The organism is Pseudarthrobacter sp. J1763, from assembly GCF_050490295.1.
In the GTDB taxonomy this organism is placed as follows: Bacteria; Actinomycetota; Actinomycetes; order Actinomycetales; family Micrococcaceae; genus JBNPEO01.
Window position 1 is genome coordinate 1 of the sequence record NZ_JBNPEN010000006.1, and the last position, 57,671, is coordinate 57,671.

Genomic DNA, 57,671 nt, shown 5'->3' on the forward strand with positions numbered 1-57,671 from the left:
GGCTCTTCGCAGTTGAGGGTGTAGTCGAGGGTCGGCGGCTGGTTCGTGGATAGACGTCGAGGTCTTCCAGGATGGAAGTTCTCACACTGCCCATCTGCCGGAAGACCTCGACTTGCACCACCCTACGTTCGCGACCCCTGACCTCACCACGTTCTGCCGTCTCGATGAGCTCGGCCTCGAAGCCATCGGCCAGTTGATCGAGCCCGACCGGGCGGTACTCGAGTGCCGCGTCGTTGACGATGACCCGTGGTGTCGGAAGTGCGGCGCCGAGGGCGTGCCGCGCGACACCGTGACGCGTCCGCTCGCGCACGAGCCGTTCGGGCACCGGCCCACGACGCTGCTGGTGCGGGTGCGCCGCTACCGGTGCGGCCACTGCCGCCGCACCTGGCGGCAGGACACGACGAACGCGGCGGCGCCGCGGGCGAAGATCTCCCGCGGCGGGGTCGGGTGGGCGCTGAAGGCGATCGTGGTCGACCACCTCACCGTCTCCCGCGCCGCGGCAGGCCTGGGTGTGTCGTGGCACACCGCGAACACCGCGATCCTCGCCGAGGGCAAGCGGCGGCTGATCGACGATCCGGCCAGGTTCGACGGCGTCACCACGATCGGCGTCGACGAGCACGTCTGGCGTCACACCCGGTTCGGTGACAAGTACGTGACCGTGATCATCGACCTCACGCCCGCCCGCAACAAGACAGGTCCCGCACGGCTGCTGGACATGGTCGAGGGTCGGTCGAAGGCGGTGTTCAAGCAGTGGCTCGCCGCCCGGCCCAAGGAGTGGTCGAAGCAGATCGAAGTGGTCGCGATGGATGGGTTCAGTGGGTTCAAGACCGCCGCGTCCGAGGAACTCCCCGACGCGGTCCCGGTGATGGATCCGTTCCATGTCGTCCGGCTCGCCGGTGACGCCCTGGACCGGACCCGGCAGAGGGTTCAGCAGGACACTCTCGGGCACCGCGGTCACGCCGGGGACCCGCTCTACGGGGTCCGCCGCACCCTCCACACCGGCGTGAGCTTCCTCACCGAGAAGCAGACCGCACGGCTGGACGCGGTGTTCGCGGTCGAGGAGCACGTCGAGGTCGAAGCGACCTGGGGCATCTACCAGCGCATCGTCGCCGCCTACCGCGAACCCGACAAGAAGAAGGCGAAGGAGATGATGCGGTCGGTGATCGATTCCGTCAGCAGCGGCGTCCCCGCGATGCTGGCCGAGATTCGCCGGCTCGGTCGGACGTTGAAGCAGCGCGCCGCGGACGTCCTCGCGTTCTTCGACCTGCCCGGCACGAGCAACGGTCCGACAGAGGCGATCAACGGCCGACTCGAGCACCTCCGCGGCTCCGCGCTCGGCTTCCGCAACCTCGCGAACTACACAGCCAGGAGCCTGCTCGAGGCCGGAGGTTTCAGACCCTCGCTACACCCTTGATTCCGAAGAGCCCAATAAGTGGAACGTTTGAACGCCACAGCCGGTGCCCAAATCCAGGGCCCGGGCAACATGTCTGCGGGCTGTCATCTGGACCAAAGTGGTAGATGCTTGGCCGATGCCCAGCACGTGGTCCTTGCGGAGAACCCCAGGCCGCTGATGCGCGCCAAGGTCACTGGCCACCCACAACTCTGCCCCGCCCGAACCATCGGCGTTTGCGTCCCAACCATAGGGACGCAGATCAACGAGAGCAGAGATCAGCGGGCCGTTTTCGCTGGCGCCTGAGACTTCTACCAACCCCAGCTCGGCGAGGCCCGCGGCAGCAAGTGTGGGGAAGGCGTTGTTGATCCGCTCTTCGCTCTGAGGCCTTGCCAGTAGCCACAACTGGACGATCACCGAGAGCGGATCGGCGTCGTGTTGCTGGGATACCAGCAGCGCCGGAATGAGTTGATCGCGGTTCAGCGCTGCCCATGCCGAGGCCCCCAAGAACTGTTCCACCCCCTCGAGCGTGTAGGCTGCCGCACGTAAGTCGGCGGCCAAATCGGCCAGGAGTTCAAGGGAATTGCTGTTGGGGATTTCCACCGCTCCATCGTATCTGCGCAGGGATCTGGCTGGTGCAAGGACTAGGCGTGGATTCTTGCAGGTGCTCCACGGCGGTAAGTTGGAGGTATGGCCCGATTCTCTGCGCTCCGTGCTGCCACGGTTGTTCCCATCACCGCTCTACTCCTTGGTGCTGGTCTGAGCGCCTGCTCGGTGACTCCGGAAATCAAGGACGTAGACGTTCCCGCGTGGCAAGCCACCGCGATGCCCCAGGACCCGGCGTCGGTAGTTTCCTTTGCGGACAAGCTCCTCAACCGGGACCCTTCAGTCCATACAGCGGCCAACGTCAGCGCCGGAAAGTACGTTCTGACCATCACATGCGAAGGCACAGGTAAAGCATTCTTTTTGCTCGAATCAGGTAGCGCCACAGTTCACGACGCAGGGGCAGCTTGCAACGGCAACAAAGAAATTGTGCCCGTCACGCTGCCATCGGGGACGCTAAAAATCACCGCGACGACGGTAGATGCGCCGTTGCTCTTCGCTTACAAATTGGTGCCGGCGAAGTAAGGCCGGTGCAGTAGCTAGCGCGAACTACGCGGCGCAGCCTTCCGGGCAGCGCAAGGTTTCCGGGCTTGCGGCGCACTCTGCGCAGTACAGCGTCAAATTCCGGCATGAGGGATTAGAGCAGTTCTCAAACTTGCTCGTTGGTGCGCTGCAGCGCACACACTCACCAATCGTTTTGGCCTCGTCGCTAAATTCAAGGTGCATACGCTTGTCAAAAACGTACAGCGAACCTTCCCACAAGCCTTTGTCCTTGTATGTCTCGCCGTACCGGACAATTCCGCCGTCGAGCTGGTAAACCTCTTTGAACCCGCGATTAACCATCAGGCTTGAGAGAACTTCACAACGAATGCCGCCGGTGCAGTAGGTGACCACCGGCTGATCCTTAAGATCGTCATACTTGCCGGAATCCAGTTCTTTGATGAAGTCCTGAGTAGTGGCCACATCGGGAACGATGGCGTCTTTGAACTTCCCGATCTGCGCTTCGAAGGCGTTGCGACCGTCAAAGAACTTGACCTCTTGCCCGGCCGCTTTTTTCTCTTCGAGGAGGGCATGAAGTTCCTCGGGCTTTAGGTGGGTTCCGCCACCAACAACACCGGCGTCGTCTACTTTGAGTTCGCCGGGCGCACCGAAGGAAACGATCTCCTCGCGAACTTTAACGCTCAAACGTGGAAAGTCCTCTGCGCCACCTTCTGACCACTTAACGTCGATGCCCTTAAACCCGGCGTATTCGCGGGTGGTTTTGACGTACTGCTTTACTGCACCGATCTCCCCGCCCACTGTGGCGTTGATACCGTCTTTGGACAACAGGATCCGGCCGCGCAAGCCAAGTTTCTCGCACAGGGCACGCTGCCAGAGCCGGACAGCTTCCGGGTCTGCGATGGGGGTAAATCCGTAAAAAAGAACAATTCTGTTTAAGGCCACGTTTAAAGGTTACGTGGCCTTCGCGCATCTGTGTAAAGACTGAGAGTTAACCCATACGTTACTGGTAGTCACTGTCGCATCCCCTGAAGCTGGAATACCCTCGAAGCATGAGCACCGAAACCATGATCAAAGACACTGGACGACTCTTGGATGTCTGGGTGGCTGGCTGGGCTGGTTGCCGGGGGTACAAGTTAGAAAAGGAAGGACGCTTCCACGCAGCGCCGCGTGAAAATTTGGATGGCGAGTTTGAGTACTTCGCCCATGATCCTTCCGACGAGGAATTCGCCGCTCTCGCGGCCCTGACCTTGGAAAACGACAAACGCTTGTTGTCTGTCCTCACCAAGGACCCACAACGCTATCTGGCTTTGGCTGCTGCCAAGGGGCTGAACGTCAGCTCCACGTCGGAGACCATGATGATCGTTGACATGGCCACTCAGGACACCGAGGACCCTTGGCTGCCCGACGACGATCTGGAGTTAGCGACTTCGGTCAAGGACGGTGTGCACTACGTTGTGGTCCATGCCGGTGAGAAGGTGGCCGCAAGCGGGCGGGTAAATGTGGTCAACCACACTGCAGTTTTTGATGCGATTGTGACTGATCCGGAATTTCAGCGCCGCGGATTGGGCAGTTTTATTATGAAGTCTCTTGCCGCCCAAGCTTTTGAGCATGACGTAGAGAACGGCCTTTTGCTTGCGTCCTCCGATGGTCAGAAGTTGTATGCGCATTTGGGCTGGCAGCAAGTGTGCAACGTGATGGTCTTTTCTGGAACAACCGAGCCAGTTCAGAACCTTTCGTTGGTGTAGCGGCAGCCGCACGGTACGTGTCCCCGGCTCATTTGTGGGTCGGTGACACAATATAGCCGTGCCTGCTCATGATTCGTTGATTCCGCTCTTCGGCCGGGGAGACGCGCCTGAGCAACTGCAATCGGTGCGTGTTATTCCAGCGCGCGAGGCGATTTATGCGGCATGGCCTCAGTGGGTTCACCCGGAATTGGTTTCCGCCTACGGAAATCTGGGCATCCACGAACCGTACCGGCATCAGATCGAGGCTGCCGATTTGGCGCATGGTGGCCAACACGTGGTGATTGCTACGGGAACGGCCTCGGGAAAATCCTTGGCCTATCAACTACCCATGTTGGATGCCGTTCACCGTTCAGAGCTCAAGGTGCTCGCGGAGCCAGGAAAAATCCACGACGACGGCGCCGTCGCTTTATATCTCTCCCCGACTAAAGCGCTCGCTGCCGATCAGCTCACAGCTTTGCGCTCTTTAGGTTTGGGCACACTGCGGGCTGCCACGTATGACGGGGACACTGAACAATCTGAACGCCGATGGATCCGTGAACATGCGAACGTCATCTTGGCGAATCCGGACATGCTGCACTTTGGGATTCTGCCCAATCACGCATGGTGGGCACGGTTCTTTAGACGCTTGCGCTACGTGATTGTTGATGAAGCCCACAGCTACCGTGGAGTTTTTGGCTCCCACGTGGCTAACTTGATGCGCCGCTTGCGCCGCATCTGCGAGCACTACGGCGCTTCCCCCGTGTTTATTGCGGCCTCCGCCACTGCCTCCGAGCCTGCGGAATCTTTTGGCCGGTTGATTGGTGCACCGGTGAAGGCTGTGAGTGAAGATTGCTCGCCGCACGGTTCCACCACAGTGGCTTTTTGGGAACCTGCGCTGACCGAGCTTAAGGGCGAGAACGGTGCCCCGGAGCGGCGGACTGCGGTTGCTGAAACAGCTGATCTGTTGGCGAATTTGGTGTCTGCCCAGATCAGGACCATCGCCTTTATCAAGTCCCGGCGCGGAGCCGAGACTATTTCTTCGATCGCCAAACGGCTTTTGCATGAGGTTCATCCAAGCTTGCCCCAACGAGTGGCTGCTTACCGTTCCGGGTATTTGCCAGAAGAACGGCGTGCCCTGGAGCAGGCTTTGCGTTCGGGCGCCTTGTTGGGGGTTTCGAGCACGTCTGCTCTGGAGCTGGGGATCGATATCTCGGGTTTGGACGCCGTGCTGGTAGCGGGTTGGCCAGGCACGCGTGCTTCTTTGTTTCAGCAGATTGGTAGAGCTGGCCGGGCCGGGCAGGACGCCATCGCCGCCTTTGTGGCAAGCGATGACCCGCTGGATACCTATTTGGTCCACCATCCTGAAGCCATTTTTGATGTAGCGGTGGAGGCTACGGTCTTTGATCCTTCCAACCCGTACGTTTTGGGTCCCCATTTGTGCGCTGCCGCAGCGGAACTTCCCTTGCGCAACGGCGAAGAGCCCTTGTTTGGTCCCACCGCAGTGACGTTGCTGGCTCAGCTGGTGGAGCAAGGATATTTGCGACGACGGCCCGCTGGTTGGTTTTGGACCCACGCCCAGAGCGCTGCGGGCATGGTGAACTTGCGCGCCGATGGTGGCGGCCCGGTGAGCATTGTTGACGCCGAAACAGGTTCGCTTTTGGGCACCATGGACTCGCCACAGACTCACTATCAGGCTCACCGCGGCGCGATCTATGTTCACCAGGGCGAGAGCTATTTGGTGGAAGAGCTCGATGAAGAACAGCACTGTGTAGTGGTCAAGCGCGCCAATCCGGACTACTACACCACGGCCCGAGACGTCACCCAGATTGAGGTCCTTGAAGTTTCGCGGACCATGGAATGGGGGCCCGTCACGGTGCATTTTGGTGAGGTCAAAGTGACGACTCAAGTAGTCTCCTTTCAACGCAAGGCCCTGATTTCTAACGAGATTCTGGGTGAAGAGCCGCTTGAGCTCGGTGCCCGTGATTTGTTCACCAAGGCTGTTTGGTTTGTGGTGGGCGGCAAAACACTCACGGCCGCGAACTTGATTGAGGCGCAGTTCCCCGGTGCTTTGCACGCGGCTGAGCATGGGGCGATTGGGCTCCTTCCCTTGGTAGCGTCCAGCGATCGTTGGGATGTTGGCGGGGTATCCACTGCTCTTCATGCTGATACTGAAAACCCCACAATTTTTGTGTATGACGGTCACCCTGGCGGGGCAGGTTTTGCCGAACGTGGCTTCAACAAGGCCCAGTTGTGGCTCACGGCAACCCGCGATGCTATTCGCGCTTGTGAATGCGAGTCTGGTTGTCCTTCCTGCGTGCAGTCGCCCAAATGCGGGAACAAAAACAACCCACTGGATAAGGCCGCGGCCATTTCCTTGTTGGATGTGCTGTTGAAGCACTCCACCCAGACTCCGGAGAAGTAGCACTGAAGGACTGGTGCTTGCCGAGCCTGCCAAGTCTTTCGGGCCGCCTGCTGTTTTGAGGGTCTGGCGTTTAGGCCTAACCGTTATTTAGGGTGGCGGGCCAGCTTTGGACCGGCCTGTGGCGTCGCCGAGACCAAGGACAATGTGCACTGTAGCCGTAACGATCACCATGTCCGCTTCCGGCCCTAGTACTTCGCAACTAGCCAGAGTGGCACGTTGTTTATCAACAACTTCTCTCGCCACCTCGCACGGTTCACCACTAGCCAATCCCCGGGCAACGTCTGCAGCTGCTAAGGCCGCAAGATCTGCAGCCTTAGCAGCCCGGACGGCGCTCGACGCTGCCTGAGAGAACATCAAGATTCCCCCCAAAAGCAACAACAGAACCAGGCACAACGTCACAGACAAGACCGTCCCGGCACCTCGTTCCTCTCGCGGCCAATCTTTAGGGTTCATCTGCATATGATTCCTCCGATCGTGCCGATGCCTTCGCTGAAAGGGTCCACGGAACAATCGCGCTCAAAACACCAGGGGCAGGGGCGGAAACCTGCACACTGAGCCAGCCTCCGCCGTCGTTAGTGGTTGTTGCCGTTGCCTCAGACCCGGCAAGGCGGACCGCAATATCTTGCGCTTCACCGGGTGGCTCCCCACGAGCGAGCGCCCTCGCCGCAGCCCTAGAAGCCTCCTCGAGCCGCAGCTGGCTGGTACCCGCCGCAACAGCACCCAAGAGCATTCCCAGAACGGCAATAACGGCTGGCAGCGCCACGGCAAATTCAGCAGTGACGGCGCCACGCTCTCCAGCTTTGTGCCGCCGCAGGGCCGGAGCCCGATCGCCACCGGCGCGGTCTCGCGTGCAATGATTTTTGCGCTGGGTTCTGAACTGGGCGTTGAACTGGGTCCCGGCGTGGGTCCTGGCGTGGGTCCTGCCAAGGCCCAACGACTTCCCCGCCGTTGGGCCTTGGCGTTGTTGAATAGTCACGGTTTGGCACTCACGGTAATGCGAGAGCCGTTTTGATAATGCTCATCAACATGCCACGCACCTCAGCACTGCGTAGAATCACTACCAAGAGCCCTGCAAGGCCCACAGCCGCCAGTGTGGCTATGGCGTATTCGGCAGTTGCCATCCCAGTTTCAGAGCCCCGGATTCGTTGAAACCGCGGGGATTTCCCCTCCGGGTGAAGCGGAGTGGGCGGCGCCGAAGAGCTACTTGATTTCGGTGTGTAATCGGGCTGCTGCACCGGGGCGAAATTGGTGATTCCCGGTTGCAACTCGTAAACGGGGCACAGTTCATTCTCGAACTCTTCTTCTTCGCTGGGCCCACTGTTATGCGCCAGTGGCTGGTTGCTTAGCGTCGTTGTACTCATGGTGTTTCCTTTCTAAGTCCACCGAAGTGGATGGTTACTGCCACGCAGGTAGCGGGCAGAGTCTCTAGTCGGTCAAAGACCTGCAGGGAGCATGGCGAGAAGAACCGGTATCACCCCGAGGCAAATGAACGCTGGCAAGCAGCACAGACCAAGTGGGATCACTAGACGTACGCCCAAGGTTGCGGCTTGTTTCTCCGCTGCCCGGTGTTGCTGGCGCCGGATGCGGGCCGCTTGTGTGTACAAAATCGCTGAACTCGGAGCCCCGGTAGTGGCAGCAAAACCGAGGCCCTCTTTAAGTCCTTCGATAAGTCTTTTGGTGCTTGTGCGTGTAACGCTTGAGCGGCTTCCACGCCAGGCTGTTTCCCAATCTGTGCCCAGTCCCAAACCGGCGACTACCGGCGCCATGGCTTTTTGTAAGCCGGGCTCGCTCACGGAACGCAATAACTCAAGGACACGGTAAAGGCTGGCTCCGGAGTCCAGCATGGCGCCAGCGAGTTCGAGCATCATGGGCAAGTCGTCAAGGTCAGTGCCAGGGCTTTGTGGCTCACGGATGCGCTCGTGATTTCCTTGGGACCCGGATTGCCGCCGGGAATCGCCAGCGATGCGCTCTGCCCACAGCCGTGACTGCGGAGGTTTGATCAGCAAGTACGTGCCAGCCAACAGTGCGCAGAACAATAGGAGATTCATAGCCGAACCCTCGCTGCGGTCTGGACTAGTTTGGAAGACCAAATCCGTCCGGCCATCATCAGGATGATTCCGGCGATGAACACCACAACGCCCACGGGTGAGCCCACGATCACTGCTACTGGATCCACTCCCATCAACAGCCCGAGGCCAAAGCCCATAAGCGGCAACCAACCCAAAAGGCTGGCTGTGGCTTGTGGACCGGCGAGCGCAGTGTCTCGCGAGGCCTGGGCGTCTGCTTCTTGTTCAAGTTGGGTAGCGAAGCGCGAGAGTACGTCGGCGAGCGGGCATCCGCTGGCCTCGGCCACGGTGAGGCATGCGGCAAGTTGCTGCCAGTATCTGGCCATATCTCTTGGGCATGCCACGTGCCCTGTTGCGGAACGCGAAGCATTTAGTTGACGGCTGCCGTAGTGATTGCCGGGGAAAACGTCTGTAGCGGCTTCCGCAATGGCTTGAGCAACGGGCCGGCCTAAAAGGGTGGCGCCTTGAGCTGCGCGGAGCATGGCCAAGATCTCGCCACGAGTCACTGCAGCTTGGCTCTCCTGAGCGGCACGTTTGCGCTCAGCCCCGGCCACAAACAAGGAACTCTTGGATGCTGTGGAAGTGACCGGCGCCCCGGCACCGGAGCTCAGAGAACTGCCGGCCGGCCTAACGGAGGAGCCCCGTCGTGCGGAGGGTGCCAACCAAGCTGGCGAGCGCAACCCAGCTGTAGGAGCAAACCCAGCAGAAGAAATTCGGGCAGCGGAGGTTCCCAAAGCACCGGAGGCATAAAAAATACTCAACTCATCCCACATACGCAGTGGTGATCTTCCTCCACGCAACAAGGCAGAAAGGCGTTGAACCAACAGAGACATAGCCATCGCATCCTCGGCCAGCTGTGCGCTCTTCGTGGTGGAAAAGCGGCTAATCAGCGCTGACACGCCACCACGCAGCTGACCTTGCCCGCTGGGTCGGCGGCGAACATCAGAACGCTGGCTACCCAGTTGAGGCCCCTGCTGCCCACTGGCATCAAATGGAGAGAATCTTGGTTGAGCTGCCAAATGCCGGATCCTCGCAACAGACCCGGTATTTGCTGCGAATAGCAGCACTCCGGCGCAACACAAGAGGAGGAAAGGAATCATGACTGACCACCGTCACTGCCTGTCAGCAGCTTCTGGAGACTGTCCCAAGCTTTTGCTCGCACCACGGAAACCCCGTCAAAGCGGAGCGCATCAACAACACACAGTTGCCCACCGGCGTCCATTCCCACTACACCGATGCTGCTGATCCTTCGACCCCGCGGACCACGGTGTAAATGAATTACCACGTCCAGTGCGCTGGACGCTTGTAGAGCCACCGCCGCCTGGTTGAGCCCGGCCAGGGCACCAAGTGCGGCCAAGCGCGCCGGGACGTCTTGGGCTGCGTTGGCGTGGATGGTCCCTCCGCCGCCGCTGTGACCGGTGTTCAGCGCACCGAGAAGTTCGCGGACTTCGGCGCCGCGGCACTCCCCCACAATGAGCCGATCCGGCCGCATTCGAAGTGCTTGACGTACCAGCTCCCCCAGATCGAGTGCACCGCCACCTTCTAGGTTGGCATGTCTGGATTCAAGCGAGACAACGTGGTTGTGGTCAGGGTTCAGCTCTGCGGCGTCCTCAATCAACACCACTCGCTCTCGGTTTCCGCAGAGGCCAAGGAGTGTTGAGAGAAGTGTCGTTTTGCCCGAACCAGTTGCACCGCTGACCAAAAAGCTGAGCCGTTTGTCCATAATGGCCCGCAGAACGGCTTCCAGCTCAGCATCAAACAAGCCCAATTCCCGCAGCTCGTCCATACCGAAGGTAGTGGCTCGGCGGATGCGTACCGAAAGCAGAGTGCCGTTGGGCGAGATCGGTGGCAGCACAGCGTGAACCCTGTACCCACCGGGCAAACGGACATCCACGCAGGGCGATCCATCATCCAGCCTGCGACCACCCGCCGCCACTAAACGAATGGCTAGTTGCCGCAGCTCCGGTTCAGAACCGACGCTCACCGGGCAGCGTTCCAGCCCACTTCCCCGGTCAACCCAAACCTCTGCTGGCGCATCCAACGAACTGTTCACAAAAATGTCTGTAACCGACGGCTCTGCCGCAAGATCCTGGAGCGGCCCCAAACCACTGAGTTCTGCAGTGATCAGGTCCACCGCAGCTAGGGCTCCCGAAGCACCCAAAACGCGTCCGCTCTTTTGAACGGCTGCAGCAATTCGTGCTGGCGTCACAGGCCCTTCACCGTTGAGGACCTCACGGCGGACAACGTCTAATAATTCCGGGTCCAACTCCACACCCAGTGGCCGGCCGTGCCGCAGGGGCAACGGCGCGGCCGGCCACGATTGACGTGTTCCCATCACCGACCACCCATCTCATCTAGTGAAAGAACACGGCTAGCAAATTTGCGGACCGCCCGCCTGCGAGCGACTTCCAAAAGCCTTCCGTCTTCGGCGCAGGACGCGGTACCGCGGATGTTTGGCAGGGCACACTCGAACGGAACACCAATGGCCGCCGCCACCACCGAACCGTCTAAACCGTTGCCCGGCCGGCCCCGGAAGACTAACGACGTGGGCACTGGAGGTAATTCGTGAAGCATCCGAGAAGCTGAGATCGCGGCCTTGAGCTGGGGTGGGGCCAAGAACAGTATTCGGTCACAGTCCCAGGCAAAGTTAGTTACTTGCTCAGCTGACCTGCCGATATCGATGATCACCAGCTCAAAAGTGCGCCGCGCAGCATCCAAAACACCGCTCAACGACGCTGCGTCTACAGCACCCACCGCGTGTTTGCTCCCCGGCCAGGACAAGAACGCGAACCCTCCAACCGTGGGCAACGAGGAAGCAAGCTGATCCTCTCCGATACTGCCGCGGACGGTAGCGAAGTCCGGCCACCGCAGGCCGGCTGCATCCTCAGCGGCTAAGGCAAGTTCAAGGCCTCCGCCTTGGGGGTCTCCGTCAACCAGCAGGGTTCTGATGCCAGCGTCCGCCCCAAGATGGGCCAGCCAGCACGCCGCGGTGGTAGCTCCCACACCACCGCTTGCCCCGATAAGACCCAGCACGTGGGCCGTTCCTGCATCAGTATTTTGCCGGCCCATAAACTCGGCCAGCCACGAAATCCCTTCGGGCAGAATCACCACTCGTTCCGCACCAAGATGGGCTGCTTGATCCCACAAGTCAGTGCCGTCTGCAGTCTCTCCGATCAACAATGCTGGCGCTCGCCGGCGAGCGGGAAGATCATGAATATCGCTACCTACTAGGACCTCGGCGACTTGGTCCCAGTTTTGGAGCGCCTGGACAGGGTCCGCGGCCACAATCACGGTTGCGCCAACCGCTGCAGCCGCACGTTCCACTTGCGCCACGATTGAGTCTGCAGCCGTCACCAAAAGGAAGTCACCATTTTGGCCAGTACCGGCTTCCTCCGCTGGCAGCCCGGTGAGCGCAGCTGCGATACGGGACCGCTCAATGCCGGAGGGGCCTACGTCAGTTGTTTGGGGTGTTCCATGCCTGCTCATGTCCTCAGCGTGCCCAAGTATTCGAGCTCAAATAAGGGGCCAAAGCGTCTATGTGGAAAAGCAAGCAAAATGAGCGCTTGTGGAGGGGAAGTGCCGCACCTGCCGCAACCTGCAAGAGAGACAACGCTGCAGACGAAAACCCACAGGGTTCTAAGCCGGACAGCGCAAAACCGGACAGCACAAAACCGGACGGCAGTTCAAAGGAATCGGCACCGCACCGCCAACTGATGAGGGAAAATAGTTTAATGCCCATGCTTTTGGCGGCCGCCTCCGAGCCCAGCCACACCCCCGCGCCCTCAGGGCCAGCAGGGCCAGCAGGAGCGAAACCAGCAGGGCACGGCGCTACATCGGCCCACCTCTCAGGGCAGCCTCGCGATTACGTCTATCTCCAAGAGCTCGCCACCGACGGCACCCCGCTGGGTGAACCACTAGTCATCCACCGGGACAACCTGGCCCAAACCGTCAAAGAGCTCGAGGAAAACCATCCACGCTGGGTCTGGCACCGCACACAAGCTTTTTACCCTGAGCTACTCAAAGCCGGCGTGATCATTGAGCGCTGCCATGATCTACAACTGTGCGGTCAATTACTGAGTTACTCGCAGTTTTCTGCCCACACGGACTACGCCAAGAACGCTGTCAAAACTCTCACCACCGAAGACCGGCCAGAACCTCCGCAAGCGCTCTTGCCACCGGCGCCTTCACCAGATCAGGGCTCCCTCTTTGAAGAAACGAGTGCGCCAAGCGGCCCCACTTTAGAAGTTCTCCGTGCGGAATATACGCAGCAGCAGGCAGCCCTGGCTCAATCCCAGCACCGCGAACGGCTCCAACTCTTGCTCGCCGCGGAATCTGCAGGCAGTCTGATCGCTGCCGAGATGCAGTTTGCTGGTGTGCCGTGGCGGGAGGATCTACACGAGCAAATACTCACTGAATACCTCGGGAGCCGGCCCACCGGCAATAACCGCCCAGAGAAGCTCGAGGCTCTCGCCCAAGAGCTCCGCACCCTACTGAATTCCCCCACGCTTAATCCGGACTCCCCTCAAGAATTACTCCGCGCCCTGCACCGCAACGGCATCGAGGTGAAGTCCACCCGTTCGTGGGAATTGCAGCAGTCTCAGCACGCCGCCATCATTCCCTTATTGGCATATAAGAAGCTCGCGAGGCTCCTCTCTGCTAACGGCTGGAGCTGGTTAGACGCGTGGGTGCATAGCGGAAGATTCCGTCCCGAGTATGTAGTTGGCGGGGTGGTGTCCGGGCGCTGGGCTTCACGTGGTGGAGGGGCGCTTCAAATCCCCAAAAATATTCGTGGAGCGGCACATGCCGATCCGGGTTTTAAGCTCATTGTGGCGGATGCCTCGCAGTTGGAGCCCCGCGTTCTGGTGGCTTTGGCGCACGACTCAAAAATGGCTGAAGCGGCCCGGCGTAAGGACCTGTATGAAGGCATTGCCGCCGAAGGTTTTGGCGGGGACCGGGCCAAAGCAAAAGTCGCGCTTCTCGGCGCCATTTACGGCGCCACCACGGGCGAGTCGGGACGGTTGATGCCGCAGCTGACCCGGATGTATCCACGCGCCGTCGGATTTGTTGAAGAAGCAGCACGTGCTGGCGAAGCGGGTCACACCGTCAGCACCCACCTTGGACGGAGCACACCACCGCCCTCGCAGGCGTGGCTGGCCTCTCAGCAAAGTACTAGTGCGGAGGAGCAACGCCGCGCCAACTCGTGGGCGCGTTCGCGCGGGCGCTTCACACGCAACTTTGTGGTTCAGGGGACTGCCGCCGAGTGGGCGGCGTGCTGGTTGGCGGAATTACGACGGCGGCTGCGCGCCATTGGTACCAATCTCCCCGCCGGGAAGCGACCAGAGTTGGTGTTCTTTTTGCACGACGAAGTGATGGTTCATGCGCCACAAGAACTCGTTGAGGAGTGTGTGAGGGCGATCGAGGAATCAGCCCAAACGGCGGCGAATTTGTTGTTTGGCAGGATCCCGGTAGATTTTCCGGTCACCGTGGCCGTGGTGGATTCATACGATCACGCCAAATAATGGCCCGGCACACAACCGCTACATCACTACATGAACGCGGCTTTCATCCCACGGCACCGTCCAGCCGAGATCGTCAAAAAGCTGATTCAGTAGCTTCGCGGTAAACCCCCACACCAGCACATCATTGACTTCAAATGCCGGGCTCGAAAACACTGAGCTGCCGCGCCGCAGAGTCGCCATCACGCGGTTTTCCGGGTCCAGCAAGTCGCGCACTGGAACCCTGAAAACTTGGGCTGATTCACCAAAGTCCACTACCCGAATGGGCGAAGGGGAGGCCCACCAGCCGAGTACCGGGGTGACTAAAAAGTTACTATGCGGAAGCGAAACTTGTGGCAGCTGCCCAAGGACCTGGACGCCGCTTGGGTCTAGGCCTGTTTCTTCTTGCGCTTCGCGCAGGGATGCAGCCACTTCATCCGCGTCTTCAGGATCGATCCCGCCGCCGGGGAACGCTACCTGCCCGGGGTGATCACCCAAAGTGTTGGCTCGCTGGAGCAGGAGTACGTCCAGATCAGCTGGCGCATAATACTTTGCGGAATGAGCCGGGATGTTATCCAAAACCCCAAAAAGCATCAGCACTGCGGCGTGGCGAGGGTTTGTACCGTCCAGTAGATCCTTGTGCCACAAAGGGTCGACCGCTGGAGCCTCAGGAGAGTTGAAACGACGAACCAAATCTTCCAACTGAGAACGCGCACTCACAGTGAACTCCTTTGCGTCTCCTGGCGGATTTGTGCTGCAAGGTCGGTGTTGGCCAGCATCCGCGCGAGCAATTCTTCTTGCCCGGGAGCAAGTTCGTATTTGAGAAGTTTTACTGCCTTGGCAGGGTCCGTTTCGCCGTCGCCAAAGGACGGGCACCACTGCGCCACTGGGCAGGCGCCGCATGCGGGTTTGCGGGAGTGGCAGACGCGCCTGCCATGGAATACCACTCGGTGGGAGAGCATGGTCCAATCCCGTGGCTCAAACAGTTCTGCAACGTCATTTTCCACACGAACCGGGTCATCAGAATCGGTCCAGCCAAAGCGCCGGGCCAAGCGTCCAAAGTGAGTGTCAACGGTAATTCCGGGCACCCCAAAAGCGTTTCCAAGGACCACGTTGGCCGTTTTCCTACCCACCCCGGGGAGCGTCACCAGGTCTTCAAGCCGGCCCGGGACCGTGCCGTCAAACTCGTCAACAATCCGGTTTGCTAGGGCTAGAAGGTTCCTTGCTTTGGCCCTGAAAAATCCCGTGGATTGGATGATCGCTTCCACATCAGCTGGTTCGGCTTGGGAAAGTGCCAGCGTATCCGGGTAGCGCGCGAACAGCACAGGCGTCACCTGGTTGACCCGCACATCGGTGGTCTGCGCTGAGAGGACGGTGGCCACAAGCAGCTCGAAGGGATTACGAAAATCCAGTTCGGCGTGCGCATACGGGTATTGCTTCGCCAGTTCGGCGTTGATCTTCCGGGCCCTGCGCTTGAGCGCCAAGTCAGATTCAATCCGAACCTTGCCCTTGGCGCTCACTCGCAGATTGCCTGTTCCGCTGACGGACATCTGTCTCTAGGAACCGCGCTCGATGTTGGCTAGTTCGCGCAGTACGCCCACTTGGCCATCGGTGTTTTGTACTAGGAATTCGTCACCACGATCTTGCAAAGCCAGGACCCAATTGCCGGGGTGGATGGTGAACAATGCCGCCCCGGTGTGCTCGTCCACAATGGTGCGAGTCTGGGCAACGGCGAACCAGAAAGCGTCATAGTTCACTTGCTCTTGGGCGCCGGTTTCAGGGTGCGACGCCGGGTCAACACTCGCACCGATCGGTTCAGTAGCGCGGTGCGGCTGTTCTGCCGTGGGAACCTCGGCCTCGGGCGTTGCAGCAGCGGACTCATCAGACGCCACGGAAGCCGCCGCAGTGTCAGATCCTGCGTTGTCAGATGTGGCCTTGTCAGATTTGGCGTTGTCAGATTCGGCACGGCCGGCTTCTGGCCCTTGGGGAGCAGCGGACTCTTTGGTGAGTTCGTCTGCCGCTGGGGTTACCGGGTCCGGAGACGGGGAGCTGGCAGCGGTCGCCGGAGTTCCGGCGTCGCTCACTGGAACACCAAAACCGTAGTTTCCGCCAGCGCTGGGGGCGTTAGAGCCTGCGCTAGTGGCAGCGGGGAAGGAAGTGTTGTAGTTGGCACCGGGGCCACCGAAAGTCTGCGTCGGAGTGGACTGTGCGGGAGTGGACTGGGCCGGAGTGGCGTAGCCCTGATTCGCCTGTGGCGGAGAGGGCTTCACTGCGCTGGCTTTGGGGGCGGTCACCTTAGCCGCGGGGGCCACAGCGTTGCGTGCTACAACGTGAGCAGGAACTTCTGGCCGGCCAGCAAAGTCGTCTTTGAGCACGGGAAGGAAGGGTGCCAACACGGTTGCTGCGAGGAGCCCCAAGGAACCAATCAATCCAAAGAATGCACCTGCGCCCCAGTAGCTACCTGCTGCCACAAGTGCCACAAAAAAGAACACACTAAAAGAGGCAACCACGGATGCGAACTGATCAACGGACAGCGAACCGATTCGCAACGCTACCTTGGGAGAAAGCCGCCGTGCTACAAACAGAACCACCACAATTGCAGGCAAAATCAGTCCCAAGCTGAAGTAGAAGATGCCGGAAGCGTTCCACAGGTTGCCCTGCATATGGCTGAAAATCGGCAGCAGAGACCCAACCAGCAACAGCACAAACGCGCCAAAAACTACTAGGTCGCGTGCAGTGAAGGGGCCAACAACCGCCGAAGCGCCTTGCCCGGCTTTGGCTGTAGGCGACGGCTGCGATGACGCCGTCGGCATATTTTCTTGATCCACGATTTGCTCCAGTCCACGTTGGCGGTGGCCGCTGCGGGCACCGTTGGAATTCGGGTGAGCGCCGCACTTGCCTGAAATATAGCGGGCACAGCGAAGTCACGTTTTGGTTTCAGCCTAGCCAAGTCCCGGATGCATCTCTAGCGCCGCACCGTGCACACACCTGTTCATCTTGTGACGCCGAACACCTTCTTGGCTCACAACGGACTAAGGTGGATCCGGAAGTCACCGTCAAAGAAGAAGGTTAAGGATGTCCCAGGAGACCACCCCCACATCACAGGGCGACGCTCTGGAGAATCTACTCCACGAAAATCGCAGCTTCAGCCCCTCAGCAGAATTCGCCGCCAACGCGATTGTGCAAGAGGGCATCTATGCAGAAGCCGATGCGGACCGCCCCAAGTTTTGGGCCAAGCAGGCTAAAGAACTCTTGACCTGGAGCAAAGACTTCACTCAAGACCTGGACTGGTCCACGCCGCCTTTCGCAAAGTGGTTCGCAGACGGTGAGATCAATGCCGCCTACAACGCTTTGGATCGTCACGTTGAGGCGGGCAATGGCGACCGTGTGGCCATCTATTTTGAAGGCGAACCCGGGGATACCCGCAGCTACACGTATGCCGAGCTGACCACGGAGGTCAAGAAGGCTGCCAACGCTTTTGAGTCCTTGGGCGTTACTAAGGGTGACCGCGTGGCAGTGTACTTGCCCATGATTCCCGAAGCGGTTATCACTTTGCTCGCGTGTGCTCGCATTGGCGCTGTCCACTCGGTGGTGTTTGGTGGTTTCTCGGCTGACGCGTTGCGCAGCCGGGTTGACGATGCTGAAGCAAAACTGGTGGTCACCGCCGACGGAACGTACCGTCGCGGCAAGCCGAGCCCGCTCAAGCCCGCCGTTGATGGCGCGCTTGAGAAGGACGGCCACACAGTTCAACACGTTGTTGTGGTCAAGCGAAATGGCGAGGACGTCAATTGGGTTGAGGGCCGCGACATCTGGTGGGATGACACAGTAGGCACGGCATCCCCGGAGCACACTGCGGTTGGCCACGAGAGTGAACACCCACTGTTTATCCTTTACACCTCCGGCACCACAGGAAAGCCCAAGGGCATTCTGCACACCACCGGTGGCTACCTCACCCAGACGGCCTTCACGCACCGCGCTGTCTTTGACCTCCACCCGGAAACCGACGTCTATTGGTGCACAGCCGACGTCGGATGGATCACCGGGCACAGTTACGTCACCTACGCGCCGCTCATCAATGGCGCTACCCAGGTTATGTATGAGGGCACTCCGGACTCCCCGCATCAGGGCCGCTGGTGGGAGATTGTGGAGAAGTACAAGGTCTCGATTTTGTACACCGCCCCCACAGCTATCCGCACCTTTATGAAGTGGGGACGTGAGATCCCGGACAAGTACGACCTCTCTTCCATTCGGGTTCTGGGTTCGGTGGGCGAATCCATCAACCCCGAGGCATGGATGTGGTACCGCGACGTCATCGGCGCTAATCACGCTCCGATCGTTGACACTTGGTGGCAGACGGAAACGGGAGCCATGATGGTTGCCCCGCTTCCCGGCGTTACTGCAACCAAGCCTGGCTCAGCTCAAGTTCCATTGCCCGGTATTGCTGTGGACGTGGTGGATGAGATGGGTGAATCCGTTCCTGATGGGCACGGCGGGTTCTTGGTCATTCGTGAACCGTGGCCATCCATGTTGCGAGGCATTTGGGGTGATCCTGAGCGTTTCAAGGACACCTACTGGTCCCGTTTTGAGTCCATGTACTTCGCTGGCGACGGCGCCAAGAAGGACGAGGACGGCGACGTGTGGCTTTTGGGCCGTGTGGATGACGTGATGAACGTCTCCGGTCACCGCCTCTCCACTACCGAGATTGAATCGGCCTTGGTAAGCCACCCTGCCGTTGCTGAAGCAGCCGTGGTGGGCGCCGCTGATGAGACAACAGGCCAGGCCGTGGTTGCTTTTGTTATTTTGCGGGGCAATGCTGTGGACTCTGGCGATGAAATTGTTCAGGAACTGCGTAACCATGTTGGCAAGGAGATCGGCCCGATCGCCAAGCCGAAGAACATTCTGGTAGTTCCAGAGTTGCCGAAGACCCGTTCAGGAAAAATCATGCGCCGCCTGCTCAAGGACGTCGCTGAGGGCCGTGAAGTGGGCGATGCCACCACGTTGGCGGACAACACGGTGATGTCACAGATCGCGGCTTCGCTGCGTAAATAGCACCTCATGACGACGGCGCCCCTTGCCGCTGTGGCGAGGGGCGCCGTCGTAATTTAACAGTTATCCGTAATGAGACATTTAGTTCTTTCCTGTTTGAATTTGGGAGTATATGATCGTCTTCATGTGACATAGCGCACAGGACGTTCCATTTTTCAAAGGAGAGACAATGGCTACGCAGGGGAATTTTGTGTACAGGGACCGCGGCATTGCCCCGGATCGCCGTACTTTTCTCAAGACCGTCGGAGTAGGGGCTGTCGCACTCAGCGGAATCCCCCTCCTAGCAGCATGCACCGGCGGAAGCGCACCTCAAGCGGGCGGTTCGAAGTCACTGACCCTAGGTTCAGGTTCTTCGGATGAAGTACCCAAGAAGGCCTACAAGGCAGTAACAGACGCTTTCACCAAAAAGACAGAAATCACTGTAAATACCAACACGGTGCCTCACAACGATTTCCAGAACAAAATCAACTCCTACCTGCAGGGCAGCCCAGATGACGCGTTCACTTGGTTCGCTGGCTACCGCATGCAGTACTACGCAGGCAAGGGCCTCTTGGCTCCGATCGACGACGTCTGGGAAAAGATCGGCGGCAACTACTCGGATGCCATGAAGAAGGCATCCACCGGCCCCGACGGCAAGATGTACTTTGTCCCCAACTACAACTATCCGTGGGGCTTCTTCTACCGCAAGAGCCTCTGGGCAGCCAAGGGTTACGAGATCCCGGAAACCTTTGACGCTCTCAAGACCCTCTCCGCCAAGATGAAGGCAGATGGACTGATCCCGATCGGTTTCGCGGACAAGGACGGCTGGCCCGCAATGGGCACGTTCGACTACCTGAACATGCGCTTGAACGGTTACCAGTTCCACGTGGACCTCTGCGCGCACAAGGAATCTTGGGATCAGAAGAAGGTCAGCGACGTCTTTGATACCTGGAAGGCACTCTTGCCGTTCCAGGATCCGGGAGCACTTGGTCAGACCTGGCAGGATGCCGCAAAGTCCCTTGAGGCCAAAAAGACCGGTATGTACTTGCTGGGTTCCTTTGTTACCCAGCAGTTCTCCGATCCAGCAGTTCTTGCAGACATTGATTTCTTCCCGTTCCCGGAGATTGCCATGGAAGGCCGCGACGCCGTTGAGGCGCCGATCGACGGCATCCTCTTGTCCAAGAAGGGTGGCGAAAACTCAGCTGCTCGCGACTTCCTCGCATTCTTGGGCTCGGCCGAAGGTCAGGACGCATATGCGGCTGTTGATCCGTCCAACATCGCCACCGCAAAGGGCGCCGACACCTCCAAGTTCTCTGATCTGAACAAGAAGTGTGCCCAGACCATCGCCGATGCCAAATACATCAGCCAGTTCCTTGACCGCGATGCTCTTCCGGCTATGGCCAACAACGTGATCATCCCGGCGCTGCAGTCCTTCATTAAGGACGGCAACGTGGACGTCAAGAACCTCGAAGCACAGGCTAAGACGCTCTACGCAGCCCAGTAGTTCACGCCCGCACTCGATTGTGGCTGGGTAACGCCGTTCGCGTTGCCCAGCCACAATCACGGACAAGGAATCACCATGACAAGCACCACCACGCCTCAGCGCCGCTTCCGCAAGGTTCGCAGACTTTCAAACCGAGACAAGCTGGTTTTGGGTTTTATGGTTGGCGTCCCCACCCTCTTGCAATTGGTCCTGGTCTGGATCCCCACCCTGCTCTCCATTGGATTGAGCTTTACGCGGTGGAACGGGCTGGATCTCTCTGACATGAAGTCGGCCGGTCTGGACAACTACAAATACATCACCCAGGACTACCCGCCGTTCTGGCCTGCTGTTCAACACAACGTCCTGTGGCTGGTCTTTTTGGCTCTAGTGGCCACCCCTTTGGGTTTGCTTTTGGCGGTACTGCTAGATCAGCAAATCAAAGGCACCAAGATTTATCAGAGCATCTTCTTTATTCCGGTGATGCTGTCTCTGGCGCTGGTAGGAATCATTTGGCAGTTGTTCTACAACCGCGATCACGGATTTTTGAACCACGTCTTGGGAACCGCCGGAACACCGGCAGCCGTGGATTGGTTCGGTGACCCTAGTGTGAACATTTGGGCAGCGCTTATTGCCGCAACCTGGCGGCACGCTGGTTACGTCATGATCTTGTACTTAGCCGGACTAAAGGGTGTTGATCCTACCCTCAAAGAAGCAGCGTCCATTGATGGTGCAAGCGCCACCCAAACCTTCTTCCAGATCATCTTCCCGGCCATGCGCCCGGTCAACGTGGTCATTGTGGTTATCACCATCATCGAATCGCTACGTGCCTTCGACATTGTTTACGTCATCAACCGCGGCACCAACGGTTTGGAATTGATCAGCGCCTTGGTCATTCAAAACCTGGTGGGTGAAGGCCAAGTCATCGGCGTTGGATCGGCCCTAGCAGTGGTCTTGTTGGTCATTTCTTTGGTTCCGATCGTCTTCTACTTGGTCCGCACCTTCGGCAAAGAGAGCCAGTCATGAGCAATTCAACGGCGGTCCGGAACCGCAACTCACGTCCCACGCCAAATACTGGTCTGGAGGGAAAATCAGCCCGTAAGGCTAAGCGTCACTACGGCACCCACATTTTCCTGATCGTGATGTCAGCCATGTGGCTGGTTCCCTTGCTGTGGCCCCTCTACACAGCTCTTCGCCCGCACGCAGATACTGACAAGTACGGCTACTTCAGCATTGGTGGCGCGCTGAACTTCGATAATTTCATTCAGGCGTGGACCCAAGGCGGGTTTGCTAAGTACTTTATGAACTCGCTGATCATCAGCATCCCGGCAGTTCTTTTGACCCTCTTCTTCGCCTCGCTGATGGCCTTCGCCGTCTCGCGAGTTTCGTGGAAGTTCAACGTCACCCTGTTGATTATGTTTACAGCTGGCAACTTGCTCCCTCCGCAGGTTTTGGCCGCACCGTTGTTTGAGATGTTCAAGCACTTTGAGCTCCCGTACTCCATGAGCGATTCGGGCAATCTGCTCAACACCTACGTTTCAGTCATCGCCGTGGACACCGCTTTCCAGATTGGTTTCTGCACCTTTGTGCTCTCCAACTACATGAAGGCCCTCTCCCCCGACCTGACAGAAGCCGCATTGGTGGACGGGGCAAGTTTGTGGACCCAGTACTGGCGCATCATTTTGCCGCTGTGCCGCCCGGCATTGGCCGCTTTGGGAACTATTGAAGTCATCTTCATTTACAACGACTTCTTCTGGCCGCTGCTCTTTATCCAGAGCGGTGACCGCCTGCCCATCACCACGGCCATCAACAACCTTCAAGGCCAGTTCTTCAACGACTACAACCTCTTGGCCGCCGGTGCCATCATCACTGTGATCCCCACATTGATTGTGTACTTGCTCTTGCAACGCCAATTTGTGGCCGGTCTAACCCTCGGATCCAGTAAAGGATAAGTACCTGTGAGTGAACGCGCAGACATGCAGTATGTGACCGAAAAACTGGGTGGACGCATCGCTTTTGGCGGCGACTACAACCCAGAGCAGTGGCCTGAAGACGTCTGGGAACATGACGTTGCCCTCATGAAAGAGGCCGGAGTAAATCTGGTCAGTGTGGGCATTTTCAGTTGGGCCCTTTTGGAGCCGGAAGAAGGCCACTACGAGTTCGGCTGGTTGGACCGGGTCCTAGATCTGCTGCACAAAAACGGCATCAGTGTGGACCTCGCCAACGCGAGCGCTTCACCACCGCCGTGGTTCAGCCGCAAGTATCCCGATTCTCAACCGGTTAATGCCGACGGCGTGCGGCAAAGTTACGGCTCCCGGCAGGCCTTCGCGGCGTGCTCGCCTGACTACCGGCGGGCTGCAGCAGCCCTGACCACGGCGATTGTGGATCGCTATGCTGACCACCCCGCCGTCGTGATGTGGCATGTTCACAATGAGTACGGTTGCCACAACCAGCCCGACTACGGTCCGCACGCCGAGCGTGGTTTCCAAGAGTGGCTGCAAAAGCGTTACGGCACCTTGGATGCACTCAACGAGGCTTGGGGTACCGCATTCTGGTCTCAGCACTACTATGACTGGGCGGAGGTTATCCCCCCTCGCCGCTCAGGCACCTGGGTGAATCCCACTCAGCAATTGGACTTTGCACGCTTCTCCTCGGACGCACTGCTGGAATGCTTCCGAGCCGAGGCTGACATTATTCGAGCACGTTCACCGCACCCGGTGACCACCAACTTCATGGGCATTTCCATGGGCCTTACTGCACCAATTGATTACTGGCGCTGGTCAGAACAGATGGATTTGGTCTCCAACGATCACTATTTGATGGCTGCTGATGAGCGGAATTATCAAGAGTTGGCGATGGTTGCTGACCTGACCCGCGGTTGGGCCAAAAGCGCTCCGTGGTTGTTGATGGAGCACTCGAGCTCGGCAGTGAACTGGCAGCCGCGCAATGTTGCTAAGGCTCCGGGCGAGATGCTCCGCAACTCGTTGCAGCATGTGGCCCGCGGTACGGATGGTGTCTTGTTCTTCCAGTGGCGTGCTTCGCGCGCGGGTGCTGAAAAGTTCCACTCGGGCCTTTTGCCGCACGCTGGCCGCGAGACCAAGGTGTGGCGGGAAACTGTTCAGCTGGGGAAGACCCTTGAGCAGATTTCCGAGCTGGCTGGCTCCAGAGTGGTGGCAGATGCAGTGATTATTCATGACACTGACGCGCGTTGGGCCTCGGAGCTGGATTCGCACCCGAGCGTGGACGCGAATTGCGTGGCTGAAACTCGGCGTTGGCATGACGCCTTGTACCGGGCTGGTGTGACTTCCGATTTCCGGCAGAGCAGCGATGATTTGTCCGGTTACAAGGTAGCCATTGTCCCCATGCAGTATTTGATCACTGAGGCTGGCCGGGCCAATCTTGAGAAGTTTGTGGCCTCCGGGGGCACTTTGGTGGTCAGCTACTTCTCCGGGATTGTGGATGAAAATGACCACATCATCATGGACCCGATCAATGGCGGCGGTTACCCGGGCGCTTTTGCGAAGCTTTTGGGTGTGAGCATTGAGGAGTTCTTCCCGCTGCGTGAAGGCGCTGGCGTTGCGCTCAAGGGCAGCGGCAGCCTGGCTTCCGCTGCCCTTGGTGACGGTGTTTATTGGAGCGAGTTGGGTGCTGTCACTGACGCGGAGGTTCTTGCAACGTTCGACGCCGGTGCTACCGCCGGCTCGCCTGCGATCACTCGCCGCGCGCCGGGTACTGGTTCTGCTGGCACTGGTGCTGCTTACTACGTGGCGACCACCTTGAACGTGGACGCCAGCAGCGAACTGCTGAAGTTGGTTCTGGCCGATGCCGGACTTAGCACGGGCGTGCCAGCAGGTGCCCGCGGCGAAGTAGATGTTGTGGTTCGCCGCAAGGATGATCAGGACTGGCTTTTTGTGATCAACCACGGCGATACCGAGCACAGCACTCCTGCACAGGGTACTGACCTGATTTCCGGCACTGCCGTAGAAGGAACACTCAATGTTCCTGCGGGTGGGTTCGCCGTAGTGCGCTTGGACACAAACTCTGCTCAGTAGCTAGTAGTACGCAGCTGCTATAAGCCATCAGCTCTGGTCTTTGGCCTCCGATCCCCCTTCGGAGGCCAAAGACCAGTGCTAGCACCTCAGCAAACTAGGCTTTGGTTGAGACTTCATCAGCTTTTCGAAAGGGACTCTTATGCTTCCGGCGGCCCGCCACCAGGCCATTCTTGACTCCGTTCGACGCGAACGGATCATGCGTGTGGCCGATCTTGCCGAGTTATTGGGCGTTTCGCCGATGACTGTGCGCCGAGACATTGATTCCCTGAGCGACGCCGGCTTGTTGGAGCGCATTCACGGCGGAGCCAAAATTCCGGGCCCCACTGGCACCCATGAGCCCGGCTTTGAACTCAAATCCACTCAAAACACCGCCGAGAAGGACGCCATCGCCGCAGAAGCTGCCAGCCTGGTGCACGAAGGTATGGCTGTGGGTTTGAGCGCTGGAACCACCACCTTTGCTTTGGCCAAACGTCTTGCTTTGGGTCCGCAGATCACCGTGGTGACCAACTCGGTGCGGATCGCAGATGTTTTTTACAGCAGCGCTGGCGACTCAAGTGCCACTACGGTGATTTTGATCGGGGGCCAGCGGACGCCGTCGGACGCCTTGGTTGGTCCTATTGCCACTGCTGCACTCAAGCAAGTCCATCTGGACATGTTGTTTATGGGTGTTCACGGTATGGACTCACGCGCCGGATTCACCACACCCAACCTTTTGGAAGCCGAAACGGACAGGGCCATGGTGGACGCCTCACGCGAATTGGTGGTGGTGGCGGACCACACCAAGTGGGGAACGCAGGGCATTAGCACCATTGCCGCACTCGAGGACGCTGATCAAATCATTACGGATTCGGGCTTGGGCGAGAATGCCCGCAATTATTTGGCAACAGCCGTCCGCAAACTACGTGTGGTCAACCCCCTCCAGGGATAACAACGCACCCTAGGGTTTGCCCCAAAGTTTTGCCCCAAAACTTTTTACTCAAAGAGGAGTCTCCCCTATGGAACCGTTGCATCTTCGATCCGCAGGCACCTCAGTGGTGATCGATTTTTCCAATGACCAAGCACAAGTGCTGCACTGGGGCGCGGACCTAGGCAAGAAGCTGCCAGAGCTGGGCATACTGACCGAACCCGTGCCACATTCTTCGCTGGACGTCCCGGTGACGTTGAGCTTGGTTCCGCAAGGTTCTGCCGGTTGGCGCGGCCGCCCGGGTCTGCTGGGGCACACCATCAACGGCGGGCAAAACTTCTCCCCGGCATTCCGCGTCACGGATGCCACGGCCAGTACCGCCGCCTCCACCATCACTCAGGTGGACGCGACTGCCTGCCTTGAGCTGGTATCCACCGTGCGTTTGCACCCCGGCGGTCTACTCGAAGTGACACACCGGCTCACCAACCAAGGCCCAGATGCGTACTCCTTGGAGCAATTGGCTGTGCAATTACCGGTGCCTGGGATGGCCACCGAGCTCTTGGATCTGACCGGACGCTGGTGCCGGGAACGTCACCCGCAACGGCGCGCCATCACGCAGGGAACTTGGGTTCGCAGTGGCCGCCACGGCCGCACCGGTCACGATTCGTCACTGATTATGGCCGCGGGAACACCCGGTTTCTCCCACGAGCAGGGGCAAGTGTGGGCTGTTCACTTTGCGTGGAGCGGCAACCATGAAGAGTTCTGCGACACGGCAGCAGATGGCCGCACTGTTCTTGGCGCAGCCGAGTTGCTGGGCCCCGGCGAAGTGACACTTGCTCCCGGGGAGAGCTACACCACTCCGGCAATGTTCGCTGCGTACTCTGAGAGTGGGCTCAACGGGATCTCCCGCCGCTTCTACGATTGGTTCCGCGCTCGCGACCACCATGTGGGTGCTTGGCCTGACGGCCGCGCGCGCCCCCGGCCCGCCGTGCTAAACGTGTGGGAGGCCGTCTATTTTGATCACAACCTTGAGAAACTAACCGCTTTGGCACAGACCGCTTCCGAGGTGGGCATTGAGCGTTTTGTGCTCGACGACGGCTGGTTCCGTGGCCGCCGTGACGATTCCGCAGGGTTGGGCGACTGGTTTGTTGACGAGGGCGTGTGGCCGGATGGACTGACGCCGTTGATCAATGAGGTCAGCAGCCGGGGTATGGAGTTTGGCCTGTGGGTGGAGCCGGAAATGGTGAACCTGAATTCTGATCTGATCCGTGCGCACCCGGACTGGGTGGCAGGGCCGTATACCTCCGGTTCCGGTGCCCGTTTGCCGCTTGAGTGGCGCCAGCAACACGTTCTGGACCTGGTGAACCCGGAGGCCTGGCAGTACATTTTTGACCGGCTGGATGCGCTCTTGACCGAGTACAACATCAGTTACCTCAAATGGGATCAAAACCGTGACCTGATTGAGCACGGCCATGCTGGAAGTCCCTCGGTGCACGAGCAAACCTTGGCCGTATACCGGCTTCTAGACGCCTTGCGTGCCGCGCACCCCGGAGTGGAAATTGAGAGCTGCTCCTCCGGCGGCGCGCGTGTGGACTTGGAGATTTTGGAGCACACGGACCGGATCTGGACTTCAGATTGCAATGACGCCTTGGAACGTCAAACGATTCAGGCGTGGACGCAGCTGGTGGTTCCGCCGGAACTCGTGGGTTCGCATGTTGGCCCCACCCAGTCCCACACCACGGCGCGAACTCATAGCCTCGCGTTCCGCGCCATCACGGCCCTCTTCGGTCACTTTGGCCTCGAATGGGACATCAGCACCCTGGACTGTGCCTCACGTGCCGAGCTCGCCTTCGCAATTGCGCTCTACAAAAAGCACCGGGCGCTAATCCACTCCGGCGACCGCGTCTACACCGACGCGCACCAAACAGATCTCAACGTTTACGGAGTTGCAGCCCGTGGCGGCCGCCAGGCGCTCTTTGCAGTAGTCAGCACTACGACGGCGGAAGCCGAGCAACCGGGGAGGGTTCAATTCCCTGGGCTTGACCCGGAGCGCGAGTACCGCGTGCGTGCGGTGTATCCGCGGGCAGAGGACGGTAGTTTCGCCGCACTCAGTACCCAGCGCACCGCTCCGGCGTGGTTCGCTCAAGGTGCCACGGCCAGCGGTAGGTTCCTCGGCGCCGTCGGGCTTCCGGCACCGATCTTGAACCCGGAACAGGGCTTTGTGGTGGAAATTCGTGGGCTAGATTAGTAGCCATGACTGACTCCACCCGCTCGCGCGGCACCATCCTGGTTGTTAACGGCCCTAACCTGAACCTTCTTGGCACCCGGGAACCTCAGCTCTATGGTTCAGCAACTTTGGAGGATGTGGAGCAGCTCGCCATTGATACGGCGGAGCGTCACGGGTTCACCGCAGATTGTGTGCAGTCCAACCACGAAGGCGACCTGCTCGATGCGATCCACGACGCCCGGCAGAACGCCGTGGGCATTGTGATCAACGCCGGAGCGTTCACGCACACATCCGTGGCACTGCGTGACGCGATCGCTGGGGTGTCACTTCCCGCGGTAGAAGTTCACATCACCAATGTGCACAAGCGCGAGGAATTCCGGCATCACTCCTACTTGTCCCCGGTGTGCGAAGCAGTGATTGTGGGCGCCGGCGTGACTGGATACCGGCTCGCCATTGAATACCTTGCGGACTCACTCCCCCTGAGTGAATAAGCAAACAGTGGCCTGGACGGCGGGCGGGCCTAATTGCAGCCGCAAGATCCGCCGATCCGTAGTCGGGTGGGAAAGACATGGCGAATCGTTTGATGGTCATTACGGAAGTCTAGGAGTGCCTTGACGGCAGCTTCACCCATTTCTTGCACGGGTTGGGCCACCGTGGTCAGTGGCGGCCAACTAAAGTCGGCGTCCAGCGTTCCGTCAAATGAAACCACCGCCATATCTTCAGGAACTGAGAGCCCGGCTTTGTGCAGGGCATTCAGGAGACCCACGGCCTGAACATCGGAACTAACAAAAACTGCGGTGGGCCGGTTGGGCTCGGCAAGTATTTGCGCGGCAGCTTCAGCCCCACCAGCCAAGGTGAAGGTGCGGAGCGCCACTGGCCCTTCGGCCAGCCCAGCATCAGTGAGTGCGTCACGCCATCCAAAGAAGCGATCGTCCATGGTGCCAGACTTGTGGATGCCCACGCACAAAGCGATGTTCGTGTGGCCGTGACCAATCAGGTGCTCTACTGCTAACCGTGCACCGCCAGGTAGGTCAACACCGATGGTGCTAAAACCCGGGGCTTCCCGGGCGAAATTCAGCAACACACAAGGTATTTCGGCAGCGGCAAGATCGGCCAAATCCGGTTCGTCCAGAGTGGGAAACAACACCACTCCGTCGACCTGCCGGGCCGCAAAATTACGGACCAGCACCCTTTCCCGGTCCGCGTTACTGCCAGAATTTCCCAACAAAAGCGAGTAACCCTGAGCAGCAGCCGCTTCTTCCACGGCGTGGGCAAACAGGGCGAAGAATGGGTTGAAGTTATCCGGCATAACCAGCCCAATTGTCTGGCTCGAGCCCAACTTGAGCGCCCTCGCCACGGCGTTGGGCCGGTAACCCAACTCGCGAATGGCGTCTTTAACCCTCGCTTCGGTGGCCGGGGCCACTTTTTTGGGCCCGCCGTTAACCACGTAAGAAACCACCGCGGTGCTCACCCCCGCACGCTTGGCGACTTCCTTACGGGTCACCGAGGAGCGAGCGGCGGGGGTGTTAACGGTCATAAGCACAATGCTACTAAGAGGTAGCCAGCTGCGGGGCATCCCCAAAGTCCCGGATGGCGAGGCGCTCCCCGCCACGCAAAGCCGACTCGTGAGCCACAATGCCTGGAAGCGTAAAACGGGCCGCTGTCCAAGCATTCACAGGCGGGATCACGCCATAGTTCACTGCAGTGACAAAATCATCCACCAAGAATTGATGGCTGCCCTCGTGGCCGTTGGGTGCGTGGTTGAATTCGGCAGGCAAACGCGACGGATCGTGAACAGGGGCCAGGCCGGAGACAAAGGCATCACGTAGTTCCGGAGCTACATCCGCCAGTGAAGGATCATCTAGCGAGATGCTCGGCCGAGTGAGAACCTGCTCCGAAATGTCATAGACACCTTCTTTGTCCTGCCAAACGGTGGTGGTGGCCAGCTGCTCGAAGCTCGCTTCGGTACCAAAAAACCTGAACCGGGACTCACGGATGTGGGACGGGTAACCCACGCGACGCATTTCATTGGTGCGCATGGCACCGCCGTCGTTCATTTCAAAAAGTGCCGTGGCGTTGGAGAAATCGTTGTTGAACATACTGATGTCCTTGTTAAAGACGCCGTCGCCCCGATCATCCTTCACACCAATGCAGCTCACGCTGACCGCGTAGCCACCGATTGCGCCGAGAACTCCGCCGATTGCATGAGTGGGGTAGAGCATAGGCGGGTAGCTCGCGGTGGCCTTCCAGTTCTCGCCCCCGCTGTACTGGTACGCGTCATAGAAGCCGAGGTCCATGTCATGGACGTAATCGCCTTCTGAGTAGAAAATACGTCCAAACTTCCCGGCAGCGCGCTGATTGCGGGCGTGCACGGTGGCGGGGTTGTAGTAGCTGGTTTCGCCCATCATGTAAGTCAGGCCGGTCTCACGTACTGCTTCGATGATTGCGGCAATTTCGTCTTCACTGATTGCCATGGGGACTGCCGAATAGACATGTTTGCCGGCGCGCAGAGCTTGGACTACCAGGGGTCCATGAGTCCACCGTTGTGTAAAGATGGCGACAGCATCGACGTCGGAGGCCAGCAATTCTTCGAAGCTGGCCATGGTTCCGTCTAGGCCCCACGTCGCTTGTGCTTCGCTTGCACGTTCAGGCAACGAGTCCACCGCGTAGACCTTGGTAACACCAGGGTGGAGCTTAAAGAGATGGGCAAAGTGTCCGCCGAACTGGCCCACGCCGACTACACCGATTGAAAACGTCATTGTTTTTCCTTTTAGAGGCTCGAGGAATCCGATAGCCCAGTGTTTCAGGGGGATCTACTCGAGTCAATCAAAACAACCAAACTAGAAGAAATACTCACAAATATTCACAATCGTTCTTGACGACAACAAATCTACTCGTGTAGATTCACCGGGAGTTGTTAGAAACATCACATCCCCGAAAGGTCAACGATGACCACACTCAGCAAACAGCCTGCCCCCGGGCACGCGGCTGGCGACTTCAAGAAACCCCGTAAACGGGCCAGCCGTCAGGCGGATTTCCGTGGACTGGGCGACCTCAAGATCGCTCTGGTTTTCATCGCCCCGGCAATGATCGGCCTGATCCTCTTCTACTTGGTCCCCACCATTCGAGGTATCTACCTCAGCTTCACGGAGTACAGCATCCTGGGAGATCCCACGTGGATTGGCACCAAAAACTACGAAAAGATCTCTAGGGACCCGCTGTTCTGGAACGCACTGAAGGTCACCGGAGAGTACGTCCTGATCAACATCGTGCTCCAAACCGGGCTCGCCTTGGGGTTAGCCATCTTGATGCAGCGGGTGGCCAAATCCACCATTATTCGCGGGGCACTCCTTATGCCCTACCTGATGGCGAACGTCATCGCAGCGCTCTTGTGGTTCTGGATGCTGGACTACCAAATCGGCATCATCAACCAGATCATCGAATGGCTGGGCCTGCCCCGCGTCGCCTTCTTCGGAAGTGAGCAATGGGCCATCCCTACCCAAGCGCTCATCAATACATGGCGGCACATGGGCTACACGGCCCTGTTGATTTTCGCCGGGCTTCAAGCTATCCCTGCCACGGTTTACGAGGCAGCCAGCATAGACGGATCCAAAGCGTGGAGTACGTTCTGGCGGATCACGATGCCACTCTTGCGCCCCGTTTTGGTTCTAGTCCTGGTAGTAACAGTGATCGGCTCCTTCCAGGTCTTTGACACCGTTGCCGTCACCACCGCCGGCGGCCCCGTCAACGCCACCCGCGTACTCCAGTTCTACATCTTCCAGCGCGCTTTCAACGAGCAAGACTTCGGCTACGGTTCCGCGCTCGCCGTCATCCTCTTCGTTATCCTCGCCATCGTTGCCTTTATCCAGATGAAGTTCCTCCGTGGCAACCAGTCAGACCTGGACTAAGGACACTCCCATGACAACTGCTACATCCTCCAAAACGGCGATCCGCCGTCGTAAAAAACCGTTTAGCTGGCGCACCGCAGGCCTGTGGGTACTTCTGGGCATCGCAGTAGCGGTCAGTGTATTGCCTTTCTACTGGGTCATCCGCACGGCACTGTCCACCAATGGCTCGCTCGCCGCCAACTCGGCAAGCCTCTTGCCAGCAGACTTCAACTTAGGCGCATTCAAACGAGTCTTCGGCTTGCAGTCCGCGGAAGAAGCAATCGCTGAAGGTGGCTCCGGAGCGTCCATCAATTTTTGGCAGTACCTCTGGAACTCGCTACTTTTCTCCACTGTCACCACCGCGGCGGCTGTTTTCTTCAGCTCCCTCGCAGCCTATGCTTTCTCCCGTTTGCGGTGGAAGGGCAGGGACTTTGTGTTCTCACTCTTCCTGGCCACCATGCTGGTTCCACCGATCTTCACGGCGCTACCCAACTTCCTTTTGGTAAAGAACCTAGGCCTGCTCAACACCATGCTGGGTTTGGTACTGCCATACCTCTTTATGACACCGTTCGCCATCTTCTTTATGCGCCAGTTCTTTCTGAATATGTCTCGTGAAGTTGAAGAGGCAGCCATGTTGGACGGTGCAAAGCACTTCCGAATGTTCTTCCAGATCGTGTTGCCGAACGCCGCAGCACCGCTGGCCACTCTGGCCTTGCTGACATTTATGGGTCAGTGGAACGAATACTTCTGGCCACTGTTGGTGGGCACCACCGAGGACACTCGAGTGCTAACCGTGGGCCTGGGTGTTTTCAAGTCTCAGTCCCCGCAAGGATCCCCCGACTGGTCCGGCCTGATGGCCGCCACTCTCGTTTCGGCAACACCTGTGCTGATTTTGTTCTCGATCTTTGGCAAGAAAATTGTGAACTCGATCGGCTTCAGCGGAACCAAATAACTACTTTCTATTCCCGACCCACAGTAAAAAAATCGCACACCTTAAGGACTCAAAGTGATCAAAAATAAAGTACTCGGCACCGTCGCCGTTGCTGTAGCTGCAGCTCTTGCTCTCTCCGCATGTGGCGGCGGTAGTAGCGGCAGCACGGATAGCGCTAAAGGTGAAGTCAGCTACTGGCTCTGGGACGCCAACCAGCTCCCGGCCTACAAACAGTGCGCTGCTGACTTCACCAAGGCCAACCCAGATGTCACAGTGAAGATTACCCAAACTGGCTGGGATGACTACTGGGGCAAACTCACCAACGGTATGGCCTCCGGTACCGCCCCCGATGTTTTCACAAACCATCTGGGCAAGTACCCGGAATTCGTTAAGACCAAGCAGCTTGTGGCACTCGATGACGCTGTAGCCGCTGACAAAGTTGACCTCACCAAGTACAACGAGGGCCTGGCAGATCTGTGGGTAGGCCAGGACGGCAAGCGCTATGGTCTCCCCAAAGACTGGGACACCGTTGGCTTGTTCTACAACAAGAAAATGACTGCCGCAGCCGGGCTCACAGCTGAGCAAATGGCATCACTGACGTGGAACCCCACCGATGGCGGTACCTATGAGAAGGCCATTGCCCACTTGACCGTGGACAAGAGCGGTAAACGAGGCGACGAGGCCGGCTTCGACAAAAACAATGTTGCCGTTTACGGCATGGGGCTTTCCGGCTCTGGCGCCGAGAATGCTGGTCAAACTCAGTGGAGCTTCCTCGCGGCAACGACGGGTTGGACCACCACTGACAAGAACCCTTGGGGCACCCACTACAACTACGATGACAAGCGCATTCAGGACACCATCGCTTGGTGGTCCGGCTTGGCAACAAAAGGCTTTATGCCCAAGCTAGAAACCACCATTGGCGCCAGCACTTCGGATAACTTCGGAGCCGGCAAGGCCGCCATTAACGCCAATGGTTCGTGGATGACCGGACAATACACCAGCTACAAGGGAATCGAGACGGGAATTGCGCCCACCCCGATCGGTGTAGATGGCAAACGTTCCTCGATGTTCAACGGCCTCGCTGACTCTGTCTGGGCTGGCACCAAAAAGAAGGAAGCCGCCATTAAATGGGTTGAATACTTGGCCAGTTCAGATTGCCAGGATGTTGTAGCCAGCAAGGCTGTAGTCTTCCCGGCCATCAAGACCTCCTCGGATAAGGCAGCGGCAGCATTCAAGGCTAAGGGCACTGACGTTAGTGCCTTCACCCAGCACGTCAAGGACAAAACCACGTTCCTGTTGCCCATCACCGATAACGCCGCAAAAGTCTCCGGTATTTTGAAGCCCGCAATGGATGCAGTGGTTTCTGGCAAGGAGCCGGCGAGTTCACTGACTGCTGCTAACGATCAGGTTAACGAACTGTTCGCCAAGTAGTAGTTTCACCGCTTGACCTCTCGTGGCCCGCCCACTTGCTCATAAAAGTGAGCGGGCGGGCCACGTTCCACTTTGCCTCGACTGTTACAACGTTCCTTTTGAAAGAGACTCCATGGTTTCCCCGCACCCGCGACCGTTATATCTGCGCTCCGCCGGTACTAGCCTCCTACTCGCCTTCCACACGGGCGAAGCCCAGATCGTCCATTGGGGCGCCGATTTGGGCGAGGTGTTGCCGGATCTAGAACTTCTGCGTCCTCCTATCCCCCACTCGGCCTTTGACACGCCTGTGGTAGCAGGGCTGGTCCCTCAGCCGTCATCCGGATGGCTGGGCCGTCCGGGTTTGCGCGGTCACCGCGCAAGCGGCACTGCCTTCTCTCCGGCGTTCCAGATTGTCTGGGCAGAATATTCCGACGCCGGCGCTACCGCAGGTCATCCCGCCTCCGCTACTTCCGCGGTTGTCATCCAGGCAGATCCGGAAGCTGGCCTTGAGATCCGAAGCACGATCCGCCTCAACGTGGGTGGGCTCTTGGAACTGTGCCACACGCTGACGAACACGGGCACCAGCGACTACAACCTCGACGAGCTCGCATTGGTGCTCCCTTTACCGAGTCAAGCGACAGAACTTTTAGATCTCACAGGCCGCTGGTGCCGTGAGAACCACCCGCAGCGTCGTTCCATTGAACAGGGGACGTGGGTTCGTTCCGGACGGCACGGCCGCACGGGACACGATTCATCTCTCTTGGTTGCCGCTGGCAGTGCTGGATTCGCTAACCGTTCCGGAAATGTTTGGGCGACACATTTCGGCTGGTCCGGAAACCACGAACAATACCTCGATTCCTTGGGTGATGGCCGGCGGATGCTCGGCGCTTCCGAGCTTTTGGGTTCGGGTGAGCTTTTGCTCGGCCCAGGCACTGAATACACCACCCCCACCCTGTATGCCGCGTACTCAGACCACGGACTGGACGGTGTGACGGAGAGATTTTATGACTGGTTCCGCGCCCGCCCTCACCATGTTGGCACTCAAGGCGCCGAAGGCGGCTCCGGGAAGGCACGTCCTGTGGTGCTCAACACGTGGGAAGCCGTGTACTTTGATCACCGGATTGAGCCACTCATTGAGTTGGCAGAATCGGCGGCGGAGCTCGGCGTCGAACGTTTTGTGCTCGACGACGGATGGTTCCGTGGGCGCCGCGACGATCACGCCGGTTTGGGCGACTGGTACGTTGACGGCACGGTGTGGCCTGAAGGCCTAACACCGCTCATTGATGCCGTAACCAGCCGCGGTATGGAATTTGGCCTGTGGGTTGAACCGGAGATGGTGAACATTAATTCGGAAGTGGTCCGCGCGCACCCTGAGTGGATTGTTGGTCCTTCTTCCACACCGTTTACCGAGGGTGGCCGTTTGCCTATGGAGTGGCGCCACCAGCACATTATTGACCTAGTGAACCCAGAGGCGTGGCAATACATTTTTGAACGGATTAGCGCCTTACTGAGCGAGAACAATATTTCCTACCTCAAGTGGGATCAGAACCGAGACCACACCGAACACGGGCACAACGGCCGGGCTTCAGTTCATCACCAAACCCTTGCCGCCTACCGCTTATTTGATGCGCTCAAAGCGGCCCACCCCAACATTGAAATTGAGTCTTGCTCCTCGGGTGGTGCTCGCGTGGACTTAGGCATTTTGCAGCGCACAGACCGCGTTTGGGCCTCAGATTGCAACGATGCTCTGGAACGTCAGACCATACAACGCTGGACCCAGTCCGTATTGCCGCCGGAGCTGGTGGGTTCACACGTTGGGCCTACCCAAGCTCACACCACGGGGCGCACTCACGGCATCGCCTTCCGTGCCATCACTGCATTGTTTGGGCACTTCGGTATGGAATGGGACATCCGTCAGGCTTCCAACGAGGACCGACAAGTGCTCAAGCGCGTGATCAACATTTACAAGGAACACCGAGGCATGTTGCACTCAGGCGTTCGGGTAAATGCAGATCTTGGTGTGCCAAACCTGCAATTGCACGGTGTGGTATCCCAAGACAAATCGCAGGCACTCTTTGCTGCCGTGGCTCTAGCTTCGCTGGCTGCCGAAGTACCTGGCAGGGCAGGAATTCCCGGTCTCGATCCGAAGCGCACGTACCGGGTTGAAGCACTTCTGCCCAGCGATACTGAAGAGAGCCACGGCGCTTTCGCTCAGATTGAGCCGCCACTCTGGTACCGAAAGGGCTTCACAGCGAGCGGCGCGTTCTTTGCCGAAGTTGGTTTGCCACTACCTGTGCTGCGCCCAGAGCAGGCAATCCTCATCAAGGCAACGTCCGTCTAGTTAGTACTGGCCCGCCTAACTCGCATTTGTTGCTGCTCCACGGGACAGTTGCTGTTCCACGGGACACAGGATCAGCAACAAATGCGAGTTAGCTGGCTGAAACCAGCCAGGCGGCCTAGCAAATGCTACTTTTTGGTGCACTGTCCCGAGGACACGGTGTTTTGCAGTCCGGGAGCTTGGTCAACCACGGGTTGCAGCTGATCCATGGTGATCGCAAACCCCAACGGAGAGTTGCTGCTGGCCTTGGCGAAAACGACGCCGGCAACTTGACCGCCACTGTTCAATAACGGTCCTCCCGAGTTTCCCGGTTGCACGTCGCCGGAGATTTGGTAAATCTGTTCGGCTTGGGGGTTATTGCCGTAAATGTCCGGCACCAAAACGTTGGTGATGCCCTGCACCGAGGCTGGTTTGGATTGGAACGGACCACCGTGGGGGTAACCGGAGAAGGCAGCAGCAGTCCCAGCGCTCAGGTTTTTGGTCATGGCCAGTGGTGCAGCATTCAGTCCTGCAACGTCCAGCACTGCCAAATCATGTTGTGAATCGAAGTAGACCACTCGGCCTTGCAGTGCTCCTCCGCCGGGAACGGCCACCACGGGTTCGTTGACGCCCGCCACTACGTGCGCGTTGGTGACCACCCGGCCAGGGGCTACAACAAAACCCGTGCCAGTTTGGTTTTGACCGCATTGGTACGCGGTTCCGGTGATCTTGAGGACCGATTGCGCTGCGGTATTCAGGGCTGGAGTGTCTGTGCTTTCATTCGGAACAGGGACCGGAACCACCGGCCCAACACCCTCAATGAGTTGCGGAATCCCGTCAGAAATAACAGTGGATCGGAGCTGTGCCAGTGCTGTTTGAACCGGTGTTGGTGTGGCCGAATCAATAAATCGGATCACTTTGGAATCGGCAATTTGCGCCGAAACTAGCGGCACACCAAGCTGCCCAACGCTAAACGCCAGCATGGACATCACCAGAGCGGCAACGGAAACGTTCACCACGCCTCCTGCTAGCCGGTCAAGGGTGCGCAGCGGCTGGACCTTAACGGCACGTCGGATACTGCGGCCAATCGCGGTACCAAGTCCGTGGCCCAAAAGCATCAGTACGACGGCGGTAGCGACGATCGCTGTGAGCCTCCACCCGGAGTCGGTCACCCAACCGCTGACCAAGGGGATGGCCACAAAGGCGGCCGCCGCGCCTGCGGCGAAGCCAGCGAGCCCACCAACTGTGACCAGAAGGCCGTTGCGGAGGCCGTAAATGAGGTAGGAAATGAGCATCAGCACCAAGGCAAGGTCCAAGACCGTCAAACCGAACACTTGAGCTCCTTTATGCAGCGCACCGGCGCAGCGTTGGCCTTTATTCTACCGATGCGAAGCTGTGCTCTGACTGGACGCAAAGCAAAATGGTGCGGCTCAAATGCCAACTTCGTCACATTCATCACAAAATTCTGAAACAATAGCCGGAGCGCCAACTTACAAGGAGAATTCATGGACATCGAGGTACTTCGCCGCGCACCACTGTTCGCCACGCTGGACGACGACGCATTCCGGTTGCTGACGGACGAGCTCACCGAGGTGGACTTGTCTCGCGGCGCATCCGTCTTCCGGGAAGGCGATCAGGGCGATCAGCTGTATTTCATCGTTTCGGGCAAGGTCAAGCTCGGACGTACTTCACCGGACGGACGCGAGTCTTTGCTGGCCATTCTTGGCCCGGGCGAGCTGTTTGGTGAAATGGCACTTTTTGATCCGAGCCCCCGTACCGCTACGGCAACTGCTGTGTCTGAGACGCGCTTGGCCGGATTGCGTAATGACAGCTTGAACGCCTTGCTGCGTACTCGCCCTGAGGTTTCTGCTCAGCTGCTGCAGGCTTTGGCTCGCCGCTTGCGCCGTACCAACGATTCACTCTCTGACTTGGTCTTTTCCGACGTTCCTGGCCGTGTAGCTAAGGCACTGTTGGACTTGGCTGACCGTTTTGGACGTCCGGCAACGGATGGTGTTCTGGTTGCTCACGAGCTCACCCAGGAAGAGTTGGCCCAGCTGGTGGGAGCTTCCCGTGAGACGGTCAACAAGGCCCTGGCTGAGTTTGTGCAGCGCGGCTGGTTGCGTTTGGAAGCACGCGCAGTGGTCATCTTGGACATGCAGCGTTTGCGCCAGCGTTCCCGCTAAAAGTCACCTGGTTGCCGGTGGGACCTACCGCTCGCGGTGAGGTTCGCCGGCAACAGGATGCGCGGCTTCTACCTCAAGCATCAGCACACCGTCTTCTTCCACCAAAATGGGTTGGTAGACGTGAGTTTTGCGCTTGTAGCTCAGGTACGCGATACATCCCTTGGCAGCACCGATTTTTTCCAGAATGATCTCGGCGCCGGGCACCATCAATTGCCCCAGCGTGAGGCCCACGGTATTTTCTTGGCCAATTTCATCGCCAAGTTCCGTGGAGGACCGCTCCCCCAAAATTTTTGATGCACACACCCAGCGCGCCCACACACCTTTTCCTTCTAGCAAGGAAGGCTGCTGTCCCACGGGCAGTGTGGCAGCAAAGTAGCGGGTGTTGAACCGACGGTGCGCAAAGTCTGGGCTGAGCCAATTCACCAGCGGTTTGAGCAAGTCAGTACGGACGGTCAGTCCACGCTTGTTCAGCAGCTCGGTGAAGCTCTTTTCTTGAGCGGCCACAGCCACGCGCGCCTTCATCCATTCGGCAGTGGTGTTGGCCTCCACAGTGGAGGAAGCGTCCTGACCGGCCAGTAACACGCCGGTCTCTTCAAAAAGTTCACGGATGGCCGCCAGTACGTGACGGCGCGCCAGCCCGGCGTCGTCCATTCCCATCATGTCCGCCCATTGATGCGGTGACGGGCCCGCCCAAGCAACCGGTTCCTGGTCGCCGGGTTCAAGGGAACCCCCCGGGAACGCTACAACGCCCAGAGGCGAGCCACCGGAGCGGTAACCCAGCCACGTTTCTAGGCCTTGGGCTGCATCACGCAACAACACCACGGAGGAGGCGAAGCGCGGCGCACGCGGTGTGCGTTCGCCGTGCTCTAGCCAACTCCGGGCGGCACCCTCAAGGTCGACGGGCAGTTCAAACAATCGTCTGACGATGTGGGGCACAACGGGAACCTAACAGTGTGAGTCAGCTGAATTCAGCGATGATTTCCACTTCGACGGGTGCGTCGAGGGGAAGAACGGCAACGCCGACGGCGGAGCGAGCATGTTGCCCTGCGTCGCCGAGGACTTTACCAAGGAGTTCGGAGGCACCGTTAATCACACCGGGCTGCCCGGTAAATGAAGGATCGGAGGCAACAAAGCCAACCACCTTAACAATCCGGGTAATCCGGTCCAAGTCACCGATGACACTCTTAACAGCTGCCAAGGCGTTAACAGCGGCAATCGCCGCGTAGTTTTTAGCGTCTTCTGGGGACACGGTCACTTCGACGGAGGTGCTCTCCGTGCCGGAGGACACCTTGCCCGTGGCTACCAGCTTGCCGTCAACAAAAGGCAATTGGCCTGAGGTGTAGACGTAATTGCCGGACACAACTGCCGGCACGTACGCAGCTACTGGCGCCGCCACGCCCGGGAGAGTGATTCCCAGCTCGGCAAGGCGGGCCTCCACAGCGCTTGCTGACTCTGTTGTTTCAGTGTTCTGTGCCTCAGCGGTCATCAGGCTTTCTCCCGCTTCATGTAGGCCACCAGGCCATTGCCGTCGGGTCCAGTTACTACTTGAACCAGTTCCCAACCATCGTCTCCCCATTGATCCAGGATCTGCTTGGTGGCGTGCGTAATTAGCGGAAAAGTGGCGTACTCCCATTTGCTCATGAGCACCAGAGTAGTCCTTGCCGGTAAACTCTAAAACATGGCTCAACGTAAGAACCCACTATTCGACACGGCCACCGTCCTTGGAAAGATTATTGCTTTTCTTGGAGTGAGTGCTGTTTGCGGTGTCTTGGTGGCTGGTCTACTGGTCCCTGCCGCTGCGGTGACCGGTAGTTCGGCGAGCGGTTCCATACAGTTCTTTGACACTCTGCCCAGTGAGTTGACGGTTGATCCGCCTGGCCAGGTGACTAAGATCCTGGCAGCTGACAACTCGCAGATTGCCTCCTTGTATTCGGAGAACCGGACCAAGGTAGATCTGAAGAACATGTCTCCGTTCGTTAAGAACGCGGTCATCGCTATCGAGGACAACCGCTTCTACGAGCACGGCGGTGTGGATACCACTGGTATTTTGCGTGCGTTGGTCAGCACCGCGCAAGGTAAGAAGCAGGGTGCTTCCACTATCACTCAGCAGTACGTGAACAACGTGATCAATGAGTCCCTGGTAGCTGAAGGTAAGACCGATCAAGTTCTACTCAACGGTGTGAATAAGGGTGTTGGTGACAAGCTTCGCGAGATGAAGCTGGCCATTGCGCTTGAGAAGAAAATGACCAAGGACCAGATCCTTGAGGGTTATTTGAACATTGTGTTCTTTAACAGCAACGCTTACGGCATTGAAGCCGCTTCGAAGTACTTCTTCAGCACCACCGCCAAGGACCTCACTCTTCCTCAGGCCGCCCTGCTGGCTGGTCTGGTGAACAACCCTTCTGGCTATGACCCAATCAGCAACCCGAAAAGCGCCAAAGTCCGCCGCGACTTGGTACTCGCCGCAATGTTGCGGTACGGCAAGATCGATAAAGCTGCCTACGACGCAGCTGTGAAGACTCCCGTTACCACCAAGGTGACGCAGCCTCGCCAGGGCTGCGCCTATGCTTCCCAGGCACAGTACTTCTGTGCCTATGTCCTGCACACCATCCTCAACAACCCCGCTTATGGCGCGACCCAAGAGGATCGCGTCAAGAAGGTTTACAGCGGCGGTTTGACCATCAAGACCACCCTGGACCCACGTTTGCAGTCACCGGCCCAAGCACAGGCAGACGCCATTGCCGGTAGCAACCCGGACAAGTGGGGCGCTTCGCTGATCACCGTTCAACCGGGTACCGGCAAAATCCTTTCGATGGCTCAGAACACCCGAATGCTCGCTGGCCAGAGCTCCTTTGCCACCACCTACAACTTCAATGTGGACCGCAAGGACGCCAATGGCAATGACTTGGGTGGCGCGGGTGGTTTCCAACCCGGTTCAACCATGAAGCCCGTGACGTTCTCGGCGTGGCTGAAGGAAGGCAAGGCGCTCAACACCGTGGTGCCCGCCTACAACAGGGTCTACCCGTTGGATTACCCATGGAAGACCACCTGCCAGGCGGTCACCGGAGCGTTTAATGACGCTGAAGAGTACCTTGGTGCGGCACCTACTCTGCAGAACAACGATGAAGGCTATTACCGCAACATGCCGGTGAACTATGGCCTCTACAACTCCATCAACACTGCCACGTACGCTTCGGCGGCAATGTTGGACGATTTCTGCGATATCCAACGCATGGCAGACGCTTTGAAGATGCACAATGGTGAGGGCAAGGACAAGCTGGATATGTCCACCTTGTCCAGCCTTTTGGGCCCGTACAACGTGTCCCCGCTGACCATGGCTTCAGCGTTTGCAACGTTCTCAGCCGAGGGTACCTATTGTGAGCCGATGGCAGTCACCTCTGTGACTGACGCACAAGGTAAGGCGCTCCCAGCCCAGACTCAGAACTGCCAGAAGGATGCCATTTCTCCTGATGTGGCCAAGGGCGTGAACTATGTTCTTCAGGACGTTCTCAAGCAGGGTTCGGGTTGGCAGATGCCCAAGGTTGGTGCTCCGGCTGCAGCCAAGACTGGTACTAACAACTACAACTCACAGACCTGGGTTGTCGGTTACACCAAGGGGCTTGCAACTGCCGCCTACTTCGGTGAAGCCCTTGAAGATCCGTCCCAGCGATTGGGCCGTGACGTCACCATCAACGGTAAGTTCTACCCAGTGGTGGATGGTTCTCAGATCGCCGGTGTGATGTGGGGTCAGTACATGCAACAAGTGGCTGGGCTGTACAACACCAGCGAGTTTGCTGAGCCGCCGGCCAACCTACTCTCCGCTCCGCAACCAGTCCAGCGGGACCCGGTTCCGCAGCCGACGCAGTCGTCCACTGGGGGCAGCAACTCGACTACGCCGGAGACCACTGCTCCGAGCTCGCAGCCCACAACTTCGACCACTGCTAACAACAACGGCAAGAAAAAGAACGGCTAGCAATGGCTCTGGATAACTCTGCGGTAAGCCGCGCTCGGGATATCGGGCGCGGCTTTGCCGTTGCCGCCGGAACTCTAGCCGTAGCTGGGGCTGCTACCACTGCTTACGGCGTGTGGGAAAAGAACCAATTTGGGCTGCGGGAAGAAACGCTGCCCATTTTGCCGGCAGGTTTTGGCCCGTTGCGGGTTCTGCATTTGAGCGACATTCACTTTGTGCCCGGGCAAGACAAAAAGACCCGGTGGCTCAAGGAGCTCGCACAGCTCTCCCCGGATCTTGTGGTGAATACCGGAGACAACTTAAGTCACGTACAAGCGATTGACCCGCTCCTCGATGCACTGCGGCCTCTGATGAAGTTCCCCGGAGTATTTGTTCCTGGGTCAAACGACTACTACGCCCCAGTCTTCAAGAACCCAGCCACATACTTCTTGGGCCCCTCCAAAATTCGCAAGGATCCGCAGAAACTGGACTGGGATAAGTTGCGCACCGAATTTGGGATGGCAGGTTGGATTGAGCTGACCAACCGTGCTCAGTCCGTGGTGCTGAACGGTCTGCGTTTTGATTTCTCCGGTATGGATGACCCTCACCTGAACCGTGAGCGCTTTGCTGGCTGGCCGCGTGGCACCGCTGGTCAGGACAAGAATCCGCACCTTCGCGTCGCCGTCGTTCATGCTCCGTATCAGCGAGTCTTGGACCGGTTTACTGCCGAAGGCGCAGACGTCATTTTGGCCGGCCACACGCACGGCGGCCAGATTTGTGTGCCGGGCTATGGGGCGTTGATCAGCAATTGCGATCTGCCTACGTGGCGGGCCAGCGGCCTCCACGATTGGAACGTTGAAAACAGTACGACGCCGGTCAACGTCTCCGGCGGCATCGGCACCTCACGCTACGCACCGGTGAGAATCGCGTGCCGTCCCGAGGCCGTATTGCTCACGCTGACCGAGGGGCCAGCGAAGTAATTACGTTTGGCAATAACTGACCAATCCCGCCAACGGTTCCAGAATTTAGTGAATCGTGTCACCTCGATGGCATAGGCTAGTTGCTAAAGGTAACTATCGGGGCTCTTCCTTGGTATTTACGGATTTCCGGCGGAAGAAAAAAGAAGTAGGCATGCCAGAGCAACGTTCATTTTTTAAATCAATTGGCCGCCTCTACCCACACATGAAGCCGATCATTCCCCGGCTCTTGATGGGTCTAATTTCCGCACTCCTAGCCAGCATTGTTGCCCTGGCCATCCCACAAGTGTTGCGTGTGTTGATCAACGATTCCTTGCACCCAGGCGGTTCGTCGTCGGGCGTGTGGGTTGCTGTGTGGGTCATTCTTGGGCTGGGTATTTTGGAAGCCGTGCTGGTTGCTTTGCGGCGCCAGTTTGTGATTAATCCGGCCACCACGGTGGAAACGCGGATGCGCATCTCGCTCTACAAGCACTTGCAGGACTTGACCGTTTCCTTCCACGATCGCTGGGGCTCAGGCCAGTTGCTCTCGCGAGCTATGAGTGATCTGAACTTTTTGCGCCGCTGGATGGCGTTTGGCGCGATTATGTTGGTGGTGACGTCACTGACAGTGATTATCGGCGTCATCCTGATGTTTTCCATGAGCTGGCAGCTTGCACTGATCTTTTTGGCCGCTGCCGTCCCGATTATGATTTTTGGTTTCCGCTTCCGCAAGAATTTTGGCCGCGTTGCCCGCCTGAGCCAAGACCAGGCCGGCGATCTCGCCACCACGGTTGAAGAATCTGTTCACGGTATTCGTGTGCTCAAAGCCTTTGGCCGCAGCCGCGAAGCGCTCGAGAACTTCAACGAACAAGCCGAAGGTTTACGCCAAACTGAGATTGCCAAGGCCAAGTACCTTGCCACGTTCTCGCTGGTGGTCACACTACTACCCGAGCTCGCTTTGGGTCTGGGCTTGATGGTGGGAATTTGGCTCAGCACCACGGGGCAGTTGAGCATCGGTTCGCTGGTGGCCTTCTTTGCCACAGCAGCAGTGGTGGCCTCGCCTGTGGAAGCTTGCGGCATGCTGCTGGCCATGACTCTGGCTGCCAAGAGCGCAGTTGACCGCCACTATGAAGTGATGGATTCGGTAAACACCATTACTGATCCAACAGAACCTCAAACGCCTAGCGAGTCCAAGGACGCATTGACCTTTTCCAAGGTGCGCTTCGCTTTTGAGGATGCCGTTGCTCCGGATCCAGCGGACACCAAGTTCATTTTGGATGAGATTGACCTTGAGATCCGCCCCGGCGAGACCATGGCTCTAGTGGGTGTAACGGGGTCTGGTAAGTCGACCCTGCTGCAGCTCATTCCGCGCCTTTATGACGTGACAGAAGGGTCCATCAGCATTGACGGCGTGGACCTTCGCGACTTCTCCGTGGAGCAATTGCGAACCGTGGTTGCCGTGGCTTTTGAGGACACCACTTTGTTCTCCAATTCAGTGCGGGACAACGTTCTGCTGGGCGCCCCTGAACGCACTGACGCCATCCTTAACGAGGCGCTGGATGTTGCCCAGGCCCAGTTCACCCACACACTGCCAGAGGGGGTTGATACCCTCATTGGCGAGGAGGGCTTGAGCCTCTCCGGTGGTCAACGCCAGCGTGTTGCCTTGGCCCGGGCCATCGCCGCTCAACCCAAGGTTTTGGTGCTGGATGACCCCCTCTCGGCTTTGGACGTCAACACCGAGGCCAAAGTAGAGGCACGTTTGCGTGAAGTTCTCGCGGAGACCACCACACTGATTGTGGCGCACCGCCCCTCCACCGTGGCCCTCGCGGACCGGGTAGCGCTGCTCCAGGACGGGCGGATTACGGATGTGGGTACGCACAGCGAGCTATTGGGCCGGAATGCGCACTACCGCTATGTCATTGCCAGTTTGGACGAGGAACCCAAGGATTTGGACTCTGAACTGGAAACGGAACTTGAAGAGGCCGGGGAGGCCGTGCGATGAGCGCCGCAACGTTTGGAACAGCCAATGAGGACAATTCAGATCTGAGCCGCGAGGACAGCAAAGCAGTACGACGACGGTCGCTCGCCTTATTGGGCTCGTTGATCCGTCCAGTGCGCTTACGTTTTTGGCTGACGCTGTTAATGGTGGTGGTTTCACAGGCCACTCGCGTTGCAGGCCCCGCGCTGATTGCCTTTGGGATTGACCGCGCTTTGCCCGCCTTGGTGCAGGGCGATAGTTGGCCGTTGTTTTTGGCGGGCATTGGCTACGTCTTGGCCGCAATCGCAACCGCATGGCTGACGGCTTTGTACGTCACATCCACGGCCAAACTCAGCCAGGCCATGCTCTTGGATTTGCGGGTGCGCGTTTTCCGGCACACTCAACGTTTGAGCCTTGAGTTCCATGAAAAATACACCTCGGGCCGGATTATTTCCCGCCAGACTTCAGACCTTGAAGCGCTGCGCGAATTGTTGGACTCGGGCGTCAGCTCGCTGGCCTCCGGTGTGTTGTTTATGCTCTTCACGGCCATCACGGTTTTCGCTTTGGACTGGCCCAGCGGACTGATTATGTTGGCCGCCGGTGTGCCCATGTTCTTCTTGGCTCGCTGGTATCAGAAATGGTCTCAGATTGCCTACCGCGAGTCCCGAGTGGTGTCCGCACGGTTGATTGTTCAGTTCGTGGAAACCATGACCGGAATCCGGGCTGTGAAGGCGTTCCGTAAGGAAGCTGAGAACGCACAGAAATACACCGAGGTTGCTGAGGAATACCGGAAGGTTACTGTTCGCTCGATCAATCTCAACGGTGTTCTGCAGCCTGGTTTGGTGTTGATTGGCAATGTCACAGTTGCCGTGGTTTTGCTCGCTGGCGGTTTCCGGGTGCTGGAGGGTGGAATGAGCGTTGGTGTGTTGCTCGCGCTAATCCTGTCCACTAAGCGCTTCTTCCAGCCGGTGGATCAGATGACCATGTTCTACAACTCCTTCCAGAGTGCGCAGGCTGCTTTGGAGAAGGTCTCCGGTTTATTGGAGGAAGTTCCTACGGTACGTCCGCCTAAAAATCCGGTGGCATTGAAGAACGCTCGGGGTGCTATCGACTTCCGCCAAGTGGAGTTCGGTTACGGCAATGGTCCTGTCATCATCCCCACCATGGACTTGCATATCCCGGCTGGACAGACTGTTGCTTTGGTAGGTCAGACGGGCGCCGGGAAGTCCACTCTGGCTAAATTGATTGCGCGTTTCTATGACGTCACCTCGGGGTCATTAACGCTAGACGGCGTTGAGCTGCGTGATCTGTCCGGAGAGGACTTACGCAAGGCAGTAGTGATGGTCACGCAGGAGGCTTTTCTCTTTAGCGGTTCCGTGGCTGACAACATCGCGTTGGGCCGTCCTGAGGCTACTCGTGAGGAGATTGTGGAGGCAGCCACCATTGTGGGCGCACACGAGTTCATCACGGCATTGCCGGAGGGCTACGACACTGACGTCAACAAGCGTGGTGGACGTGTCTCGGCTGGTCAGCGTCAGTTGATCAGCTTCGCCAGAGCGTTCCTAGCCAGCCCGGCCGTGCTGATTTTGGATGAGGCAACGTCTTCGCTGGACATCCCCTCGGAGCGGATGGTTCAAAACGGCTTGGCCCGACTTCTGGATGGCGTCAACGGCAAAGGCCGGACAGCCTTGATCATCGCTCACCGTTTGTCCACTGTAGAGATCGCGGACCGAGTGCTGGTGGTTCACGATGGCACAGTGGTTGAGGACGGCACACCAGCAGAGCTGATCAGCGGCGGCGGCAGGTTCGCAGCTTTGCATGGTGCGTGGAAAGACTCGCTGGTTTAGCCCCTAGGACCGGGCGCTTGGAAAGGCTCAGCCGATTTCCCAGCACGGCCTCCCATCGGCTATCCTTGTAAAGTTGCTTTTGCCGCGCATTGGCGTGGTAAATCAATGGATCGGGATGTAGCGCAGCTTGGTAGCGCGCTTCGTTCGGGACGAAGAGGTCGCAGGTTCAAATCCTGTCATCCCGACCACACAGAAAGCCCGTCAGCACTTGGAATCCAAGAACTGGCGGGCTTTTCTTATGCCTGCACTTCTTATGCCAGCGAAGAGGCACCCTCTAGAATCGGATCATGAGCGATTCACTTCCCTCCTGCCCAGAATGCGGCAGCGCCTACACCTACGAGATGGGTGCCCTGCTGGTCTGCCCCGAGTGCGCCCACGAGTGGTCACCAGCCGAGGACGCAGCTGAAGAAGTTGACGGCCCCCGCGTGATCAAAGATTCCGTAGGCAATGAACTGCACGACGGCGATACCGTCACCATTGCCAAGGACCTGAAAGTTAAGGGCTTCCCCACTTCCATCAAGGTGGGCACCAAGGTTCGCAACATCCGTCTGGTGGACGGTGTGGGCGACCACGACATCGACTGCAAAGTGGACGGCTTTGGACCTATGCAACTGAAATCCAGCGTGGTCAAAAAAGTTCTCTAGCAACTCGCCAAACCCTTTTAGCTTGTTAAATACGTGTGGCCCCTCCGCATTGCGAGGGGCCACAAGTATTTTTTCAGGAGTTTGTTTAAGCGGGATCTGGCCAGTTACCGATCGAAGTTACCGATGACCGTGCGGGGTCCGGCCAGTTGCCAATGGCTGAAATGGAAGCCCGAGCGGGATCCGGCCAGTTACCAATTGAGGTCACTGAGACGGAGGACCGTGCGGGGTCCGGCCAGTTGCCAATTGCGGACGCGGGAGCGGCCGCTGAAAAAGCCAGAGCTCCAGCGAGGACGACAGAAGCTGCAATCTTCTTGATCATTTTTTCCTCTAAACACGTGTCGGATTTGTTACAAGTTCGGCACAAACCTTGTTGACATACATTGTAAAATATTTACTACATGAGCTGTCAAGGCTCTTGTGGTGGAAATGTTCCGGTTACAGGAGGTCCCGTGGGGAATGGATTCGGCGAGAAGCTCCGAGCAGAGCGGCTCGAACGCGGATTAACGCAGGCTGAACTTGGTAAGGATCTCTACTCACCAAGCTACATCTCGCTCCTAGAAACCGGTCGGCGTGAGCCCACTGTGGAAGTCATCCAGGAACTAGCCCGCCGACTCGAACTGGCACCCAAGCAACTTGAAGCATGGAGCCAGCCCGTATCCCTCAGCGATGCCGAGTACGTTCTGGCCGGCCTCTACGCCCGTCAAGCCTGGGACCTCCGCGACTACGCTTTGGCCGCCACCCATGCCGCCAGCGCCGCTCTCATTGCACTTGAAGCCAAGAACACCAGCGCCTGGTGGAACATGAGCTACATGCAGGCGGAATGCCTGATGAAGGACGGCAAACTCGCCGAGTGCCAAGAGATTATTGAAAACCTCCTCGAACACCCCATGGCCACCGAATCAATCGGGCTTGGGGTCCGTGCCCGGCAGATGCTTGCCGCAGTGTGCCACGGACAAGGTCACCTAGCTACCGCCGTCGAACATGCAACCATTGCAGTCAACTTAGGTGTGAGCCTTCCGCAAGGTTCCACCGTCTATATCGGCTCTTTGAGGATCCTCATCGGCGCCCTCGCCGAGAGCGGCAAGCTTGAGGAAGCGTGGAAGTATTGCAAAGTCCTGGACGAACAGGTTGATGACCACGCCATGACTCAACTGGCTGGCGAAGTTGCTTGGGTCATTGGGAACGTTGCCTTTATGCGGCACGACTACATTGCCGGTGTGATGCACCATGAAAAAGCCGCCAAACTGCTCTCGCCCGCCAACGACATTGAGCTTTGGGCTCGTTTCAACAAGGCTTCTGCGGCAGTCCGCTTGTCCTCGGGCATTGTTGAGCCGGAAACACTCTCCGCGATTGAACGCGCCGAGCTGGCCTTGTCCATCGTCGGCGGCAACAAGTCAGACCAGCTGGAAGTGGACTTCATCCGGGCACGTTGGCTCTACCTCACCGGAGACGTCCCCGGCGCTCTGGACAAACTACGAGCAATCCACGCTGACCGCGATTCACTGGGACGGCACACTGCAGGGGAAGTATCGCTACTCCTAGGCAAGTCACTCAAGGCCTCCGGCGAATCCACTGCAGCGCTTGAATTCTTGCAAGAGGCTCAATCCGAGTTCACAGCAGCCGGAGCCTCAGACCGGGTTCAGCAAGCTTTGGATGCCATTTTGGAAATCCGTCTCGCTGAACGCCGGGCCGAGGCCAGCAAGTCCGCCTAAACGAACTGCTGACCGGTCAACTTCTCAAACGCTTCAACATAGCGGGCGCGGGTTCGCTCAATCACGTCAGCCGGCAATGCGGGTGGGGCCACGTCTGAGGCGCGGTCCCATCCGGATTCGGCTGAGGTCAGCCAGTCACGGACGTATTGCTTGTCGAATGACGGCTGCGCTCGTCCGGGCTCGTAATCATTAACATCCCAGAACCGTGAAGAGTCCGGGGTCAGGACCTCATCGCCCAGCGTGATCACACCTGTGCCACGGTCCATACCGAACTCCACCTTTGTGTCAGCCAGGATGATGCCACGAGTGCGGGCAATCTCCTCAGCCGTGGTGTAAATCTTCAGAGTGAGCTCACGCAAGCGCTCGGCAACGTCAGGCCCAACCGCGTCCACCACCGCATCAAAAGTGATGTTCTCGTCATGCTCACCCACCTCAGCCTTCGCTGAGGGGGTGAAAATAGCGGGCTCAAGTTTGGATCCGTCCACCAGTCCTTCCGGCAACGGCAGGCTGCATACCGTCTGTGAAACCTTGTACTCAGACAATCCTGAGCCGGTGAGGTAACCACGAGCAATGCACTCCACCGGGAACATGTCCAAGCGTTTGCAAATCATGGCCCGGCCAGCCACTTCCGCCGGTACACCATCCTCCACAGTGGAACCAAGCACGTGGTGCTCCACACCCAGCTGGTCAAACCACCACAGGCTCAGCTGCGTGAGGATACGTCCCTTGTCCGGGATCTCGCTCTCCAACACGTGGTCAAAGGCGCTGATACGGTCACTGGCAACCACCAGCACCCGGTCTTGGTCTTCGTCCTCACCAACGGGCACGTACAAGTCCCGGACTTTGCCGGAATAGACATGCTGCCAACCAGCAAGTTCCAATGTTGTGGTGTTTAACCCAGCCATGCTACGAATCCTCTTTCGTTGAGGTCGGTGATGCTGCCGATGACAGCTTGGTCACCGGCAAGGCGCCGGTGCGCGGCCCGCTGACCTTGATCTCACCACGGGCAGCTTTGGCTGCAATATCTGTGCGGAAGACGGAACCTTCCAGCTGAACCAGCTCAACGCCGTCGTACGCTTTTTCCCGCGCCTTTACAAGATCCGCGCCCAAAGCGACTACAGCCAAAACTCGGCCACCAGCCGAAACCACTTTGCCGTCCTCATTCAGCGCCGTACCGGCGTGAATCACGTGCACACCATCAATGGCTTCAACCTTTTTGAGGCCACGGATGCGGTCTCCCGTGCGTGGCGTGCCTGGGTAATTATTCGCGGCAACCACCACTGCGACGGCGGATTCCTTAGACCAGCGCAGTTCCTCCGCCTTATCCAATTCCCCCTTAGCCGCAGCCATCAAGACACCACCCAGTGGAGTTTTGAGCCGGGCCAGAACAGCTTGGGTTTCCGGGTCACCAAAACGGGCATTGAATTCAATCACCCGGGTTCCACGTGAGGTCAGAGCCAAACCACAGAACAGCACACCAATAAACGGCGTGCCGCGGCGGGCCATTTCATCCACGGTGGGCTGAGCAACCCGGTCAATAACTTCCTGGACCAACCCCTCGGGCGCCCAGTTGAGCGGCGTGTAAGCACCCATACCACCCGTATTGGGGCCTTCGTCGCCGTCGAAAATGCGTTTGAAATCCTGCGCCGGAACCAGCGGCACCGTGGTGCGGCCATCGCACAGAACAAAGAGTGAAACCTCTGGCCCGTCAAGGAATTCCTCAATCACCACGGATCCACCAGCGTCAAAGCAGGTCTGCGCGTGAGCTAGAGCCTCGTCGCGGTCCTTGGTGACCACCACGCCCTTGCCAGCTGCCAGACCGTCGTCCTTCACCACATAGGGGGCGCCAAAAGTGTCCAAAGCGTCCGCAGCTTCTTCAGCATTCACGGCAACCTTGGCCATGGCAGTGGGGACGTTAGCCTCAGCCATCACCTGCTTAGCGAAAGCCTTAGAGGCCTCCAACTGGGCTGCCTCACGGCTGGGACCGAACACCGGGATGCCCGCCTCACGCACAGCGTCGGAGACTCCGGCGGCCAGCGGAGCCTCAGGACCCACCACCACCAAATCTGCGCCCAGCTTCAACGCGAGGTTGGCTACGGCCTCCGGATTGTTGGCATCAATCGCGTGCGTTGGCACAAGCGTTGCAATGCCAGCATTACCCGGGGCCGAATGGACCTCAGAAACATTGGGGTCAGCAAGGAGGGAACGGACAATGGCGTGTTCGCGGCCGCCTGGGCCAATCACAAGAACCTTCACAATTTCCAAGGGTACTTTGTGCCCCCGGGCGCGTCCTAAGTGGTGACGGAATTGAGCCATCCCCGAAGCTGTGACCCTAGAATTGGCCTATGCCTCGAAACTCGCACGCCACCTTCACCGTGGACTCCGCTGTTGAACTTGCCGTTATTGAGCGCAGCGGCTTTATCGAGTCCCGCCACATTGGCTCCGCAGTGGTCCTTTCCGCCGACGGCCAAGTGGTCACCGAGCTGGGCGATATCCGCACACCCATTTACGCTCGGTCCACGCTCAAGCCCTTCCAAGCGATGGCCTCCATGCAGGCAGGCGTACCGTTGCGCGGCGCCCAGGTAGCGCTCGCCTGCGCGAGTCACGTTGGTTCGCTTGAGCACATGGACATTGTAGAAACCATGCTCAAAGCGGCCGGTGTCACGGAAGATGATCTGCGGTGCCCTGCCGACTGGCCGTATGATGAAGCCGCCCGGAACTGGCTCCTGCGCAGCGAAAAAGGTAAGTCCCGCTTGGCCTTCAACTGCTCCGGCAAGCATGCGGCATTCCTGTGGGCTTGCACCGAAAACGGTTGGGATAAATCCACGTACCTGGACCCCACCCACCCCCTGCAAGAGCAAATCCGCGCAGTAATTGAGGAATACACCGAAGAAGAAATCGCCCACATGGGCATTGATGGCTGTGGTGCGCCGGTTGCCGCTGTCTCTCTCACCGGCCTAGCCCGTGCGTACTCCACTTTGGCAAAAGCCCCGGGCAACAAAAACTCCAACGCCCGCGCTGCCACCATTGCCACCTCCATGCTGGATTACCCTTGGGCCATTCAGGGCACCGGCCAACCAAACACGATTGTGATGGACGAACTCGGTGTAATTGCCAAAATTGGTGCCGAAGGTGTCCTGGTGATGGCCACCGACCAAGGCGTCTCCGTGGCGGTCAAGGTGCTCGACGGCAACATCCGGGCCACCTCTCTCGTGGGGCTGACTCTCCTCGCCGCTGCTGAAGCAATTGAGGTCCCGGCCGTTGCACGTGTGCTCGAAAAAGTAGTTGATCCCATCCTCGGCGGTGGCGTCCCCGTGGGCCGGATGCGCCTCGGCTCCGCCGTCGCAGCACTCTTGGACTAGACGAGTTATGGCTGTTGCACGTCGCAGAGTAGACCAAGAACAAGGAAAAGCAGCCCTGGGCGAGTGGCGGACCGCCGCTGAGGCGAGTGCCGACGTCGGACGTTCAGTGACTGCCACGGCTGTCCGGTACACGCTCGAAGAAGTGACGGCCCGAGCGCCGGGAAATTCCGTGGAAGTCCGCGTCCCGCCCTTTGGTGTGACGCAGTGCGTGGAGGGGCCGCGGCACACGCGAGGAACCCCGCCCAACGTTATTGAGTGCGACGCCGCCACTTGGCTTGGTATGGTCACCGGCACCTTGAGCTGGGCCGACGCCGTTGCGGCCGGACGGGTTGCCGCGTCCGGATTGCGGGCCGACCTCTCCGAGCTCCTCCCGCTCTAAAGTCCCTCCTCCCCCGTTCCCATTAGCCGAGTGGGTAGATAATGTCCCTTAGGGTGCGTTCTAAAGGCCTTTATCTACCCATTCGGCGGGATGAGGCGGATGAGGCGGGTCAAGAGGGCTTGCGCGTGGGAGTGCGCGTTAGGGTGCGATGAAAGGGAGCGAGCTGTGGGTGTAGCGATCGTTGTTGGTGCAGATCGAGGAATTGGCAGGGCCATTGCACTCGCTCTGGCTGAGGCCGGACACAACATCGGTCTGACGTGGTTTTTAGACCAGGCAGGCGGCGAGCGCACGGTCCGGGACATCGAAGCCATGGGCCGCTCAGCAGTACTCCGGAAACTAGACACAGCTGAGCCGGAAAACTGCGCTGCAATGGTCGAGGAAATAGCCTCAAAGCTAGGCGGCGTGGACATTTTTGTGAACAACGCCGGGGCTGGGGACGGCAAGCCATTCTTCGAGCTCGATCTGCAAACGTGGCGGCACACCATGGACCTCAACCTCACAGGGGCGTTCGCTTCCCTACAGGCAGCGGCCCGTCTGATGGTCGAAGCCGGAAACGGCGGCAGAATCATCGCAATCACCAGCGTCCATTCCACTCAGCCCAAGGTCAACGGAGCCGCTTACGTCGCCGCAAAACACGGCTTGGACGGTCTACTCAAAGCCATGGCTCTCGAACTTTCCGGGCACAACATCACAGTCAATGCGGTGGCGCCTGGCGCCATCGCAACACCCATGTCCGGTTACCCGGGCGATGACCCCGAGCCGCCCACTGCTCCCGGAATCCCGCTGGGACGGTCCGGGCGCGCACGCGAAATTGCCGCCGTCGTAAGTTTCCTTGCCTCCCCGGGCGCAAGTTACGTCACCGGCGCTTCATGGCCGGTAGACGGTGGGATGCTGCTGATGGGTCCGGTGGCCGGGGCTCACCTGGAATCGGGCGAGTGGCGCCCAAACTAGACGCATCCTTCACACGGCGCGTGACCGCACGCCAGTAGGCGCAAGCTATGACACAGTTAGAGCATGGACAGCTTGCCGCAGGCGACAGCCGAAGAAAACTCGTGGGCACACAACCCCCTCTTCCAACTCGCCCACAGGATCTCGGACACCATCAACTCCCTTAGGCTACGGATGGCGCGTAAAAGCCACTTTGTTCCGGCCACCATCGCCTACACCGGATACGGTTCAACAACATGGGTCCGCGTTATGGCCCGCGTGCTGCTGAGCAGCAGGCCACTCCCTGGAACGCGGGCGGACCGCGAAGCGAAGGCAGGCGAACAGAACCTGCGCGGCTGGCGTGCGTTCACGAGTGTCCCCATCCCCAACCGCGATGTTGATATTGAGATCGGCGGCACCACGGTTCGGGTGAAATCGGATCGCGGCGGCATGGTGGACACGGTTGTCCCGGTGCAACTTGAGCCCGGCTGGCACAAAGTCAGCATCCGCGCATCCGGCACTGACACCGCGCACTCCCTCGTATTTGTGATTGGGGCCGAAACAGAGTTTGGGATCGTCTCTGACATTGATGACACAGTGATGATTACAGCCCTTCCCCGCCCCTTTTTGGCTTTGTGGAACACTTTTGTGCTGAGCGAGCGGGCACGTATGGCCACTCCCGGGATGTCAGTCCTGATGGACCGGCTACGCGCCGGCCACCCCCAAGCACCGATCATTTACCTCTCCACCGGTCCGTGGAACGCAGCCCCCACCTTGGCACGCTTCTTGAGCCGTAACCTGTACCCCGCCGGCCCGCTGCTGCTCACCGATTGGGGCCTCACACAGCACCGGTGGTTCCGCAGCGGCCGCGAGCACAAAATGATGAACCTCCAGCGCTTGGCCCAGGAATTTCCCGACGTTAAGTGGCTCCTGATTGGCGACAACGGCCAGCACGATGAAGAAATTTACTCCACGTTCTCCCAAGCCCACCCCGGAAATGTGGCCGCCATTGCCATCCGGCAGCTCTCGGTCAGTGAATCAGTGCTGGCGGGCGGTCACAGTGAAGACGGCGATCACAGTGGCTCCAGCGTGCCGTGGGTTTACTCCCCGGACGGCGCTGGAATGGTGAAGCAGTTGGACGGTTTAGACATCGTCTAACGGTTTTTCGTCTGGTGATTTGCGTTTCCCATTGAGGGTGACGCCCGACGGCGGTCTGACGGCTTTCGCTGGAACGGTACCCTAAGTGGATGGGCGCCATGAACGAGCTGATTAATGCCACAACCGTCGATTCGCTCGCACGGATTCTTAGGACTTCCGACGGTCCCGATTTCCCCCAACTGCTGGCAACCACGGCGGGCTTGGACCCGCTGAGCCTGCGGCAACGCACCGACCTCACCAGCGCCGCCATGGTCCGCGATCTCGAGGCTGCATACGGACCCTCCGCTTACCCTCACGTTGCCGCGTTGTTCAGGCGGGCGCTCGCTCAGCCGGATTTCACTGCTTGGATGATCTGGCCGGTGACTGAGACAGCTGTGACCCTGGCTCTGCGGGACACTGAATTCTTTGATGATTGCTTGGAACTGCTGGCCGAACTGACTGGCCGGTTGACGGCGGAGTTTGCAATTCGCCGCCTGCTTTCCGCGGATCTGGACCGGGCTTTGGGTGTCATTCAAACGTGGACCAGTCATCCGGACGAGCATGTCCGCCGCTTGGCCAGCGAAGGAACCCGGCCGTACCTTCCGTGGGCTGTCCGGGTTCCGGAAATCACCCAGCGCCCCGAAGCCACCATTCCGCTACTCACCGCCTTGCACCAGGATCCTTCCGAGTATGTGCGGCGCTCAGTGGCCAATCACCTCAACGATCTTGCCCGGCACGCGCCCGAACTGGTGGTCTCCACGGCCACCAGCTGGCGTGCAGCTGATGGAACCAGCCTGGCCACAGCTTGGGTAATCCGGCACGGTTTGCGGACGCTCATCAAAAAAGCTCACCCCGGAGCATTGACGCTGCAAGGTTTTGCCCCGGTGAACGTGCAGGTGACTGGTCCTCGCTTGGACTCCCAAAATGTTCAGTTGCCCGGCGAGTTGAGTTTCGAATTTGAAATCGTTAACGACGGCGATGCAGAGTCTCGCTTGGCGGTGGACTATGTGGTGCACTATGCCAAAGCCAACGGCAGTCAAGCGGCCAAGGTCTTTAAGCTCACTGCCGCCACACTGGCACCCGGAGAGAGCCGGACTTTCTCCAAAAAGCATGGCTTCCGGCAAATGACCACCCGGGTTCACTACTCCGGAACCCATGCACTGGAGCTACAGGTCAATGGGGTTCGGCACGGCTGGACCGAATTCCACGTGCAGGCATAAAACGTGCACGCCAGCTCATTTTTCACTCCAAAATGAGCTGGAACAATTTGTGATCCTGCCACTGGTCCGCGATTTTTAGATACTTCGGAGCCGTCCCAAAATACTCAAATCCGTTCTTGGCGAGGACCCGTTGTGAGGCCTCATTGTGCACAAGTGTCCCGGCTTGAATCCGGTGCAAGCCCATGGTCTCTTTTGCGTATTCTGCAACGGTTTTTACCGCCTGGCCCATCACCCCTTGACCGGTGAGTCCGGCATCAATCCAGTAGCCAAGATTGGCGCTCTGAAAGGGCCCACGGACGATTCCGCTCAAGTTGAGGGACCCGACGATTTCATCATCTGTGGCGAGGATCAGCGGTAGGGCGGTACCGGCGTCGTACTGGGAAAGCTTGGACACAATCTCACGTGACTGACCGCGGGGAGTGAAAAATTCCGGGGTCCGCAGCGGGTCCCATGGCGCCAGATGTTGCTGGTTGGCGGAGTATGCAGCTGCGAGCAATTCCGAATCACTGTGCTTGAGCATCCGCAGGTAGACACCGTTTGAAAGTTGAGCTGTGCCGAACATCATTCGATCCTAACGGCCGAAGGAAATATCTACAGTGTCCCCAGGGTTGTGGCCAGCATGACAACAATCGGAATTATCGGTGCAGGACACATTGGAAGCCAGATTGCTCGCAAGGCGGTTGGGCTTGGTTACACGGTGGTGATCAGCAACTCTCGTGGGCCTGAAACCCTCCAGGACTTGGTGACCGAGCTCGGCCCCAACGCAAGTGCAGCCACTCCGGCTGGGGCTGCAGCGGCGGGTGATTTCGCCGTCGTGACCGTTCCACTGAAGGCTATTGCGGAGGTTCCTGTGGAGCCGTTGTTGGGCAAGATCGTGATCGACACGAACAACTATTACTGGGAGCGCGACGGCCACATTGCCGCGCTGGATAACGGCGAAACC

General features: G+C 58.7%; 52 protein-coding genes and 1 tRNA gene (1 of these 53 running past the window's edge). 31 read left to right on the plus strand and 22 right to left on the minus strand.

Features of this window, described 5'->3' with window-relative positions; genetic code table 11:
- Positions 1-112: 112 nt before the first annotated feature.
- Positions 113-1,414, plus strand: coding sequence for an ISL3 family transposase (locus ACQQCD_RS07470; RefSeq protein ID WP_364275828.1), 1,302 nt, complete (start codon positions 113-115; stop codon positions 1,412-1,414).
- Here ACQQCD_RS07470 and ACQQCD_RS07475 read toward each other — a convergent pair.
- A complete protein-coding gene (locus tag ACQQCD_RS07475; RefSeq protein WP_430267771.1) occupies positions 1,403-1,993 on the minus strand; it encodes a DUF7059 domain-containing protein in 591 nt (196 codons plus the stop codon). The two genes, ACQQCD_RS07470 and ACQQCD_RS07475, sit on opposite strands and share 12 nt — an antisense overlap.
- Positions 1,994-2,080: 87 nt before the next feature.
- Here ACQQCD_RS07475 and ACQQCD_RS07480 point away from each other — a divergent pair, with 87 nt between their 5' ends.
- A complete protein-coding gene (locus ACQQCD_RS07480; protein WP_430267772.1) occupies positions 2,081-2,518 on the plus strand; it encodes a hypothetical protein in 438 nt (145 codons plus the stop codon).
- A 24-nt stretch (positions 2,519-2,542) separates the two neighbouring features.
- Here the strand turns inward: ACQQCD_RS07480 and ACQQCD_RS07485 are convergent, their stop codons facing one another.
- The gene (locus ACQQCD_RS07485) at positions 2,543-3,436 is read right to left on the minus strand and encodes a rhodanese-related sulfurtransferase (protein WP_430267773.1); all 894 of its coding nucleotides are present in this window, start codon (positions 3,434-3,436) and stop codon (positions 2,543-2,545) included.
- Positions 3,437-3,543: 107 nt separating this feature from the next.
- On the opposite strand from ACQQCD_RS07485, the gene ACQQCD_RS07490 reads away from it, so the two are divergent.
- Together ACQQCD_RS07490 and ACQQCD_RS07495 are read left to right on the plus strand one after the other, a co-directional pair.
- Positions 3,544-4,239 (plus strand): GNAT family N-acetyltransferase, encoded by a 696-nt coding sequence (locus ACQQCD_RS07490; RefSeq protein WP_430267774.1) that lies wholly within the window; start codon positions 3,544-3,546, stop codon positions 4,237-4,239.
- A gap of 58 nt (positions 4,240-4,297) precedes the next feature.
- Positions 4,298-6,640: a DEAD/DEAH box helicase gene (locus tag ACQQCD_RS07495; protein WP_430267775.1), complete on the plus strand. Its 2,343-nt coding sequence runs from the start codon at positions 4,298-4,300 to the stop codon at positions 6,638-6,640.
- 87 nt (positions 6,641-6,727) lie between these two features.
- Here ACQQCD_RS07495 and ACQQCD_RS07500 read toward each other — a convergent pair whose 3' ends face one another.
- From ACQQCD_RS07500 to ssd, 7 genes are all read right to left on the minus strand, one after another.
- The gene (locus ACQQCD_RS07500; protein ID WP_430267776.1) at positions 6,728-7,093 is read right to left on the minus strand and encodes an Rv3654c family TadE-like protein; all 366 of its coding nucleotides are present in this window, start codon (positions 7,091-7,093) and stop codon (positions 6,728-6,730) included.
- A complete protein-coding gene (locus ACQQCD_RS07505) occupies positions 7,083-7,616 on the minus strand; it encodes a TadE family type IV pilus minor pilin (protein WP_430267777.1) in 534 nt (177 codons plus the stop codon). The genes ACQQCD_RS07500 and ACQQCD_RS07505 overlap by 11 nt, the downstream gene beginning before the upstream one ends.
- Positions 7,617-7,626: 10 nt before the next feature.
- A complete protein-coding gene (locus ACQQCD_RS07510; protein ID WP_430267778.1) occupies positions 7,627-8,001 on the minus strand; it encodes a DUF4244 domain-containing protein in 375 nt (124 codons plus the stop codon).
- 72 nt (positions 8,002-8,073) lie between these two features.
- On the minus strand, positions 8,074-8,688 hold the full coding sequence (locus ACQQCD_RS07515; protein WP_430267779.1) for a type II secretion system F family protein: 615 nt from the start codon (positions 8,686-8,688) through the stop codon (positions 8,074-8,076).
- On the minus strand, positions 8,685-9,725 hold the full coding sequence (locus ACQQCD_RS07520) for a hypothetical protein (protein WP_430267780.1): 1,041 nt from the start codon (positions 9,723-9,725) through the stop codon (positions 8,685-8,687). The genes ACQQCD_RS07515 and ACQQCD_RS07520 overlap by 4 nt, the downstream gene beginning before the upstream one ends.
- A 77-nt stretch (positions 9,726-9,802) precedes the next feature.
- Entirely contained in the window at positions 9,803-11,041 is a 1,239-nt protein-coding gene (locus ACQQCD_RS07525; RefSeq protein ID WP_430267781.1) for a TadA family conjugal transfer-associated ATPase, read from the minus strand.
- Positions 11,041-12,192 carry a septum site-determining protein Ssd gene (gene ssd / locus ACQQCD_RS07530; protein ID WP_430267782.1) on the minus strand — a complete coding sequence of 384 codons (1,152 nt, stop codon included), beginning with the start codon at positions 12,190-12,192 and terminating at the stop codon, positions 11,041-11,043. Before ssd ends, ACQQCD_RS07525 begins: the two co-directional genes overlap by 1 nt.
- Positions 12,193-12,437: 245 nt before the next feature.
- On the opposite strand from ssd, the gene ACQQCD_RS07535 reads away from it, so the two are divergent.
- On the plus strand, positions 12,438-14,225 hold the full coding sequence (locus tag ACQQCD_RS07535; RefSeq protein WP_430267783.1) for a bifunctional 3'-5' exonuclease/DNA polymerase: 1,788 nt from the start codon (positions 12,438-12,440) through the stop codon (positions 14,223-14,225).
- 18 nt (positions 14,226-14,243) lie between these two features.
- On the opposite strand, the gene ACQQCD_RS07540 is transcribed toward ACQQCD_RS07535, so the two are convergent.
- From ACQQCD_RS07540 to ACQQCD_RS07550, 3 genes are read right to left on the minus strand one after another with little or no spacing between them, the layout of a single operon-like run.
- On the minus strand, positions 14,244-14,921 hold the full coding sequence (locus tag ACQQCD_RS07540) for an NUDIX hydrolase (RefSeq protein ID WP_430267784.1): 678 nt from the start codon (positions 14,919-14,921) through the stop codon (positions 14,244-14,246).
- Complete coding sequence (gene nth / locus ACQQCD_RS07545) at positions 14,918-15,751, minus strand: endonuclease III (protein WP_430267785.1); 834 nt, start codon at positions 15,749-15,751, stop codon at positions 14,918-14,920. The genes ACQQCD_RS07540 and nth overlap by 4 nt, the downstream gene beginning before the upstream one ends.
- Positions 15,752-15,757: 6 nt before the next feature.
- Positions 15,758-17,029: a hypothetical protein gene (locus tag ACQQCD_RS07550; RefSeq protein WP_430267786.1), complete on the minus strand. Its 1,272-nt coding sequence runs from the start codon at positions 17,027-17,029 to the stop codon at positions 15,758-15,760.
- Between the two features lie 247 nt (positions 17,030-17,276).
- Between ACQQCD_RS07550 and acs the strand changes: the two genes are divergently transcribed.
- The 8 genes from acs to aroQ all read left to right on the plus strand — a co-directional run bounded on the left by acs (position 17,277) and on the right by aroQ (position 28,380).
- Positions 17,277-19,250, plus strand: coding sequence for an acetate--CoA ligase (acs, locus tag ACQQCD_RS07555; protein WP_430267787.1), 1,974 nt, complete (start codon positions 17,277-17,279; stop codon positions 19,248-19,250).
- Between the two features lie 166 nt (positions 19,251-19,416).
- On the plus strand, positions 19,417-20,730 hold the full coding sequence (locus tag ACQQCD_RS07560; RefSeq protein ID WP_430267788.1) for an ABC transporter substrate-binding protein: 1,314 nt from the start codon (positions 19,417-19,419) through the stop codon (positions 20,728-20,730).
- Between the two features lie 75 nt (positions 20,731-20,805).
- Positions 20,806-21,732, plus strand: a complete 927-nt coding sequence (locus ACQQCD_RS07565; RefSeq protein ID WP_430267789.1) for a carbohydrate ABC transporter permease — start codon at positions 20,806-20,808, stop codon at positions 21,730-21,732.
- Complete coding sequence (locus ACQQCD_RS07570; protein ID WP_430267790.1) at positions 21,729-22,658, plus strand: carbohydrate ABC transporter permease; 930 nt, start codon at positions 21,729-21,731, stop codon at positions 22,656-22,658. The genes ACQQCD_RS07565 and ACQQCD_RS07570 overlap by 4 nt, the downstream gene beginning before the upstream one ends.
- A gap of 6 nt (positions 22,659-22,664) precedes the next feature.
- Positions 22,665-24,758, plus strand: a complete 2,094-nt coding sequence (locus ACQQCD_RS07575; protein WP_430267791.1) for a beta-galactosidase — start codon at positions 22,665-22,667, stop codon at positions 24,756-24,758.
- 139 nt (positions 24,759-24,897) lie between these two features.
- Positions 24,898-25,686, plus strand: a complete 789-nt coding sequence (locus ACQQCD_RS07580; RefSeq protein WP_430267792.1) for a DeoR/GlpR family DNA-binding transcription regulator — start codon at positions 24,898-24,900, stop codon at positions 25,684-25,686.
- A gap of 67 nt (positions 25,687-25,753) precedes the next feature.
- Positions 25,754-27,910 carry an alpha-galactosidase gene (locus ACQQCD_RS07585; RefSeq protein ID WP_430267793.1) on the plus strand — a complete coding sequence of 719 codons (2,157 nt, stop codon included), beginning with the start codon at positions 25,754-25,756 and terminating at the stop codon, positions 27,908-27,910.
- A gap of 5 nt (positions 27,911-27,915) precedes the next feature.
- The gene (gene aroQ, locus ACQQCD_RS07590) at positions 27,916-28,380 is read left to right on the plus strand and encodes a type II 3-dehydroquinate dehydratase (RefSeq protein ID WP_430267794.1); all 465 of its coding nucleotides are present in this window, start codon (positions 27,916-27,918) and stop codon (positions 28,378-28,380) included.
- Between the two features lie 29 nt (positions 28,381-28,409).
- Here the strand turns inward: aroQ and ACQQCD_RS07595 are convergent, their stop codons facing one another.
- Positions 28,410-29,426, minus strand: a complete 1,017-nt coding sequence (locus ACQQCD_RS07595) for a LacI family DNA-binding transcriptional regulator (RefSeq protein ID WP_430267795.1) — start codon at positions 29,424-29,426, stop codon at positions 28,410-28,412.
- A gap of 13 nt (positions 29,427-29,439) precedes the next feature.
- The gene (locus ACQQCD_RS07600) at positions 29,440-30,648 is read right to left on the minus strand and encodes a Gfo/Idh/MocA family protein (RefSeq protein ID WP_430267796.1); all 1,209 of its coding nucleotides are present in this window, start codon (positions 30,646-30,648) and stop codon (positions 29,440-29,442) included.
- 189 nt (positions 30,649-30,837) lie between these two features.
- Between ACQQCD_RS07600 and ACQQCD_RS07605 the strand changes: the two genes are divergently transcribed.
- The 4 genes from ACQQCD_RS07605 (at position 30,838) to ACQQCD_RS07620 (ending at position 36,458) form a co-directional block, all read left to right on the plus strand.
- On the plus strand, positions 30,838-31,797 hold the full coding sequence (locus tag ACQQCD_RS07605; RefSeq protein ID WP_430267797.1) for a carbohydrate ABC transporter permease: 960 nt from the start codon (positions 30,838-30,840) through the stop codon (positions 31,795-31,797).
- A 10-nt stretch (positions 31,798-31,807) separates the two neighbouring features.
- Positions 31,808-32,728, plus strand: a complete 921-nt coding sequence (locus ACQQCD_RS07610; protein WP_430267798.1) for a carbohydrate ABC transporter permease — start codon at positions 31,808-31,810, stop codon at positions 32,726-32,728.
- 57 nt (positions 32,729-32,785) lie between these two features.
- Entirely contained in the window at positions 32,786-34,138 is a 1,353-nt protein-coding gene (locus tag ACQQCD_RS07615; protein ID WP_430267957.1) for an ABC transporter substrate-binding protein, read from the plus strand.
- Between the two features lie 112 nt (positions 34,139-34,250).
- The gene (locus ACQQCD_RS07620; protein ID WP_430267799.1) at positions 34,251-36,458 is read left to right on the plus strand and encodes an alpha-galactosidase; all 2,208 of its coding nucleotides are present in this window, start codon (positions 34,251-34,253) and stop codon (positions 36,456-36,458) included.
- 125 nt (positions 36,459-36,583) lie between these two features.
- Here ACQQCD_RS07620 and ACQQCD_RS07625 read toward each other — a convergent pair whose 3' ends face one another.
- The gene (locus ACQQCD_RS07625) at positions 36,584-37,768 is read right to left on the minus strand and encodes a MarP family serine protease (RefSeq protein WP_430267800.1); all 1,185 of its coding nucleotides are present in this window, start codon (positions 37,766-37,768) and stop codon (positions 36,584-36,586) included.
- 171 nt (positions 37,769-37,939) lie between these two features.
- Between ACQQCD_RS07625 and ACQQCD_RS07630 the strand changes: the two genes are divergently transcribed.
- Positions 37,940-38,617 (plus strand): Crp/Fnr family transcriptional regulator, encoded by a 678-nt coding sequence (locus ACQQCD_RS07630; RefSeq protein WP_430267801.1) that lies wholly within the window; start codon positions 37,940-37,942, stop codon positions 38,615-38,617.
- Between the two features lie 24 nt (positions 38,618-38,641).
- Here ACQQCD_RS07630 and ACQQCD_RS07635 read toward each other — a convergent pair whose 3' ends face one another.
- The 3 genes from ACQQCD_RS07635 to ACQQCD_RS07645 are packed head-to-tail and all read right to left on the minus strand — an operon-like array spanning position 38,642 to position 40,258.
- Positions 38,642-39,553 carry an NUDIX hydrolase gene (locus ACQQCD_RS07635; RefSeq protein WP_430267802.1) on the minus strand — a complete coding sequence of 304 codons (912 nt, stop codon included), beginning with the start codon at positions 39,551-39,553 and terminating at the stop codon, positions 38,642-38,644.
- A gap of 22 nt (positions 39,554-39,575) precedes the next feature.
- The gene (locus ACQQCD_RS07640) at positions 39,576-40,103 is read right to left on the minus strand and encodes a RidA family protein (protein ID WP_430267803.1); all 528 of its coding nucleotides are present in this window, start codon (positions 40,101-40,103) and stop codon (positions 39,576-39,578) included.
- Positions 40,103-40,258: a hypothetical protein gene (locus tag ACQQCD_RS07645; RefSeq protein WP_430267804.1), complete on the minus strand. Its 156-nt coding sequence runs from the start codon at positions 40,256-40,258 to the stop codon at positions 40,103-40,105. Before ACQQCD_RS07645 ends, ACQQCD_RS07640 begins: the two co-directional genes overlap by 1 nt.
- Before the next feature lie 37 nt (positions 40,259-40,295).
- On the opposite strand from ACQQCD_RS07645, the gene ACQQCD_RS07650 reads away from it, so the two are divergent.
- The 6 genes from ACQQCD_RS07650 (at position 40,296) to ACQQCD_RS07675 (ending at position 47,991) form a co-directional block, all read left to right on the plus strand.
- Entirely contained in the window at positions 40,296-42,590 is a 2,295-nt protein-coding gene (locus tag ACQQCD_RS07650; RefSeq protein WP_430267805.1) for a transglycosylase domain-containing protein, read from the plus strand.
- Between the two features lie 2 nt (positions 42,591-42,592).
- Complete coding sequence (locus ACQQCD_RS07655; protein WP_430267806.1) at positions 42,593-43,546, plus strand: metallophosphoesterase; 954 nt, start codon at positions 42,593-42,595, stop codon at positions 43,544-43,546.
- Between the two features lie 151 nt (positions 43,547-43,697).
- Positions 43,698-45,524, plus strand: coding sequence for an ABC transporter ATP-binding protein (locus tag ACQQCD_RS07660; protein ID WP_430267807.1), 1,827 nt, complete (start codon positions 43,698-43,700; stop codon positions 45,522-45,524).
- A complete protein-coding gene (locus ACQQCD_RS07665) occupies positions 45,521-47,347 on the plus strand; it encodes an ABC transporter ATP-binding protein (RefSeq protein WP_430267808.1) in 1,827 nt (608 codons plus the stop codon). The genes ACQQCD_RS07660 and ACQQCD_RS07665 overlap by 4 nt, the downstream gene beginning before the upstream one ends.
- A 111-nt stretch (positions 47,348-47,458) precedes the next feature.
- A tRNA-Pro gene (locus ACQQCD_RS07670) sits at positions 47,459-47,535 on the plus strand.
- 99 nt (positions 47,536-47,634) lie between these two features.
- Positions 47,635-47,991 carry a zinc ribbon domain-containing protein YjdM gene (locus tag ACQQCD_RS07675; RefSeq protein ID WP_430267809.1) on the plus strand — a complete coding sequence of 119 codons (357 nt, stop codon included), beginning with the start codon at positions 47,635-47,637 and terminating at the stop codon, positions 47,989-47,991.
- A gap of 85 nt (positions 47,992-48,076) precedes the next feature.
- Here the strand turns inward: ACQQCD_RS07675 and ACQQCD_RS07680 are convergent, their stop codons facing one another.
- Positions 48,077-48,310, minus strand: coding sequence for a hypothetical protein (locus ACQQCD_RS07680; RefSeq protein ID WP_430267810.1), 234 nt, complete (start codon positions 48,308-48,310; stop codon positions 48,077-48,079).
- A 130-nt stretch (positions 48,311-48,440) separates the two neighbouring features.
- On the opposite strand from ACQQCD_RS07680, the gene ACQQCD_RS07685 reads away from it, so the two are divergent.
- Entirely contained in the window at positions 48,441-49,703 is a 1,263-nt protein-coding gene (locus ACQQCD_RS07685; RefSeq protein ID WP_430267811.1) for a helix-turn-helix domain-containing protein, read from the plus strand.
- Here the strand turns inward: ACQQCD_RS07685 and ACQQCD_RS07690 are convergent.
- Positions 49,700-50,608 carry a phosphoribosylaminoimidazolesuccinocarboxamide synthase gene (locus ACQQCD_RS07690; protein ID WP_430267812.1) on the minus strand — a complete coding sequence of 303 codons (909 nt, stop codon included), beginning with the start codon at positions 50,606-50,608 and terminating at the stop codon, positions 49,700-49,702. The two genes, ACQQCD_RS07685 and ACQQCD_RS07690, sit on opposite strands and share 4 nt — an antisense overlap.
- A gap of 1 nt (position 50,609) precedes the next feature.
- Positions 50,610-51,959, minus strand: coding sequence for a phosphoribosylamine--glycine ligase (gene purD / locus ACQQCD_RS07695; protein ID WP_430267958.1), 1,350 nt, complete (start codon positions 51,957-51,959; stop codon positions 50,610-50,612).
- A gap of 89 nt (positions 51,960-52,048) precedes the next feature.
- On the opposite strand from purD, the gene ACQQCD_RS07700 reads away from it, so the two are divergent.
- The 5 genes from ACQQCD_RS07700 to ACQQCD_RS07720 all read left to right on the plus strand — a co-directional run bounded on the left by ACQQCD_RS07700 (position 52,049) and on the right by ACQQCD_RS07720 (position 56,728).
- Positions 52,049-53,065: an asparaginase gene (locus ACQQCD_RS07700; RefSeq protein ID WP_430267813.1), complete on the plus strand. Its 1,017-nt coding sequence runs from the start codon at positions 52,049-52,051 to the stop codon at positions 53,063-53,065.
- Positions 53,066-53,072: 7 nt separating this feature from the next.
- Positions 53,073-53,444 carry a sterol carrier family protein gene (locus ACQQCD_RS07705; protein ID WP_430267814.1) on the plus strand — a complete coding sequence of 124 codons (372 nt, stop codon included), beginning with the start codon at positions 53,073-53,075 and terminating at the stop codon, positions 53,442-53,444.
- 165 nt (positions 53,445-53,609) lie between these two features.
- Complete coding sequence (locus ACQQCD_RS07710) at positions 53,610-54,395, plus strand: SDR family oxidoreductase (protein ID WP_430267815.1); 786 nt, start codon at positions 53,610-53,612, stop codon at positions 54,393-54,395.
- A gap of 63 nt (positions 54,396-54,458) precedes the next feature.
- Positions 54,459-55,529 (plus strand): App1 family protein, encoded by a 1,071-nt coding sequence (locus ACQQCD_RS07715; RefSeq protein WP_430267816.1) that lies wholly within the window; start codon positions 54,459-54,461, stop codon positions 55,527-55,529.
- Positions 55,530-55,618: 89 nt separating this feature from the next.
- Positions 55,619-56,728: a DNA alkylation repair protein gene (locus tag ACQQCD_RS07720; protein WP_430267817.1), complete on the plus strand. Its 1,110-nt coding sequence runs from the start codon at positions 55,619-55,621 to the stop codon at positions 56,726-56,728.
- A 22-nt stretch (positions 56,729-56,750) separates the two neighbouring features.
- On the opposite strand, the gene ACQQCD_RS07725 is transcribed toward ACQQCD_RS07720, so the two are convergent.
- Complete coding sequence (locus tag ACQQCD_RS07725; RefSeq protein ID WP_430267818.1) at positions 56,751-57,290, minus strand: GNAT family N-acetyltransferase; 540 nt, start codon at positions 57,288-57,290, stop codon at positions 56,751-56,753.
- 57 nt (positions 57,291-57,347) lie between these two features.
- On the opposite strand from ACQQCD_RS07725, the gene ACQQCD_RS07730 reads away from it, so the two are divergent.
- Positions 57,348-57,671, plus strand: the 5' portion of a protein-coding gene (locus ACQQCD_RS07730) for an NADPH-dependent F420 reductase (protein ID WP_430267819.1). Its footprint extends 318 nt past the window's final position; the window shows 324 of its 642 coding nt (coding positions 1-324); it begins with the start codon at positions 57,348-57,350; its stop codon lies off the right edge, out of view.

Bases quoted from the DNA above. Each gene is read 5' to 3' on its own strand.
- ACQQCD_RS07560 (WP_430267788.1), top strand. From the start codon at position 19,417: ATGGCTACGCAGGGGAATTTTGTGTACAGGGACCGCGGCATTGCCCCG.
- ACQQCD_RS07720 (WP_430267817.1), top strand. From the start codon at position 55,619: ATGGGCGCCATGAACGAGCTGATTAATGCCACAACCGTCGATTCGCTC.
- ssd (WP_430267782.1), bottom strand. From the start codon at position 12,192: ATGAGCAGGCATGGAACACCCCAAACAACTGACGTAGGCCCCTCCGGC.
- acs (WP_430267787.1), top strand. From the start codon at position 17,277: ATGTCCCAGGAGACCACCCCCACATCACAGGGCGACGCTCTGGAGAAT.
- ACQQCD_RS07580 (WP_430267792.1), top strand. From the start codon at position 24,898: ATGCTTCCGGCGGCCCGCCACCAGGCCATTCTTGACTCCGTTCGACGC.
- ACQQCD_RS07650 (WP_430267805.1), top strand. From the start codon at position 40,296: ATGGCTCAACGTAAGAACCCACTATTCGACACGGCCACCGTCCTTGGA.
- ACQQCD_RS07515 (WP_430267779.1), bottom strand. From the start codon at position 8,688: ATGAATCTCCTATTGTTCTGCGCACTGTTGGCTGGCACGTACTTGCTG.
- ACQQCD_RS07565 (WP_430267789.1), top strand. From the start codon at position 20,806: ATGACAAGCACCACCACGCCTCAGCGCCGCTTCCGCAAGGTTCGCAGA.
- ACQQCD_RS07510 (WP_430267778.1), bottom strand. From the start codon at position 8,001: ATGAGTACAACGACGCTAAGCAACCAGCCACTGGCGCATAACAGTGGG.
- ACQQCD_RS07680 (WP_430267810.1), bottom strand. From the start codon at position 48,310: ATGATCAAGAAGATTGCAGCTTCTGTCGTCCTCGCTGGAGCTCTGGCT.
- ACQQCD_RS07675 (WP_430267809.1), top strand. From the start codon at position 47,635: ATGAGCGATTCACTTCCCTCCTGCCCAGAATGCGGCAGCGCCTACACC.
- ACQQCD_RS07690 (WP_430267812.1), bottom strand. From the start codon at position 50,608: ATGGCTGGGTTAAACACCACAACATTGGAACTTGCTGGTTGGCAGCAT.
- ACQQCD_RS07640 (WP_430267803.1), bottom strand. From the start codon at position 40,103: ATGACCGCTGAGGCACAGAACACTGAAACAACAGAGTCAGCAAGCGCT.
- ACQQCD_RS07585 (WP_430267793.1), top strand. From the start codon at position 25,754: ATGGAACCGTTGCATCTTCGATCCGCAGGCACCTCAGTGGTGATCGAT.
- ACQQCD_RS07600 (WP_430267796.1), bottom strand. From the start codon at position 30,648: ATGACGTTTTCAATCGGTGTAGTCGGCGTGGGCCAGTTCGGCGGACAC.
- ACQQCD_RS07645 (WP_430267804.1), bottom strand. From the start codon at position 40,258: ATGAGCAAATGGGAGTACGCCACTTTTCCGCTAATTACGCACGCCACC.
- aroQ (WP_430267794.1), top strand. From the start codon at position 27,916: ATGACTGACTCCACCCGCTCGCGCGGCACCATCCTGGTTGTTAACGGC.
- ACQQCD_RS07610 (WP_430267798.1), top strand. From the start codon at position 31,808: ATGACAACTGCTACATCCTCCAAAACGGCGATCCGCCGTCGTAAAAAA.
- ACQQCD_RS07525 (WP_430267781.1), bottom strand. From the start codon at position 11,041: ATGGGAACACGTCAATCGTGGCCGGCCGCGCCGTTGCCCCTGCGGCAC.
- ACQQCD_RS07595 (WP_430267795.1), bottom strand. From the start codon at position 29,426: ATGACCGTTAACACCCCCGCCGCTCGCTCCTCGGTGACCCGTAAGGAA.
- nth (WP_430267785.1), bottom strand. From the start codon at position 15,751: ATGTCCGTCAGCGGAACAGGCAATCTGCGAGTGAGCGCCAAGGGCAAG.
- ACQQCD_RS07535 (WP_430267783.1), top strand. From the start codon at position 12,438: ATGCCCATGCTTTTGGCGGCCGCCTCCGAGCCCAGCCACACCCCCGCG.
- ACQQCD_RS07490 (WP_430267774.1), top strand. From the start codon at position 3,544: ATGAGCACCGAAACCATGATCAAAGACACTGGACGACTCTTGGATGTC.
- ACQQCD_RS07620 (WP_430267799.1), top strand. From the start codon at position 34,251: ATGGTTTCCCCGCACCCGCGACCGTTATATCTGCGCTCCGCCGGTACT.
- ACQQCD_RS07570 (WP_430267790.1), top strand. From the start codon at position 21,729: ATGAGCAATTCAACGGCGGTCCGGAACCGCAACTCACGTCCCACGCCA.
- ACQQCD_RS07605 (WP_430267797.1), top strand. From the start codon at position 30,838: ATGACCACACTCAGCAAACAGCCTGCCCCCGGGCACGCGGCTGGCGAC.
- ACQQCD_RS07660 (WP_430267807.1), top strand. From the start codon at position 43,698: ATGCCAGAGCAACGTTCATTTTTTAAATCAATTGGCCGCCTCTACCCA.
- ACQQCD_RS07665 (WP_430267808.1), top strand. From the start codon at position 45,521: ATGAGCGCCGCAACGTTTGGAACAGCCAATGAGGACAATTCAGATCTG.
- ACQQCD_RS07480 (WP_430267772.1), top strand. From the start codon at position 2,081: ATGGCCCGATTCTCTGCGCTCCGTGCTGCCACGGTTGTTCCCATCACC.
- ACQQCD_RS07705 (WP_430267814.1), top strand. From the start codon at position 53,073: ATGGCTGTTGCACGTCGCAGAGTAGACCAAGAACAAGGAAAAGCAGCC.
- ACQQCD_RS07725 (WP_430267818.1), bottom strand. From the start codon at position 57,290: ATGTTCGGCACAGCTCAACTTTCAAACGGTGTCTACCTGCGGATGCTC.
- ACQQCD_RS07655 (WP_430267806.1), top strand. From the start codon at position 42,593: ATGGCTCTGGATAACTCTGCGGTAAGCCGCGCTCGGGATATCGGGCGC.
- ACQQCD_RS07500 (WP_430267776.1), bottom strand. From the start codon at position 7,093: ATGAACCCTAAAGATTGGCCGCGAGAGGAACGAGGTGCCGGGACGGTC.
- ACQQCD_RS07715 (WP_430267816.1), top strand. From the start codon at position 54,459: ATGGACAGCTTGCCGCAGGCGACAGCCGAAGAAAACTCGTGGGCACAC.
- ACQQCD_RS07700 (WP_430267813.1), top strand. From the start codon at position 52,049: ATGCCTCGAAACTCGCACGCCACCTTCACCGTGGACTCCGCTGTTGAA.
- ACQQCD_RS07630 (WP_430267801.1), top strand. From the start codon at position 37,940: ATGGACATCGAGGTACTTCGCCGCGCACCACTGTTCGCCACGCTGGAC.